Consider the following 48,963-nt stretch of genomic DNA (forward strand, 5'->3'; position numbering starts at 1 on the left):
CCCGAGACGGTCCCGGGCTGACAATTTCGACTGTAATGGACGTTCTTAAATGACTAGTCGACACAAGGAGTGTCCCCAAATGCCGGCACATAAGGAACGTCCCTAAGTGCCGCTCGAACATAATAAGTTTGGTACCTTGACATTTATTTACCGTGCTCCTAAATTGGTTAGGCACAAAACAATTCAACTACCTAACTAAAGAAAGGAGCGAAGCTTAGATATGTGTGTTGAACCACTCGTCCTTCCGCATGAGCCCGGCGGTGACCCGTCGCAACCGGTAGACATACCCGAAGCGGTCAGCGCCGAAGACAAACTCGCCAAGCGCATCCTGAGCGGCCTGGGCTTTTGCGGCCATTACATGCATTTTCATGGCGGAGGCGTGTCCGGCAAGGCGCCCATCATCTGCCTGCTGGCCAAGCAGCCCGGCGGCGAGATGTCGCAGCAGGAGCTCGGCATGCACTTTGACCTCAAGCCGGGATCGCTTTCCGAGATCCTGTCCAAGCTCGAGCTCAACGGCCTCATCGAGCGCAGCCGTAACCCCAAGGATCGACGGCAACTCACCATTCGCCTGACCGAAACCGGCCGGGAAAACGCCCGCATCGACCAGGCAGCCCGCATCCGCTTTAGAGAACGGGCCTTTAGCGCGCTCACCCACGACGAGCGCGAGGACCTCGCCGAAATGCTCGATAAAATCCGCGTAACCTGGGAGGAACTGGATGATTAAAACCCTCATGGGCAGCATCCGCGACTATATGAAAGTCACCGTTGCTACGCCGTTGCTCGTGCTTGGCGAGGTGCTCTGCGAGATGCTGATTCCATTTATCACTGCCAACCTGATCGACGCCATCAAAGACGGCGCCACCGTAGCCGAGATGCTTCCCACCGCAGGCTTTTTGGTGCTCATCGCGCTGACGTCGCTTGCTTTTGGCGCCGCGGCAGGCGTCACCTGCAGCCATGCGAGCTGCGGCTTCGCCAAGAACCTGCGTCACGACCTGTTCTACAAAATCCAGACGTTCAGCTTTGCCAACATCGATGAGTTCTCGAGCTCCTCGCTCGTCACGCGCCTGACCACCGACATCAACAACGTGCAGCAGGCCTTTATGATGATCATCCGCATCGCCGTGCGCGCGCCGCTGGTATTGATCTTCGCCTTTACCATGGCGTTTATCATGGGCGGCAGTGTTGCCATGGTCTACCTGGTCATCATTCCGCTGCTGGGCTTTGGACTGTTCTTTATCATCTTTAAGGTGCGCCCCATCTTCTCGCGCGTGTTCCACAAGTACGATGCCCTTAACGAGTCCGTCGAGGAAAACGTCACCGGCATGCGCGTGGTCAAGAGCTATGTGCGCGAAGACTTTGAGAAGGAGAAGTTCGCGACCGCCGCGCGCGACGTCCAGATGGACTTCACCCGCGCCGAGAAGCTGCTCGCCTTTAACAACCCCATGATGAACATCTGCGTCAACGGCGCGTTTGTCGTCATCATCTACCTGGGCTCCAAGCTCATCATCACGAGCCAGGGCACGCTGTTCGACGTGGGCCAGCTCTCCTCGACCTTTACCTATGGTTTCCAGATTCTCATGAGCCTGATGCAGCTGTCGATGATCTTTGTCATGGTGACCATGGCCGACGAATCGGCACACCGCATTGCCGAGGTGCTGGCCGCCGAGCCCACGATCGCCGATCCCGCCGAGCCCGTGCTCGAGGTTGCCGACGGTTCCATCGACTTTGACCACGTGAGCTTTAAGTATTCCGCGCATGCGAAACGCCAGGCGCTCGACGATATCGACCTGCACATTACGAGCGGCGAGACCATCGGCATCATCGGCGGCACTGGCTCGGCCAAGTCCACGCTCGTTAACCTCATCGCCCGCCTGTACGACACCACCGAAGGCGCTGTGCGCGTGGGCGGCGTGGACGTGCGCGACTACGACCTGGATGCGCTGCGTCACCAGGTCGCCATGGTGCTGCAGAAAAACGTGCTGTTTAGCGGCACCATCGCCGAGAACCTGCGTTGGGGCGACCCGAACGCCACCGACGAGGAAGTCCGCGAGGCAGCGCATCTGGCCTGCGCCGACGAGTTTGTCGACGGTTTCCCCAAGGGCTACGACACCTGGATCGAACAGGGCGGCTCTAATGTTTCGGGCGGTCAGAAACAGCGCCTGTGCATTGCACGCGCCCTGCTGCGTCGCCCCAAGATCTTGATCCTGGACGACTCCACCAGCGCCGTCGACACCAAGACTGACGCCAAGATTCGCGCAGGTCTGGCAAGCTATCTGCCCAACACGACCAAGATCATCATCGCCCAGCGCATCAGCTCCGTGCAGGACGCAGACCGCATCATTGTCATGGAGGGCGGCCGCATCGCACAGATCGGCAACCACGAAGAGCTGCTCAAGACGAGCGAGATCTACCGAGAGACCTTTACCTCGCAAAACAAGATGTCTGCCGAAGGTACGCAAGACGCCGACGACGTCTCTGGCGACGCGAACACGGCGGCAGACAACACCGACATGACCGCAACGCAAGCTCAGACCCAGGAAGGAGGCGAGGCACATGAGTAAGGCAACGACCGCCGAGCGCGCGCTCAACCGTAAGGGCGGCACCATGTCGCGCCTCATCAAGACGCTCTTTGGCTTCTATCCCGTGCTTTTGCCCCTTGTCGTCGCCGGCGTGGTGCTCTGCGCCATCATCAACTCCATCGGCGCGACCTTCCTGCAGAGCGCCCTGCAGATTATTAGCGAATCGTGGCAGTCGGGCGATTGGGAAGCCGCACGGCCCAAGATTCTGCAGCTCGTGACCACCCTCGCCTGCATTTACGGCGTCGGCGTCCTGTCCTCGCTCTTCTGGAACCGCGCCATGGCTATCGTCACGCAGGGCTCGTTGGAGAAGCTTCGCGAGATGATGTTCAACCGCATGCAGGACCTGCCGATCCGCTACTTTGACACGCACCAGCGCGGCGATACCATGAGCCACTACACCAACGACATCGACACGCTGCGTCAGATGATCAGCCAGTCGCTGCCCAACCTGCTCATGACGATCATCATCATCGTCACGGTGTTCTTTATCATGCTGTACTACAGCGTGTGGATGTGCCTGGTCATCATCGCCGGCGTCGTCTTTATGACCTTTATGACCAAGCTGCTCGGCTCCAACTCCGCGCGCTTCTTCATTGCGCAGCAGACCGAGCTCGGCGTGGTCGAGGGCCATATCGAGGAGGTCATGAACGGCCAGAAGGTCGTCAAGGCGTTCTGCCACGAGTCTGCCGCCGAGGCCGATTTTGACGAGCGCAACGAAAAGCTCTTTGAGGTCTCCCAGAAGGCCAACATGTACGCCAACATCCTCATGCCCATCCTTATGAACCTGGGCAACCTGCTCTACGTGCTGGTGGCCCTTGCCGGCGGCATTTTCCTTGCGCTGGGCGTGCCCAACCTGAGCATCTCGGGCATGGCGCTGTCCATCTCCGTCGTAGTGCCGTTCCTCAATATGACCAAGCAGTTCTGCGGACAGATTGGCCAGATCTCGCAGCAGATCAACGCCGTGGTCATGGGCCTTGCCGGCGCCGACCGCATCTTTGAGCTCATCGACGAGGAGCCCGAGGCCGACGAGGGCTACGTGACGCTCGTCAACGCGCAGGTGAACCCCGAGACTTGGGAGTTCGAGGAGGCGGACCACCACACCGGCATGTGGGCGTGGAAACATCCGCACCGCGCAACCGGCGAGATCGAGTACGTACCGCTGCGCGGCGACCTGGTCATGGACAACGTCGACTTTGGCTACACGCCCGACCACGAGGTGCTGCACGGCGTGTCCGTGTTTGCCAAGCCGGGCCAGAAGGTCGCGTTTGTCGGCGCCACCGGTGCCGGCAAGACGACCATCACCAACCTCATCAACCGCTTCTACGACATCGCCGACGGCAAGATCCGCTACGACGGCATCAACGTCAACAAGATCCGCAAGGCCGACCTGCGCCGAAGCCTGGGCGTCGTGCTGCAGGACGTGAACCTGTTCACCGGCACCGTGATGGATAACATCCGCTACGGCAACCTGGATGCCACCGACGAGGAGTGCATCGCGGCGGCCAAGCTTGCCGGCGCGGACGACTTTATCACACGCCTGCCCGACGGCTATGACACCATGCTCACCGGCAACGGCGCCCAACTGTCGCAGGGCCAGCGTCAGCTAATTTCGATCGCACGCGCCGCCGTCGCCGATCCGCCGGCGATGATCCTGGACGAGGCCACGAGCTCCATCGACACCCGCACCGAGGCCATCGTACAGGCGGGCATGGACAAGCTCATGGAGGGCCGCACGACGTTTGTCATCGCACACCGCCTGTCCACCGTGCGCAACTCCGACGCGATCATCTGTCTGGATCACGGCCGCATCATCGAGCGCGGCAACCACGACGAGCTGATCGCCAAGCGCGGGTATTACTACCAGCTGTACACGGGAGCGTTTGAGCTGGAGTAGGAACGGTTACTGACGGAGGGTTCCCCGGGGCGTCGGGGTAATTCCTCCGTGCTCAAACATTCTCGCTTCGCTGCGAAACTGCGCGCGGAGGAAATACCCCGCCGCCCCGGGGCACCCTCCTGCGCGCAATCAGCCCGTTGTTTAAAACGGAATAAAGGTTAGTGAGGCCCTGGCCGTTTGGCCAGGGCCTCGTTTTGTAGCCGTCCTCTGTTGCAGGCTTACCGGCCATCGCGTTGCGGACCGGCTGCCTCGGCCGTCTTTATGCGGTTCTTGTCGATGTACATGTTTTTGTCGGCCTGTGAAAAGAGCTCGCGCATCGTGGGCAGCTCACCAAAATCACTGGAAAGCGCATAGCCCACCGCGTAGCTGATAGGCATGTCGGAGTGAGCCTCGGAATACTCGTTCACGTTCGCACGGACCCGAGCGAGACGGGACTCCACGGCAGCTCGATCGGCATCCCACAGCACCGCGATAAACTCATCGCCGCCGTCGCGGCCCACAAAGCAGGCCTCGGACGCCACGCGCCCCAGCTGCTGGGCAAAAGAACGGATGTATTCGTCACCCTTCTCGTGGCCAAAGCGGTTATTGACCGTATGCAGATTATTAAGATCGAAGACACACAGCGCAACGGGCGCTTCAGCGGAAACGGGATGCTCCTGACCCAAGATTTCCTCGCATTTGTTCTTGTTGGGCAGTCCCGTAGCTTCGTCGAGATAAACTTTGCTCTGCAGCTCGCGATTGAGTGCGGCAGTGCGCACCGCGCGAACAAGTTCGACCGCAAAGGTCGTCACCAAGCCCACGATGTCGATGATCACCAAGCCCTCGAGATAGTTGAGCGCCGACGCCTTCTCCTGAGAGTAGTCCTCTGCGAGTCGCGTAGCATCGTCGCAAATACCAAAGAACTCCTCGCTCATGGCGATGATGTCGGTGTTCTCGTAGCCGACTTCGCGCACATGGATGATCTCGGCGCAAAGCTCATCATAATAGTTTGCAAGCTCGGTCATCTTTGCCTGATACTCGTCGTCGTCGAGACGGACGAGGTTGAGGTCATCACTTCCGTAACGCAAACCGTTGATGTATGAATCAACGGCTCTGAGCAGGTCATCTCGAGGCTGGCCCGCGTCCTCGAGCTTAACGATTCGCTGCGTAGTGCCGCGCACCAGACCGGCGTAGTTGACCACGCGCGCTGTGCCCTGGATATCGGAGACGAGCAGCATAACATTGATGAAAAAGAAGATGAGAACTGCCGTGAGCACCATCATGAGCAGGCGCACCGCCCGGCTGGCTTTCTTGGCGACAGAAGGATTCACAAGTTCACTCCTCAAATGACAAAAGTGCAGGTAGCACACAGTGTGCTGAAATTCACGTGAGGTCAACTCTACCAGATGATTTTTCTAGGACGGGGATTAAAGAATCATCGACACGATAGCTATTTGAGAAGTTGGACCATGGCGTTGACGAATTTTTGGACTTGGAGGGTGGGCTCAAGCGGGTAGTGCAAATAGACCGGCACCTCGCGGCCACATAGGAACGGTACGCCCACAAAGGCCGGGTGCACGCCCGACCACGCTCCGCAGGTGAGCACCGCATCGCCCTTTTCCTCCGCTTCGTTAAAGAGCGCAAAGTCAAAGCTGTCCACGTCGATCACGTCCACGCCGCCGTCGGCCAACAGGTCGATGCGCAGGCTGTCCATGGCGTCGTTGCCGTGACGAAGCACGCGCAGGCGCATGCCCTCCAAGTCGGCAACCGTGATGCGCGTCTTGCGCGCAAGCCGGCTTGTGCGCGGCACGTCGATATAAAACGGCACGGTAACGATGCGGAGCTTTTGGCAGGCGTCACCCCAGCGCGGGGTCGAAAAACTCGACTGCACTACATCCACCTCGCGCCCCAAGCTGCGCATGACGGATTCACGCTCGTCATAGAGGTCGTTCACCGGCACGATCTCGAAGCGCAGCGATGGTTCCAGCTCGTGTACGCCCGTCCACATCGACAGCGTCTGACGCCCCGGGCACATCATCGACACGCCCAGGCGCACGGCGCCGCCATCGCCCGCCGCGCGTCGGGCGCGACGCAGGGCATCCTCGGACTGGCGCATAATCGAGCGCGCGTCGTCCACCAGAAGCGCCCCCGCCGGCGTCACCTTGACGCCCGAATGCGAGCGCTCGAACAGCGTGATGCCAAACTCGGCCTCGAATCTTGACACCTGTTTGACGAGTGCCGGGGTCGACACGCGCAGTTTTGCCGCGGCGCGCGAGAAGCTTCCCAGCTCAGCGGCGGCCGCTATGGCCTCGAGTCGTCGATCGTACACGTCAATCTCCCGTTTCCAGACGTATGGACATGCGCTGCCGAAGGGGGTCGTTTTGGCAGGTCACACACTCAATTAAGAACAAATTGCCTTGCGTGCTGTAAACCATAGGTTTACGCCATTCTAACAAATATGCAATTCACCTGCGCAAATGCAAAGCATACGATAACCAGCGAAAACCACGTGGGTCGATTAATGGGAGCGACCCACCGGGAGGCACAAGAAGGGAAGTTCCTATGAGCAACTGGCTTAAGCTCGAGGGCGATGTCTGCGCTGTGACCGGCGCACTCGGCGGCATGGGCGTCGAGATCTGCCGCGAGTTCGCCCGCAACGGCGCCAACGTCGTCCTGCTCGACCTGGACGAGGAGAAGGTCAAGGCCGCGGCCGCCGACCTCGCCGCCGAGTTTGGCATCCACGCCGAGGGCTACAAGATGAACGCCACCGACGAGGCCGAGGTTCAGGCCGCTGTCGATGCCACCATCGCCGACTTCGGCCGCGTCGACGTCCTCGTCAACACTGCCGGCATCCTGCGCTTCGCAGCCATGGAAGACCTGCCGCTGAGTGACTGGAACGAGGTCCTCAACGTCAACCTCACCGGCTACTTCATCACCTCGCAGCGCTTTGGTCGCGAGATGATCAAGGCCGGCCATGGTCGCCTGGTGCACATCTCGACCGTTGCCAGCCACTCCCCCGAGACGTTCTCGGGCGTGTACAGCTCCACCAAGGCGGGCGTCAACATGATGTCGAAGATGTTGGCTGCCGAGTGGGGTCCCTACGGCGTGCGTTCCAATTGCGTCGAGCCCTGCTTTGTTAAGACCCCCATGTCGGCGAGCTTTTACGCCGACCCCGAGGTCGAGAAGAGCCGCAGCCGTCTCATCGCCACGCGCCGCATCGGCGAGGTCAGCGATATCGCCAACGCCGTCATGTTCCTGGCGTCCAAGCGCTCGGACTTTACCACCGGCGACGCCATCAAGGTCGACGGCGGCTTCTCCAATATGATGGGCGACCTCACCGCCAAGCCCGGCGGCCGTCGAGCCTTTGCCGACAACTACCTCAAGAACAAGGGTGTCGAGCTTTGGTCCGACGAGTCTGGCGTCGCAAAGCCCACTGACCAGTAAACCAGCCTGACAGGGAGGCCCCGCGGACGTGTCCGCCCCTCCCCCGCATCGATTAGAAAGAGTCCAATGGCTTCCACCAACTCCAACAAGGGTCGCGCCGTCGTGCTTTCCGCCGCGTGCGTCACCATGTTCTTTATCAGCTCCATCGCGCTGTATTCCGTCGTGAGCAAGAACCTGCTCGCCGTCTACCCCGAGTGGTCCAGCGCCCTTACCTGGGCTTTCCCGGTCTTTCAGACCATCATGGCCGTGACAGGCATCTTCGCCGGCCGCATCTCCGATAAGATCGGCCCCCGCAACGTCGTGATCGCCGCCGCCGTGTGCTACGGCCTGGGCTGGTTCATGTCTGGCACCGTCACCGAGCCGTGGCAGTTCTACCTGTGGTTCTCGCTCGTCGCCGCCATCGGCAACGGCCTGGGTTACAACCCGGCGCTCACCACCGGCCAAAAGTGGTTCATCGACAAGAAGGGCCTGGCTTCCGGCATCACCCTGGCCGCTTCGACCGCCGGCCCCGCCGTGCTGTCCCCGGTGCTCGCCTCGCTGCTCATCCCGAGCCTGGGCATCTTTGGCGCCCTCAAGGCACTCGGCGTCATCTTCTTTGCGATGATCGCCGCCTCCGCCCTGTTCCTGAAGGCCCCCGAGGCCGGTTGGCTGCCCGAGGGCTTCGAGGCCCCCAAGGGCGGCGCACACGCCGGCACCTTCGGCGACCTCACCCCGGGCGAGATGGTCAAAACCCCGCGCTTTTGGATCCTCATCGTCACCTTCGCCTTTGCTGCCACTGCAGGCACCCTGCTCGTGGGCAAGGTTGCCTCCATCGCCGCCGTCCAGCTCTTCGCCGACCCCACGTGCGCCGCAGCTGTCGCCCTCGGCGGTGTAGTGGTCTCCGTCAACACCTGCGCCAACCTGGTCGGTCGTCTGTCCTTTGGCCAGATCATTGACAAGCTCGGCGCCTACAAGTCGCTGCTCATCAGCCTTGTCGTCACCATCGTCGCGCTCGTCATCATGTCGATGAGCTTTACGCAGAGCATGTTCTTTGTGGCGCTCGCCCTGCTCGGCTTTAGCTTTGGCGCCCTGCTCGTCATCTACCCGCCGCTTACCGGTGGCGCCTTTGGTACCAGCAACATCGGCGTCAACTACGGCATCATGTTCCTGGGCTACGCCGCTTCCACCTGGATCAGCCAGCCCATCACCGCCGTGCTGTATCACGCCGAGGCCGGCAGCGCCGCCTACCAGCAGTCCTTCTACGGCGCCATCGTGATCGCCGCCATCGCCGTCGTACTCACCGTCTACATGATGGTCTCCGACAGCAAGAAGAAGTCCGCTTAGTTTTACCGATGTGACATGAGGGACCGTCCCTTTGTCACATTCCACCAGCCACCAGCATTAAGGAGTCGAAATGTCTGAGCTCAACCCCGTCCGCATTGCCGTCATCGGCGCCGGCGCCATGGGCCGCAACCACATCCGCTTTGTCACCGAGGAGCCCGAGGCCGAGCTCGTCGCCATCGCCGACGCCTTTGAGGGCGCCCGCGCCACGGCCGAGGCTGCCGGCGTGCCGTTCTTTACCGATCCCGCCCAGATGATGGACGAGGTCAAGCCCGAGGCCGTCATCATCGCCACCCCCAACGACCTGCATCTGGGCGTTGCCCGCGAGGCCGTGAAGCGCAACATCGTGCCGCTGGTCGAAAAGCCGATCTCCAATGACCTCGAGGATGCCCAGACCTTTGCCGCCGAGGCCGAGACCGCCGGCGTGCCCGTGCTCGTGGGCCAGCACCGTCGTCACAACCCCTTCGTCAACAAAGCCAAAGAGATCATCGAGTCCGGCGAGCTGGGCAAGCTCACCGTGTCGAGCTTCCACTACATGATCTATAAGAATGACGAGTACTTCGATGTCGAGTGGCGCCGCAAGAAGGGTGCCGGCCCGATCCTGGTTAACCTGGTTCACGACGTCGACCTGCTCCGCTATCTGCTGGGCGAGCCCGTCGCCGTCCAGGGTATGCAGTCCAGCGCCGCCCGCGGTTTTGAGACTGAGGACTCCGCCGTGGTCAACGTCCGTTTTGCCGATGGCGCGCTCGCAAGCATGACCATCTCCGATGCCACCGCCAGCCCCTGGAACTGGGAGGCCACCGCTCGCGAGGACCCGCAGTACCGTCCCTTCGACGCCGACGCCTACTTTATCGGCGGAACCTTGGGCGCCCTTTCGCTGCCCCGCCTGCACCAGTTCTCCTACAACGGTGCCTCCAACTGGCACAAGCCGCTGCAGATGGAGATCCCGGCCGTGGACCCGGCGCTGCCGCACAAGATGCAGCTCAAGCACTTTGTGAAGGTCGTCCGCCGCGAGGTCGAGCCCGTCGTGACCCCCGCCGACAACGTTAAGACGCTCACGCTGCTTAACGCCATCAAGGAGGCCGCCGAGACCGGCCAGCTCGTCGAGCTGTAATGCCTTAAGAGCGGCCGCGGCAGAAACCCCATGCCGAGTCCCTCGGTCCGCCACAAATAAGCCCCTCTTCTTTGCCCCACGAGCAGCCTCCTGCCCGCGGGGCTTTTCTTTGCAGCCGCGGCGCGCGGGCGGGTGGTAGACTGGGTGGCTCATGCACCTGTAACGTACTCACAGACAGGAATTCCCATGGATCTTATCGCCCAGCTCGCCCGCGAGCTCAACCTTAAGGCCGCCAATGTCGAGGCGACCGTCAAGCTCATCGACGAGGGCAACACCATCCCCTTTATCTCGCGCTACCGCAAGGAAACCACCGGCGGCATGGACGACGTCGCCCTGCGCGCACTCGACGAGCGCCTGTCCTACCTGCGCAATCTTGAGCAGCGCAAAGAGGACGTCATCCTGCTCATCGACGCACAGGGCAAGCTCACGCCCGAGCTCGAGCAGCAGATCCGCGAGGCCACACAGCTCCAGCGTGTCGAGGACCTCTATAAGCCCTACCGCAAAAAGCGCATGACCCGCGCGCAGAAGGCCCGCGAGGCAGGTCTGGAGCCGCTTGCCAACATGATCATCATGCAGGCCTCGGCCAAGGGCAGCGCGCTCGACGCCGCCGCGGAATACGTCAACGAGGAGGCCGGCTTCGACACACCTGAGAAGGCGCTTGCCGGCGCCGCCGACATCGTGGCCGAGACGGTGGCCGAGGACCCTGAGAACGTCGCCGACCTGCGCGCCTTTACGCAAAACACCGCCGATATCGTCGTCGAGGCCACCGACCCCGCGGAGAAGACTCCCTACGAGCCTTACTACAACTTTGACGAGCCGCTGCGCCGCATCCCTAACCACCGCGTGCTGGCTATCGACCGCGGTGAGCGCGAGGGTAAGCTCCGCGTGCGCGTGAACGTCGACGGCGCTGCCGCCACGGCGCGCCTCGGCAGCCGTTGGCCCCGACGCCAGGGCGTGTTTGCTCCCATCTTCGATGCCGCCATCGCCGATGGTTACAAGCGCCTCATGGCCCCCTCGCTGGAGCGCGAGGCCCGCGCCAAGCTCACCGTCCGCGCGCAGACCGAGGCCATCAACGTCTTTGCCAAGAATCTTGAGGGCCTGCTCTCGGCACGCCCCGTGCGCGGCGCCCGCGTGCTCGCGCTCGATCCGGGCTACCGCACTGGCTGCAAGGTCGCCGTCATGGACGAGACCGGCAAGCTGCTCGACCACGGCGTGGTCTACCCCACCAAGCCGCGCCACGACGTCGCCGGCACCAAGCGCGAGCTCGCCCGCCTCGTCAAGAAGGACGGCGTCAACACCATCGTCATCGGCAACGGCACCGCCAGCCGCGAGACCGAGGAAGTCGTCTCGGAGTTCATTGCCGAGCAGGCGCCCAGCCTTCGCTACACCATCGTCAACGAGGCCGGCGCATCGGTGTACTCCGCCTCCGAGCTCGCCAGCCAGGAATATCCCGACCTGGACGTCACCGTACGTGGCGCCATGAGCCTGGGCCGCCGCCTGCAAGACCCGCTGGCAGAGCTCGTCAAGATTCCGCCCCAGTCCATCGGCGTGGGTCAATACCAGCACGACCTTGACCAGGCCGAACTCTCGCGCACCCTGGGCCACGTGGTGGAGGACGTCGTTAACCGCGTGGGCGTCGACGTGAACACCGCGAGCGCGAGCCTGCTGGGATACGTATCGGGCATCACGCCGAGCGTGGCCAAAAACATCGTGGCTTTCCGCGAGGAAAACGGCGCCTTTACCGATCGCCGCCAGCTCAAGAAGGTCCCCAAGCTGGGACCCAAGGCGTACCTCAACGCCGCAGGTTTCCTGCGCATCAGCGGCGGCAAGAACCCGCTCGACGCGACAAGCGTCCACCCCGAAAGCTACGAGGTGGCCACGGCCGTCCTGGAGCGCGCCGGCGTTGCGGCAAGCGAGCTCAGCCGCGGCGGCGTGCCCGACATCGAGCGCCGCCTGGGCAGCATCTCGACGCTGGCAAGCGACCTGGACTGCGGTACCCTCACGCTCATCGACATTGTCAACGAGCTCAAGAAGCCCGGCCGCGACCCGCGAGACGACGCGCCCGAGGTGGTCTTTAGCCGCTCGGCACTTTCCATCGACGACCTGGAACCCGGCATGGAGCTCAAGGGCACGGTGCGCAACGTCGTCGACTTTGGCGCCTTCGTCGACGTGGGCGTGCACCAGGACGGCCTCGTGCACATCTCCAAACTGGCCAACCGCTTCGTCAAGCACCCAAGCGACGTGGTGCGCGTCGGCGACACGGTCAAGGTGTGGGTCGAAAAGGTCGATCGCGACCGCAAGAAGATCTCGCTCACCATGGTGCAGGGGAAATAAACCGCCAAAGCAAGGGTACCCCCTGTAGCAGCGTGCAAAATCGCGAGTATTCTGCAATTTCCGCCGCTCCGAACGCTCCTCAGAGGCAATAAAGTCACAAACAGCCCCCGTTTTAGCGTCGTCAGAGCCAAAACGGGGGCTGTTCCGTGCTTCAACCAGCTGGTAAAAGCCTTTACCTTGCTGAATACTCTCAATTTTGCACGTCGCAGGCGGGGGTACCTTTGCCTACGGCAGGATATGGAAGCCGAGTGCTAACTTGCCGGCAAGCTCGTGTCGGCAGCCCCGGCCTTTCCTTTACCTAGCGCGACCCTCGCGAAGCGCGTGAGCGATAGGGAAAGGAAAGGCCGGGGCGAACAACCCGCGGCGCAGCCAGTGTTCGCGTTACGGCAGGATATGGAAGCCCAAAGCGGCGATATCCTTGGCAAAGCCGCGCACGGTATCGAGCGAAACCTCATACGGGTCGCGCCCGATGTTCTTGCGCTTGGCCAGGATACTGTTGGGCACCGTGATGATCTGACAACCGCAGGCCTCGGCCTGGTAGATGTTGATGAGCTCGCGCGTGGATGCCCACAGGACCTCGCAGTTGGGCTTGGCGGCGGCCGTCTTGACCGACTCCGTCACAAACGGAATGGGATCGACGCCGGTGTCGGCGATGCGACCGGCAAAGAGCGAGATGATGGACGGCGTCTCGGCGTCAACGGCCTCGACCATCTCGTCGACCTGCGTAGGCGTAAAGATGGTGGTGACGTTGACCTTGATGCCGTCGGCCGAAAGCTTGTGCACCAGCTCGGCGGTGGACTCGCCCTTGGTGGTCACGCACGGAATCTTGACGTAGACGTTCTCGGCCCAGGCAGCAATCTCGCGGGCCTCGACCTCCATGGTCTCGACGTCGTCGGCAAAGACCTCAAACGACACGGACACATCGGTGATGTGGGCCAGGACCTCCTTGGCAAACGCGCGGTAATCCGTCACGCCGCCCTTCTTCATAAGGGACGGGTTGGTCGTGAAACCCTGAACGTTGCCGCTCTCGTACATGTCGAGCATGCCCTCGAGGTTTGCACCGTCAGCGAACACCTTGATTGCCATCTGCCTGATTCCTTTCGTTAGCATACGGCCGATAAACTGCTAAACACTTTATCTACGTTTATCAAGGCGTGAACTGCGGTTTTTTATCTTCTCGGCGAACGGTTTTGCAGATTTACCATTTTTATATCGACGCCCCAGCGGCAAAACGTTTTTGCCGATCATTGCGTTTGATTCCGTTCACGGAACAGAAGCAGCGCCTCGCCGGCTCATATTCACAATCGCTCCAAAGCAAAAAGCGGTGACGCCTCGATTGAGACGTCACCGCTTCCGTGTAGGAGCCGGTTATCGGAGCTCCGCCCGATTAGGGCTTAACGTATGCCTGGATTACTCTTCCTCAACGTGATTGATCACAGCACCCTTGGTGTGGATGAAGTTGGGGACGAAGGCAACGACCAGAAGGACAGCGAGAATCGCGTAGACACCGGTGGTACCGAAGGCCTCGGCAGCGCGGCCAAGCGTAATACCAATGACGGAGAAATCGAAGTCGCCGAACGTAGTGTTCTTGAAGCCAAAGACGTCAAGAACGGGCAGGAGCAGGGCCGGGGCAAAGGTGATGAGCAGGCCGTTGACGAAAGCGCCAAGAGCTGCGCCCTTGCGACCGCCGGTAGCATTGCCGTAGATGCCCGCGGTAGCACCGCAGAAGAAGTGGGGAACCATGCCCGGGATGATGAAGATGCCCAGGGTAGCGCCCACGATGAACATACCGACCACGCCACCGATAAAGGAAGCGACAAAGCCGAGGATGACGGCGGTGGGAGCATAGGGGAAGAAGACGGCGCAGTCGACGGCGGGGATGGCACCGGGGATCAGCTTGTTGGAGATGCCCTGGAAAGCCGGGACCAGGTCGGCAAGGATCATACGAACGCCGTTATAGACGATGGTGACACCAACGGCGAAAGACAGAGCGCAGGTCAGGGCATAGACAATCACGTTGTCGCCACCAGCGGTCTTGGTAACGACCGCAGGATCTGCAATGTAAGCGGCGAAAGCGGTAACCAGGTAGAAGAAGGCCATGGTAAGAGCCGTGGAGATGGTAGTGTCGCGCAGGAAGGCGAACTTCTCGGGAACCTCGATCTTCTCGGTGCTGTTCTCCTCGGCGTCCTTAGCAAAAAGCGTACCGACTGCAGCGGAGATGTAATAGGCGAGTGAACCGAAGTGGCCCATGGCGATTTCATCGCCATCGGTAACCTTCTCGGTGAAACGCTGACCAACGGCGGGAAGCATAGCGCTCACGAGGCCCAGGAACATGCCGCCCACGATGACAAGCTGGACATCCTGGAAGCCAGATGCCTGCAGAACGGCAGACAGCAGGCAGGCCATAAACATGCTGTGATGGCCCGTCAGGAAGATGTACTTAAACTTGGTAAAGCGGGCAATGATAATGTTCACGACATAGCCGAGAATCAGGATCATCATGGTCTGAACGCCGAGGACGCTCTGAGCCATCGAAACGACGACCTCGTTGTTGGGCACGACGCCGGTGATGTGGAAACCGGTCTCGATGAAGGTACCCAGCGGAGCAAGGTTCTCCTGAACAACAGCGGCGCCGGCAGACAGCATGATGTAACCAAGAATGGGCTTCAGGGTGCCCGTCATCACCTTGTGGGCAGGACGCTTAAGCGCGACAAGGCCCACAAAGGCAAATAGACCCATAATCCACGCTGGCTTGGTCAGAATCGATTGGATAAACTCAAGTATGGGAAGGATGGCTTGCATCTGCGCTTCCTTTCTCTCTAACGTGGGCGCGTTTCCCTCTTCCACAGGGAACCGCCCTTTTTTGTGCCGCTTTAGGCGTTAGCGGCGGCCGCCTTGATTGCCTCGAGGGCGTCTTCGCGGATCTTCTTCTTGTTCACATAGCTGCGAACGATCACAACGTTGCCGTGGAGCTCGGGGGCGAGTTCCTTAACGGTGATGAACAGATCCGGATTTGCGGAAGAAGCACCGTTCAGGTCCATAGACTCAACGTCGGCCTTGATGCCCTCCTCCTCGCAAAGCTCCTCGACTTTGCCAGCGAGCATCAGGCTGGACCCGATGCCGTTTCCGCATACGGTGATGATATGCATGGCAACCTTCCTCTCCTACACGTGACGGTTTTCCGTCTATCCAAAAGCGGCGACGCATCGCCGTGCCATTAAGGCCTAAAAGAATGAACGCATGGTCTCCAAAACCTGCTCGGGCGTATCGCATGCGCTGAGCTTGGCAACGCAGTCCTCGTCCTCGAACATCTGCGAAAGCTCCGCCAAGCAGCCAAGATGAGCCTTGGGGTCGGGTGCGCAAATACCCACGAGCACGTGAACCGGATCGAAATCCTCGTGTCCAAACGCAACGGCTGGGTCAAGCGTGACGATACAGATTCCCGCTTCGCTCACATTGCCATCTGCCTGAGCGTGGGGCATGGCGATGCCCTCTTCCAAGACCATATAGGGGCCGAATTTGTGAACCGATGAAATCATGGCGTCAACATAGCTCTGATCGCATTTGCCAGCGTCTACGAGCAACTTACCGCATGCCCTGATCGCTTCCTCCCAGTCGGAGGCCTCGACGTGGCAGGCAACAAGCTCGGGCTTAAGAAGATCGGTCAGCATGCTCGTCCCCTACTCCTCGGGCAGGATATGAAAACCAAGCGCCTGAATGTCGCGGGCAAAACCCTTGACCGTATCAAGCGAGTACTCAAGCAAATCTTTCCCGAAATTCTTGCGCTTGGCAAGAAGGGCATTGGGGACCGTAATGATCTGGCATCCAACGGACTCCGCCTGGAAGATATTGAGGACCTCGCGCGTAGACGCCCAGAGAACCTCGGCAGCAGGCTTAACGGCAGCCTTCTTTACGGACTCCGCCATGAGGGGCAGCGGATCGACGCCGGTATCGGCAATGCGACCGGCGAAGATGGACAGAATAGAGGGGGTCTCAGCAGAGACGGCATCGACAAACTCGTCGACCTGTTCGGGCGTGAAGATCGTGGTGACATTCACCTTGATGCCGTCGGCAGAAAGGCGCTTGACCAGCGCGGCAGTGGACTCACCCTTGGTGTTGAGCGCCGGGATCTTAACGTAGACGTTGTCTGCCCAGGTTGCGATCTCGCGAGCCTCGGCTTCCATACCTGCCTCGTCGTCGGCGAATACCTCAAAAGAGACCGACACATCAGTAATGTGCTCAAGAACCGTCTTGGCAAAAGCGCGGTAGTCGGTCACGCCGCCGGCCTTCATAAGGGAAGGATTGGTCGTGAAGCCCTGAACGTTGCCATTGTCATGCATGTCAAGCATGCCCTCGAGGTCAGCGCCGTCGGCAAACACCTTGATCGCCATGTTCGGTCCTTTCTCATCTAACACTATTGCTATCGAAAGCCTTCTTCTTTGTTTCAAAAGCTTTTCGGTTTTCTTTTATAAACTATTTCAAAAGCTATCGAAAGCTCAATTGTCAACTTTCCGTGAACGGTCGAATATCGGGCGTGAACGTACTTCTTTTGGGCGGCACCTTCAGAATGAGACTCTTTATAGCCCGTTTACGTGCGAACTATCTGCTACGCATGCATTTGTGACATGCCATTCCGTTCTTTTGATTCATTCGAATTTGCCTTGTTCTTTTCATATCGATACGTTATATTTCGATTACGAAAGGCGCATCTTTTACCTTTTGTTCAAAAGGAGCGGCATATGGCATCTACTTCAGACCTTTCACCGGCCGAGCGTCAGCGATTTATCATGAATTGGCTGGCCGAAAAGCCAAATATCTCGGTATCCGACATCGTTCGCCGTTTTTCGGTTTCGGAAGTCACCGCACGGCACGACCTCATCTCGCTGGAATCCGAAGGCAAGCTGCGTCGCGTACGCGGCGGAGCGGTATCGCTTTCTCGCTCCAACGCAATCTCGTATCCCGAGGAGCGCATCAATGTCCAAGTCGAGGCCAAGGAGGCCATCGCCGCAACCGCAGCAACTCTTGTTGATGATGGCGATGTTCTGGTAATTGATATCGGCACCACAGGCTTTTACTTCGCTAAGGCCCTCATGGACAAGCGTGAGATCACCATTATCACCGGCGATCTTGCAATCGCGAACTACGCCAGCTTCAATCTCCCCAATGCTTCGGTAGTGCTGCTGGGCGGCTCCGTGCGCAAGGGGCACCTCTATCTCGCGGGCGCACTGACGCTCGACTGCATGAGCAAACTACATGCCGACAAGGCGTTTGTCAGTGCCGACGGATTCCACCCCGACCACGGCTTTACCGTCGAGCACGACTTCTCGGCCATGATCAAGCATATGTACCTTACCAACTCAAACCAGGGCTACATGATGGTTGACCAGGGAAAGTTCAACAAAACCAGTTTTTATCAGTCCGCGCAGATCGATGACCTCGACGGCATCATCGTTGATGGAGACGACGAGGGCATCATGACGGCGGCGATCGAGAGCAGTCGCAGTCATCCCAAGCTCTATATTGCAAAATAGCTCAAATGGCCGGGTCGCCCCCACTGCGGGCGACCCGGCCATTTATTAAATCAACCCAAAATGCTGCATCGCTGTGACGGTACCGTCGTGTGCGACATCGTCGGTCACGTAGTCGGCGAGCGCCTTGACTTCGGGCATGGCGTTGCCCATGGCGACAGCTGTCTCGACCGCAGCGAGCATACCCAGGTCGTTGCCCGAATCGCCAAAGCCAAAGGTGCGCGCATTTCCCGCGCGACCCAGATACTCCAGCGCCCGCGCCACGCCCACGCCCTTGTCGATGCCCTTGGGGCTCAGCTCGCGATTCTGACCACCGGTGTTGCACAGCTCAAACTCGCGCTCGATAAAGCCGTCATCGTTGGCTACGCGAGCCAGGTCGCACGCGTTAATGCACACCTTGCCTACGCGCAAGCGGCCATCGACGCGCATCTGATCAACGCCATGCACCACGCCGGCGCCTAGCAGAAATGACTGTTCGACACCAACTGGCTCAAGTGAATAGGTGGCACTGTTCGTCTCGAACAACGCCTCGCCGCCCGCCACAGTAATGCGACGCGCGAGCTCCTCAACAATGTCCTCGTCAATGCAGTCCTCGTGTGCCACGCGGCCCTCGACCTCTAGCGTGGCCCCCGCCATGGCAACGATACCCGCCGGGTTCAGCGCGCGCAGGCCATCGGCAATCAGCCACAAGGGGCGACCCGTGCAGATAAATGCCTTGTGCCCCGCATCGCGCAAACGGTGAAATGCCTCGATAACCGCCCGCGAGGGACGCACCGCCGTAAAGTCCTTATCGGTCATATCGTCGGGATCGAACGACGTCAGCGTGCCGTCCACGTCAAAAAAGAGCACAGCGGGTTCGGGACACGCATCAATCATATGGGTTCCTTTCGAGGATAAGGGCAAACGAAGCATCCATCATATAATGGAGCGACGCAACCAGAGAGGTCACCCATGGAATTTTACGCAAGCTGCCCCGAGGGCTTTGAGTCCGCACTCGCCGATGAGCTTAAACGCCTCGGACTTTCGCATGTTCGCCGGCTGAAGGGCCGCGCTACATTTGAGGGCGAGCTCGAAGAAGGTTACCGCGCCTGTCTGTGGTCGCGCCTGGCGAGCCGCGTGTTCGTGGTGCTCAGGCGCTTTGAGGCGCAGAATGCCGATGAACTGTACGATGCCGTTTACGACATTGCCTGGGAAAACATCGTCCGCTGCGGCGCCACCATTGCCATCACTGCCCGTGGTGTGACCGAGCAGCTGCGCAACACGCGCTTCTCTGCCCTGCGCGCCAAGGACGCATTGTGCGATCGCCTGGCCGAGACCACAGGCCGTCGCGCCGATGTCGATGCTGCCGACCCCGATGTCCACCTGCTGCTTTCGCTACGCCAGCGCCGTGCGAGCATAAGCCTGGACCTTTCGGGCGACCCGCTGTTCAAGCGCCTGCCGCCCGCCGCGACTCGCGCCGGCGAGGGCGCGCACGTGCTACGCCCCGACTACGCCGCCCTGGTGTTGGCGCAGGTCGGCTGGACCGCGCTGTGCGAGCGCGAGCTGACGGCCGACGACTACGAAAACGAGGCCCTACCTACGCTGATCGACGCCTCGTGCGCCGGCGGCGGCCTGCTGCTGGAGGCCGTGAACATCCTGACCGACCGCGCCCCGGGCGCCGCACGCGAGCGCTGGGGCTTTGAGGGCTGGCAGCTGCACGATGCCGCCCTATGGGAGCAGTTGCTTGCCGAGGCACGAGAGCGCGAGGCGGCAGCGCGCGAGCGCCAGGCACGCATCGTCGCCGTGGACATTGACCCTGCCGCCCGCAAGACCGCCGAGCGCATGGCCAAGTGCGCCGGTTACAAGCGCTTTGTCGATTTTTGCGCCGCCAAGCCCGCCACCGTGCTGGACCATGCGGGCGCTGTCGCCGGCGCCGCCCTCGTCGCGGATACGACCGAGACACCGCTGTCGCTTATGCATGACGCCATGACGCTGGTCGGCGAGCTGCGCCGCGCGCCCGAGCTTGCTTCGGCACCGGTCGCCGCGCTCACCCGCGACGGCCTGCTGGCCCGCGCGCTCCATGCCGAGCCCGCGCGCTCCATTGCCGTCATGCCCAACAACGAAGAGGCGACTATCGAGGTTTGGCCCTCGCTCGACCACGCCGCCGCAGCGTTTGAGGCTGCGACCAGCGCGGATGCCGAGGCCGAGGTTGCGGATGCCAACGACGTCATCAGCGACGAAGCCGCCAGCACCCCCATGCCCGAACCTGCCGCCACGCTCGACCTGGGCGACGGCAAGCCGCTGCCCGTGCTCATCCCCGAATCCGAGCAGTTCGCCAACCGCCTGCGCAAGAACGCTCGCCTGCGCCGCAAGTGGGCCAAGCGCGAGGGCGTGAGCTGCTACCGCGTCTACGATGCCGACCTGCCCGACTACTCCGCCGCCATCGATCTGTACGAGGGTTGCCCGCAGACGCCGGGCCGCTGGCTCGTCATCGCCGAATACGCCGCGCCCAAGACCATCGACCCCGCACTGGCCCAGGCCCGCATGCTCGACATTCTGGCCATCGCGCCGCGCATCCTAGATGTTCCCGCCGAGCACGTGCACGCCAAGGCCCGCATGCGTTCGCGCGGCGGCTCGCAGTACGGTAAGCAGGGCGCCGGCAAGGGCGGCTCGGGCGAGCGCGCCAACATTGCGCGCCGTCGCCTACCGCTCATCGAGGAAGGCGGCCTCACCTTTGCCGTCAACTTTGACGACTACCTGGACGTGGGCATCTTCTTGGACCACCGCGTCACGCGCAATCTGGTGCGCGAGCACGCCAAGCAGGCGCGCCGCTTCCTCAACCTGTTTGCCTACACCGGCACTGCCACCTGCTATGCGGCAGACAGCGGCGTCGAGGAGACCGTGACGGTCGACCTCTCCAACACCTATCTGGACTGGGCCGAGCGCAACATGCGCCAGAACGGCTTTGTGGGGCCTCAGCATCATTTTGTGCGCGACGACGTGCTCGCCTGGATTCGCGACCAGCGCCAGACGCGCAACCGCTGGGACCTGATCTTTGTCGACCCGCCCACGTTCTCGAACTCGTCCAAGATGGGCCGTCGCACCTGGGATGTTCAGCGCGACCATGTTGAGCTTTTGGCCGGCGTATCGCGCCTGCTCGCGCAGGGCGGCCATGCCATCTTTAGCTGCAACCTGCGCGGTTTCCGCCCCGAGACGCGCAAGCTCGCGCGCGCAGGCGTGGTGCTGGAGGACATTACGGAGCAGACCATCCCCGAGGATTTCGCGCGCAACCAGAAGGTGCACCACTGCTACATCGTGCGCCGCCTGCCCATCGAGGACGCCATGGCCGAGGTCGGCTTTAGCGCCGAGGAAATTGCTGAGCGCGTCGAGGAACTGCGCAACCCCGGAGCCCGCAAGCCTCGCGCAGCATCGCCCGCGCACGCGCAGGCCGGCGTCCGAGGACCGCACGGCGACGACAAGCCCGCCTGCTCAGGCAAGCCCAAAAAGAAGAAGTTCTACGCCAGCAAGCCCAAGGGCAAATAAACAAAGTTGCGGTGGAATAGTCCCTAAAAATGCCTGGTAAAGGCCCAAACAGGAACTATTTCACCGCAACTCATATTGGGATGATGGTTGGCGATCTAGCCTTGGATGACCAGGCGGTAGCCGATGCCCACGTGCGTTTGGATATAGTGCGGGTGCGCGGGATCGGACTCGATCTTTTTGCGCAGCGTACCCATAAAGACGCGCAGGCTCGCCAGGTCGCTCTTGGTCGCCGTGCCCCAGATCTCGTGCAGGATAAATTGGTGCGTCAGCACCTTGTCGGCGTTGTGTGCCAGCAGGCACAAGAGCTTGTACTCGATCGGCGTCAGATGCAGTTCCTCGCCATCCATCGTGGCGATGCCGGCATCAAAATCGATATGCAACTCGCCGGTATCGAACGAGCCCTCGGAGACAACACCGCCCGCCTGCGCATACGAAAGGCGCCTGAGCGTGGTGCGAATGCGCGCGAGCAGCTCCTCGACCGAAAACGGCTTAGTCAGGTAGTCATCGGCGCCGGCATCGAGCGCTCGGATCTTGTCCGCGTCCTCGCTGCGTGCCGAGACCACGATGATCGGCATGCCCGACCACGCGCGCACCGACTCCACCACCTTGACGCCGTCCATATCGGGCAGGCCCAGATCGAGCAGCACAATGCTCGGCGCCTGCGACGAAGCGGCGGCGATGGCGGCGTGGGCGGTCTCCACAGCCATATGGCGCAAACCGTGCGCCTCGAGCGCGGCAACGATAAGGTTGCGGACGGCGGGATCGTCCTCAACGACCAAGATAAGCGGTTTCACAGCAGAGTTCGGCACAGTGTTACTCCTTATCAAACGAAACATCGGCGGCAGGAAGCTCAATCGTAAAGACAGAGCCGTGCGGGTCCGCCGCGGCAACCCCTATGCTACCGCCATGCGCCAGCGCAATGGAGCGGCAGAGCGAAAGCCCCAGACCCACACTGCGGCAGCTATCGGCTAGGCCATGGTTGGCGATATAGAACGACTCAAAGATTCGCTCGCGGTCCTCGGGCGCAATGCCCGGGCCGTCATCGGCAACCGAGCACGCCACGCATCCATCATGGACGCCAATCGAGATCACGATATGCGAGCCTGCGGGCGTATAGGTAATGGCGTTGTTCACCAGATTGACCACCAGCTGCACCATCAGGCGCGCGTCGACGTTGACGAGCGCCGGCTCATCGCACGCCACTACCTTAAGGTCGTGCTCACGTACGGCCGGGTTTACGTGGCGCAGCGCCTCCTCGACGATATCGTCCATGAGCTCGAGCGTGGTCGACAGATGCATGCCGCCGCCCTCGAGCTTGGTAATGGCGAGCAGGTTCTCGACGGTGGCGTTGAGCCATTGCGCGTCCGAGCGAATGGATAGGAGCAGGCCGCGGCGCGTCTGGTCGTCGAGCACGGCCGTGCCAGTCGAGCCCTGGTCGAGCAACACGTCGGCATTGCCCGAGATACTGGTAAGCGGCGTGCGCAGATCGTGCGAGATGGAGCGCAGCAAGTTGGCACGCAGCTGCTCGTTTTTAGCGAGCACCGCCGCCTCCTCGCGGGCCTCCATGGCGCGGGCGCGATCGAGAGCCAGCTCGCCTTCGCTCACGATGGCATCGGCAAGCGTCCGCTCCTCGGACGTCAGCGCATCGGGCTCGGCGACAATGGCGAGCACCCCCACCACCGAGGCGGGATCACCCGCGCGCACCATGGTGTCGCCCGAGTGCACGGTCAGGTATATGCCAAAGAACGCCGAGCCGCCATAGGTGGCATCGAGCGGCGTTCCCACATAGGCGGATGCCGAGAGCCGTGGCGGCATCTGCGGCGCCAGCTCGTGCACCGGCGCGGCATCGCCCACGGCCGTGTACATCGTGCGCGGCAGCAGGTCATCGTCGTCGACATCGGCGCTATACCACACGACCGGACAGTCCGAAAGACGCGCCAGTTGCGTTGCCATAGCATGCACAATCTGTTGCTGATCGCCGCACCGCTGCAGCATGCGGTTGGTCTCGAGCACCATCTGCGTGCGACGGTCGCTGGCGGCAGCCTGCGCCAAGGCGCGGCGCAGGGCCAGCGCAATCGAGCTCGACACGAGCGAGACCACAAACATGATAAAGAACATGCCGGGATAGACGCGGTCGATGAGCGACAGCGAGTAGCGCGGGTCGACAAACAAATAGTTGTAGAGCGCCACGGCGGCAGCCGAGCTCAGCAGGCAATACAGGCGGCTCCAGGTAAAGAATGCGCACAGCTGCACGGCAAACACATAGACGATCATGATGCTCGGCGCGAGACCCGGACGGTCGAGCAGCGCGCCCACAATCGTCGCCGCGACCAGCAGCCCCGCTGATACGCAGGCGTCATACAGAGGGCTGCGACGCGTCAGCGTCGTGCGCCGCCACCAAAAGTTCTCGGCAATATCGCCGTCCGTATGGACGTCCATCAGCGCACCGCCCCTCTCTCAAAAACAAAAACCACCACAAAGGGGACAGGCACCTTTGTGGTGGTGGCCTCCTTGTGGTGGTTTCAAGTGTATAGCCTTTGCAGCCCGCAGTCGCTAGACAAACAGCAGACGTCGACTACGGGCGCTCGTCGGGAGCCAGGCGCTGCATCTTGCTCACGGCCTTAAACTTGGTGAACAGCGGCACGTACTCAAAGCTCACGTTGGAGTTCTCCAGGCCGTACCAGCGCGCGGGAGTGCCGGCAGCGCGGCGGATGATGTACTTGAGCGTGATGGCCGTACGCTCGCTGGGCTCCACGTCGCTTTCGGGCGCCAGCAGCTTGCGGATCATGACGAACTTAAACGTGCCGATGTTGCCCGGATCCTTGTAGACCGAGTAGTCATGCGTCTGTGCCGGCAGCTCGCCGCTGGCAGCCAGATCCTGAACAACCTGACGCAGATAGGCATTGACGCGCTGGTTGATCTTGTAGCCCAGATACAGATGCACGCGGAACACGTAGTCGGTGCCGAACGTCTCGACCGAGTAGGCAAAGGTATGCGGCTCCTCCATGGTCTCGACATTCACGAACCACCAGGCGCGAGCGCGCTTGGGGTGCTTGTCCAAGATCGAGTAGACGATATCGCGGTCGATGTAGTCGGTATTGGTGTCCTTGGTCAGGTACACGATGTTGTCACTCATAAGCTCGTAGCGATCGTCGTCGCGCAGGCGCTTGAGCTGCGGCAGGTAGCTGCGCAGCGGCAGCAGCGTAAACTGGCGCTGCTCAACAGCCGTACCGTTGTACCAGCACACCATGATGCCCATGATGAGCGCGGCCATGAGGATGGTGAAATAGCCACCGTGGAAGAACTTGGTGAGTGAGCTCACGAAGAAGAAGCCTTCGAGCAAAAGGAAGAAGGCCGCGAAGATCCACGGAGCAACCTTGAGCTTGCGCTCCTCATGCAGGTAGAAGAAGAGCAGCAGCGTGGTGCACATCATAGTCAGCGTAATGGCAAGGCCGTAGGCGGCTTCCATATGCGCCGAGTTCTGGAACAGCAGCACCACGATGACGCAGCCGACAAGCATGACGTTGTTGACCATGGGGATGTAGAGCTGGCCCTTGGTCTCGGCAGGATAGAAGACCTGCATATGCGGCATGAGGTCCAGGCGGCTGGCCTCGGACACCAGCGAGAATGCGCCGGTGATGAGCGCCTGCGAAGCGATGATGGCCGCGACGGTGGAAAGGCCGACGGCAAAGGGACGCAGGCCCGGGGTGAGCATCTGGTAGAAGGGGTTGAGGTCGGCGATGCCCATGAGCTCCGGGTTGCCGGCGTTGTTGATAAGCCACGCGCCCTGGCCCATGTAGGACAGCAGCAGGCAGCACTTAACAAACGGCCAGGTGGCGTAGATGTTGCCGCGGCCCACATGGCCCATGTCGGAATAGAGCGCCTCGGCACCGGTGGTGGCCAGGAAGCAGCTGCCCAAGATCATGATGCCCGCATGGTTGTTGGGGCTCAGCAAAAAGCCGATGCCACGCAGCGGGTTGAGGCACAAAAGCACCGCGGGATACTGGAAGACAAAGAACAGACCCGTACCGCCCAGGAACAAAAACCACAGCGTCATGATGGGGCCAAAGGCGTGGCCAATCTTGGCCGTGCCGATGCGCTGCACCAAGAAGAGCGCGATGATGATGGCGAGCGTGATGGCGACAACGCGGCCCTGGTCGTCACCGAGCACGGCGTGGACCGCCGGAATGGTGCGCAGGCCCTCGATGGCCGTGGTCACGGTAACGGCCGGCGTCAGGATACCGTCGGCGAGCAGTGCCGCGCCGCCCAGCATGGCGGGGATGATAAGCCACTTGCCGCAGCGCTTGACCAGGCTGTACAGGGCAAAGATGCCGCCCTCGCCGTGGTTGTCGGCGCGCAGCGAGATCAGCACGTACTTGACGGTCGTCAGCAGCGTGACCGTCCACACGACAAGGGAGAGCGCGCCGAGCACGAACTCCTGCGTGACGCTTCCGATGCCGCCGTTGCCGGCAACGAGCGCCTTGGTTACATACATGGGGCTGGTGCCGATATCGCCGTACACCACGCCCAGCGTGACGAGCATCGCCGAGATGCTCACAGGAATCGCAGCGTGCGAGGCTACTTCCTTTGCCTTTTGTTCCATAAGCCAGTTTCCTCCCAATTTTAACGTTCGACGGGATTATAGGTAATCAGCCCATGTTTGAATGGTACTGTTTTCCCAGCTAAATAAACATTTATGCGGCCTTTAGGCCACCGCGGCGATATGGAATGTGACAAAGGGACAGTCCCTTTGTCACATTCGTCATTTTCCGAGCCAGTTCTTGAACCACCACTCCATGGAGCGGCTCATCTCGGCCATAAAGGGACTCGTGTGCTTACGGGTGTAGATATCGACGACGCGCTCGCCCACCTCGCGGGCGTGCGGGCGAAACATCGCGTCCATCTCGGCCACCTGCGCATCCAAGGTCGCGGCGTCGGCGCGACAATAACGCTCCTCATGCACCAGGTTCACCACGGGATGCGCGATCGCCGGGCGCTCCTTGCGGGGCGTGCCGATGATGAGCATCGACAGCGGCATGGTATAGGGAGGCAAGTCCAGCAGCGCGGCGACTTCCTCGGCGTTCTCGACGACATCGCCGATATAGCAGCTCCCCAGCCCCAGGGCCTCGGCGGCAACCACGGCGTTTTGAGCGGCGATCATGGCATCCTGTGCCGCGATGGCAAAGTCGCCCAGGCCCGGCGCACGACGGGGCGACTTGCCCGTGCGCTCGACAAACTCGGGCTCAAAGCAACCCACATGCTCAAACAGATCGATCCACTTGGCATAGTCGACTACAAATATGAGTGCCCAGGGCGCCTTGGCGATCATGGGCTGATGATCGCACAGGTCGGCCAGGCGGTCCAATGTGGCCTGCTCACGAATGCTCACGATGGAATACATCATCATGGCGCCTGCCGACGGCGCACGGCTCGCCGCATGCAGAATCGCCGCCCGCTGTTCGTCGGTCACCGCCACGGGACGGTCATCGTCATCACGCGCGAAGGCACGCGTAGACGAGCGATGCTCCAAGATGTCCAGCACCGCGTTGCCCGTAGTCTCGACCGGATAGCCGTATGTATCCACGACCGCAGCTCCGTCGCTGCCCATGTCCGCCTTGCAAACCTGCTCGCTCATCGCCCTACCCTCGCCATTTCTTTAAGAAGCCTTTACGTTTCCGTGTAATTCCCGTCCATTATCGCGCAGGTCGCCGCTACATTGCGCAACACCGCCACGCACGCGCGTTATTATGGCTGGTTGTTGTGCGCAGTCACCAAATGCAGCGCATATCTTGGTAACAATCGGGTAAACCCCCGCTTTCGTAGGTTTTAGTTTGTGAGGAGTCTCAGCATGTTCGCTGCCGCCATCTCGCTCGTCGGTCTTGCGGCGACCGTCTACCTTGTCTTGCGCGAGGCCAAGGCCATTCGCGCTCAGTCGGGCACCGTTGCCAAAAGCGCTCTTGGATGGAGCGTCGCCTTCGGCCTGTTCCAGCTCTTTTTGACCGTCTGGGGCGCCATTGGCCTCGTCGCCCAAAACGAGCCGCTCGCCTTTGTGATGCTCATCCTGACCAACGCCATCCTCACCGGCTGCGCTTGGGCCAGCATCGCCCGCGACCGTATCGCCCCGCGCGTCTTTGCGTTTGCCGCGCCCGATGCCCCCGCCCTCACCGGCAAGCTCGCCCGCCTGCGCGGCGCCTTTGTGGGCAAACCGCTCGTCGCCGCCGTCTTGTGCCTACTGCTCGCCGGCGTCTTTGCGCTGCTGGGCATGGAGGTCTCGTCCAACCACGACTTTACCTGGATCTACCCCCTGTGCATTCTGCTCGAATGGGCCATTATCACCGTGCTCATGGTCGGCTTGTTCTTCCTATTCCAGCGCCACGGCGCAGCTCCCGCGGTCCTGGCCTTCGCCCTCTTTGTCCTGGGCATTGCCGAGTTTTTCGTCATCACGTTTAAATCCATGCCCATCCAGCCGGGCGACCTTTCGGCCATCTCCACCGCCGCCGCGGTCGCCGGCAACGGCTACACCTTCTCGATCTCGCTGTTCTGCGTGCTGTCCATGGGCTTTACCGCCATCGCCATGCTGCTGTGCGAGTACGCCGGCCTGGTGGCACCGCACCGTCAGAAGGGTGCCGCCAACGCCAAGCGCATGCTGCTCACCAACCTGCTCGTGGCAGTGCTGTGCCTGGGCGGCGTAACCGCGCATGTCACGCTCATCGACTACTACAACACCCTCGGCATCACCGTCTACACCTGGCGCCCGCTCGAGAGCTACTGGCGCGAGGGCTACCTGCCCGCTTTCATTAGCGCAGCGCAGTCCATCAAGCCGCCCAAACCCGCCGACTACTCCGTCGACGATGCCAAGGCCACGCTCAAAAAGTACGCCAAGGCCTACGACAAGTCCGACGCGGCCAAGAGCGACGAGCGCGCCGCCGCAAAGGAGCAGTTCGACAGCGAGAAGCCCACGGTCATCGCCATCATGAACGAGACCTTCTCGGATCTGTCAATCTACCAGAACATGCGCGCCGGCTACGAGGGCCCGCAGTACTTTAAGAGCCTGTCCAACTGCCTCAGCCGTGGCAAGCTCTACGTGAGCGCCTACGGCGGCGGTACCGCCAATACCGAGTTTGAGTTTATGACCGGCAACTCCATGGCCAACCTGGGCTCGGGCGTGTACCCCTACACCATCTACAACATGGAAACGACCGGGAACCTGGCAGAGCAGTTCAAGTCGCTCGGATATTCCACCACGGCCATGCACCCCAACCACGCGACCAACTGGAACCGCGAGAACGTCTACAAGGACTTTGGCTTTGACCAGTTCCTGTCCATCAACGACTTCCAGGGTGCCGACACCCTGCGCGGCATGGTGACCGACCAGGCGACATACGACAAGATTCTTGAGCTGCTCGACCAGAACGCCGACCCGCAGTTCATCTTCGACGTGACCATGCAGAACCACTCGGGCTACGACACGGGCCTGCTGCCGGTCGACAAGCAGATGCACCTGAACATCGACACGACCGACCTGGATGCCAAGACCGTCGAGGATGGCACGCTGTCCGATGTCGACGAGTATGTCTCGTGCATCGAGCAGTCCGATCAGGCGCTGCGCTACTTCCTCAACGCCCTGAGCAAGCTCGACCGTAAGGTGGTCGTGGTGTTCTGGGGCGACCATCAGCCGTTCTTCCCGTCCAAGTTCAACGATAAGTGGTTTACCGGCGAGGACGACGCCACCCACCAGGAACGCTTGTGGCAGACCGACTACATCATCTGGGCTAACTACGACGTTGCCGGTTGCGACCAGACGAGTGAGGTCGACGACCTGTCCACCAACTATCTGTCCACCCAGCTGATGCAGCTGATCGGCGCACCGCTGACCGACTACCAGAAGGCGCATATGACATTGCGCGAGTCGCTGCCCGCCATCAACTCCGTCGGCTACGAGGACGCCAGCCTGCGCTGGGCGCTCTCCTCCAACGTCACCGGTGATGACGCCGTCGCCGCTGCTGCCACCAAGGCGCGCGAGGATTACGCCAAGATGCAGTATTACGAAATGTTCCGCGACGGCAAGAACGTCTACACCGAGCACTTCCAGACCGAGGCCAACGAAACCGACCCTAACTTGGCACCGGGTACGACCAAGATCAAATAGCGGCTAGCTGCGAGTTCATAACTGAAACGTCTGTCCGGGCGGAGGCATATAAGGTTCCCTGCTCGGACAGTCCTGCGCAAGACGAAGGCCACATTAAGTGGCCTTCTTTGTATTCGGAAAGTGTGTCCCGGAATCTGCCTTCGGAATGGGACGCAGTTTCCGCTTGAGGGCCTGTTGGGAAAGCGCATCCCACTTCAAGAGTAAATTCCGGGTCGCACTTTCCGCTAAGGCTCTCAACCGGAAAGTGCATCCCATTCCAAGCCTTAATTCCGGGACATAGTTTCCGGACAAGACATCAACCGGAAAGTGGGGACCACTCTGAGCGCCGATTCTGGGACACACTTTCCGAAACACCGCCCATCCGGAAAGCCCGTCCCACTCCGAATACATCCAGGCATAAAATCATCAGCTTATTAGGCCTTCTATCAATAAAGAGACACCCTCCCGAGCGGCGGGCTCGAAGTTCATCGCGAGTTCCGCACGCAAAGAAGGCCACTTAATGTGGCCTTCGTCTTGCGCAGGACTGTAGAGCAGGGAACTTCGTGCCAGCCGCCCGGGAGGGCGTTGCGTTTAGAAGATGGACCTAGTACTTATCCCTCCGGGACAAAAGTAGCGCGGCTATAAAAGCGATGCTGGCAAGAGTTAGCAAAACTAAAAGCAACGTGAGCGTGTTGTCGCCCGTTGCCGCCAGACCAAGCAAGCCGGGCTTCTTGCTGTCAGCAGACTGCACGGGAATCTTCTCGCCATCGTCCTCGGCGGTAATCTCCCAGCGAATGGTCTTGTTTGCGTCGGCAAGCTCGTTGCCCACCGACGTCGGAACGCTTAGCTGCAGATTAAGCACCGTGCTGTCATCGCTCGTAAACGTGGCGATTTGCGTGGGATAGGCGAACACGCTGCCCGGTGTTCCTGTCTGGAGCCAACCTGCAGAGGCATCGCCCACAGTCGCCGTTAAGGTGATGGGCGATAGCAGATGTGCCGTCTCGTGATCGACAACAGCCCGCACAAACACACGTACCTGGGACTTTACACCCGTGGTACGAACCCCAATCTGTTGCTCGCGTACATCGCCGGGCATTAGATCTTTAAAGGCTGGAAACAGATCGGGCTCCCCCGAGGAGTCCGTCGCTCCCGATACCGTTAGCTGGCGTGCATTTCCGTCATAGGCAATCGTGGGAACGTCAGCAAACGCACGTGCAGGAACGGCAAGCGCGATAAGGCAGACGATTGCCGCCATCACGCAGCGCAAGGAACACACAACGTCTTTACGAATCGGAGAAGCCATACCTACGCACCTCCATGCGTCGGCACCAGCACGCCATCCTTGACTGTACAGCCCCATGCCTCTGCAACTGCATCGTCGGGCGTGGATTGAATTGCTTGGGTCGAAATGTCAACGACCAGGTTCTTCCCATCTGCCTTCTGCTCAGTCACGCTCTTGATGAGCACATCGGTTTTGCCCATCGGAGCAACGGGAGACGTCCAGTAGTAGTACCCGTCGGACGCGACAACCCAAGACGAGGCGGTGTTGGAAGCAGATGCCTTGGACACACTGCCCCAGTCAATGACGTAGTCGGTGCCGGCAACCGGCTCATCCCACAGGCGTGCGCCATCCTGGTCCTGCCAGTAGATATCCACTGCAGCACGAATATAGGCGGGCGCAGTACCCGTGTTCTTCGCCTTGACATCGCTTTTCACTTTGCCGTTGAGCGTTTCCTGAACCGATGGCGTCACCGATCCGATGCCGAACTGGTTGACCAGCACGCCCGTAACCGAAAGCCAGGCCAACGTGCCTGCCGTACCGGCCAGGAGGATAACCCCCACCAGCAAGGCGATGATGCGCTTGCGCTTGGACATGCTAATCCTCCTTCTTTGCTACGTTGCCGTTGCTCCAAACGTTATGGGCACGATCGCTGCCGTCGATCCATTTGTCGTTCACACGCGTGTTCGTGCAGGTGAACGTGGCATCGTTCGCGCTCGATGCAGACGAAATCGTCAGCTCGGCAGTTTTACCGGGCGCCTTGCCCGGCGTGCTCAGCTCACCCTGGTAGCGCCATGCCCAAGCCGTATCTTCCTCGACGGTATAGATGCCAGCCGGAGCGGCGAACTGCACGCTGCCGACATAGCAAGTTTCACCGTTTTCGTCGCGCTGCTCGCTAACTTTCACCTCGACCATGCGCGTCTCGGCAGGAGAATCCTGCGACATCTTTCGCGTTACCTTAAAGCGGAACGTTTGCCCCATAGCGCTGGCATCGGTCGTCTTTTTAACGATCGTCAGCGCATGAGTCTGGGCAAAGTTGAACACGGCTTTGCCGGGGCCCTGATCGCCCTCGCCCGTCTTCTTGGACTCCAGACGGTTGGCCAGGTCGAACGAGCCGTCACCCGAACCAAGGCTGTAGAGCGAGACAAACTTGCCGTTTACGGGCTCTTCCGCCACAGAAACACCCTCTGTACCAGGCCCGTAGCTTGCCCGCATTACCGTAACGGTCAGCCGCGTTCCCATAAACGGCTTGGCAAAGCAGACCTTAAACGGCGCCTTGTCGGCACTGTCATCGACGGTGTTGGCGGCGGCGGGATCGAGCAGCCACTTAAGCTGGGCGGTCATGGTTTCGGACTTCGCGGGATCAGACGTATCTTTGGCAACCACGCGATATGTAACGGGATACAGGTCCATGTCGCCCTTAATTGGCTCGTCCTTAAACACATCCCAAGGCTTCGTATCACCATCGGCGCCCACATATCGCCACTCCAAGAAGAGCTCACGCATATCGCCATTGGCGGCCGCACGCTCATCGAGCAGCGCGACGATCTTGGAATGGGCGTCCGGGTCGTATGCCACGGACTTTTGCTCCATCATGGGATTCCCGCTGTTGTCATAGACGGGGCGGCCGTTCTCATCCATTTTGGGAACATCAACCGTATAGACGAAGCCGGACTTGCCGTCCTGCGCACGCTCGTCGCCCGAGTCGACCGTCGCCGTAAAGAGAACCGACCCGTCGACACCGTGATAGCGCACCTTATGCGGCGCAATCTTGTACACCGCAGTGTACATCGCGCTCTTAAAGGGCTCATTGCCCTCGAGGGGATACTTGTCGTCACCGGTCATCAGGGTGTACTTGTTATCGGATTCATAGTCACGCGACCAGCAGACAAAGTCGTACTTGGTGCCATCCTTGCCGACAACCTCAGTTGCAGCTTTTACCTCCAGCGAAATTTGATCACCAGAGTCGGTCCGCGAAAGATAACGCACAGAACCGGGGTCATCCAGATTGGCATCGATATTCGATTGAACACGCACCGCGCTGGCGCGGTAGACCGGATACAACTCCATGGGGGCCTTGACCACGGTGCTTTTATTCACCATGGAAACGTCGTCCGACCAAACGACATAACCGTTGCCAGCTACCGGCTTAGTTTCCGTCCAGCCCACGAAGGCATTGTATGCGTTTGTTGCAGCATCGATATCGCCGACGTTATACGTTGGCAGCGGGATGCCGTCCTTAAGGCTGCCGAGAGAATCGCCCTGCTGGGCTACCTTACCGTCCACATCCCTGGCATTGAGATGGTACACAACCGCCAACGGCGAATAGTACGCCACGAATGTATAGGCTCCGCCAGGTTCCACCGGATAAGAGCAAGTACCATGCTCCACATCGTAGGGAAGCGTCTTGATCTCGCCGTTCGGAAGCTCGATCTCAACCTTCTGCAACTTATACAGCTCACCGCCTGCTTTATAAACCGGCGTCGTAACGTCAGGGGTCACCGTTGCCGTAGCAGGATTGGTGTCCGCGTTGATAACGGGAGCGATGTTGTAGCTAGGCACATTGACCTTGTCCGTACCCTCAAAACCTGCGCGATGCAGGTTGGTGGTGTAGCTGACGTCGTACTTTGCGTAGACGGGATAGGCATCCTGCCACTGGGTGACCTTGGACTCGTCGGTCGCCAGATACGGCTCTGCCTTATCCGGATCACTCGTCACATAGGAGTCGCCGGCGACGTCGTAGATATACTTCCAGACGTCAGAATCCTTCTGAACCTCGGCGGTCGAAATCCAGCCCAGGAACTTATAGCCCGGCACGGCCATGTCGGCATCGGTCGGGGAAGCTTCGAGGGTCAGGGGGCTCTCATACGATCCCTTCTCACCATCTTCTGGCTTTTCGGCCACTTTAACCGACTTATTAACATGCGGGTAGTAATACGTGAACGTCGGATCCGCCCCGTTCACCTTGGTCTGCAGCAAGTTACTCTCATAGCGCCGCGTGGCAGTCCTCACGACATTATCGCCCTTGTTGTAGAAATTAACGTCCGTGGTAATCATCGCGCGAACGTAGTACTTCTTATCTGTACGCACCATGCTCTCGATGGGATTTTTCACATATGTCCAATATTCACCATCGCGCTCAAGCGTCCAGAAATTCAGGCGATAGCGATCATTCACCGGTTTGACCGTTACGTTCAGCGAAGCCGAAGTCCAAGTATCGCTTAGCGTTGCAGCGCCTGGAAAATCGGTATCGGCATAGAGGTTTTTTAGAGTATCGGCTCCCGTATCGTTTTTAACGTTGTGCGAGTACGCGTTAAGGGGACTCACGACAAGGGTTTCCTTCGTGAAGCGCGTGCCACACGTTTCATAACTATCCTTTATACCGTGGTCAACATGCTCCGGGCCCCAGTGGACGACGTTTTCACGCACGAAGGTACTACCGACGTTTTCCTCAAAGGGCGTTTGATAGCGATTCCAAACGGAACAAAGTAGCTTGCTGTCCGTAAACTCATGGTTGGTATAAGCCCGAACGTAATAATCCACTCGGTACTCAAAGCGGGCGATGTAGGTATGCGGCGCGGTTAAATCGACATCGGCGGGGAGCGTATAGCTGGGGTCGCGGCTTACGCGCACCTCGAGCGGGGCATCCTCGGTTCCCTTGTTTTCATACCAACCCAGGAAACGATAGCCGTCGGGCAGCTGGCCCTCCTCGGATATAGCTTTACCGGATACGTCGAGCACCCGTACGGTATACGCGCTTGTGCCATCCTCGGCAGTCTCAACCTTAACGTCAGTTTTGCCCACACCGTCGCGCCGAGTCTGATCGTCGGTTGCATCCTGCTCATTGCCCTCAAACACCGTCATGATGTTCGACACATAGTCGGTGTACACCGGATAAAAATCGGTAGGACCAAGCACAGTGATCTCGGTGCCGGCAGGATAGAACGCACCGGCGTTTTTTAGCTCGGCAAGCTTAGGCGAGGTGATGGCCGCGTAACCGCCATGCATCCCGGCCTCGCCACTCGGCTGCGTCGTCCAACCGATAAAGGTGGCGCTGGCGGAAAGAGTGCCGCGGTCCGCAGGGGCAGCCGGCGTTAAACCGACGCCATAGCGGTACCAGTCCGTCGACTTGTCGTGCTCCTCGCCGCTCTGCCACGCGAGCGTCTCGCCCTTGACGTTATAGAACAGTACCTGCGCCTCGTACGAAGCAATAAACAGGTCGTTGCCCTTAAAGGCCTCGGCCCCCTTCGCGTTATCGGCGGTATAGGTCGACGTTATCTCGTGCGCTTCGTTCTTCTGGACCTGCTTGCCAGCCTTAACGGCATCGGCATCGGTCTTGCCGTTAAACCAGGCGTTATCGGCATCGATACGGTTCACATTGACTCCGGACTCGCGGAACCAGCCCATGAAGCGATAACCGCCGTTGGCATCGGTCAAGCCCTTGGGCTTTGCGGAGGTATCCTGCCTAAACGTCACCGATGTATCGCCCTGGGCCAAGCCCTGGGCCGTTCCCGCCAGCACGGCGCTCACGGCAAAGGCGTACGGATCCGAGGTCGCTTGATCAATACCGAGTTTGGTTGCCGTAATTGTCGCGGTACCCGCACCGGGAAAATCGATCGTCGCCTTAACGCTCTGGCCATGCACAGGAATATTCAGCTTGTAATCCATCGCCCACTCATTGGGGTGCGGGCCATCCAGGGTCCCGTCGTTAGCAGTCGAGCGCATGGTGCCGGCACAGAAGTCGTAGTCGTGCTCTTCCCACAGCTCGCGCGTGGTGTAGCGCTCGTCGTCCCATGGACCATAGCTGTCGCCCTTGGTGGTACCGTCGCCGCCAAAAGAGGGGATCTTTTTCTTAGCCGCGGTACCCTGGCTGCTGCCTTTTAGGCTCACGCTCGGCTTAAAGTAGCACTCGGTGACCGTGGCATCATCCTTGTTGGCACGCGCGGCAATACCGCCCAGGTTCACATCGTTTTGAATGATGGGGATCACGGCGATGGGATTGTACTGACGCGAGCTCAAGTCACCCGCAAAATGGCTTCGAACGAGCTCGTTGCCCTTTTCGGTTAGAATACGACCCGCCAAGCCACCCGTCCACGCACGCGTCACGGCGACGACGCCCACATATGACGCGGCATAGCTGTAGCACTGCGCCGTCGAGAAGCAGTCGATAATCTTGGCCTCGCCCGCCATGCAGCCCACAAAACCCGAGGCGTACACGTTGTTGCCGCCCAGGGCGCCAATGGCCACGTCGTACTTATTGGTGACGTCGGTCATGCCAATCGAGCCATCATCTTTGCGCGTAGGCGTAACGCGGCAGTACTCAATCGTCGAATTTGTAACGTAGCCGGCAAACGCCGCCATATACAGACCCTCACCGCCGAGCGCCTGCACGCCCGAGGTCGTGTTGTTAACGGCGCGGCCACCACGTACCTCGCAGTTATAGAGGGTACAGCCGTCGAGCTCGCCGGCGATGAGACCGCCCTCAAAGCCTGCGTTGGTAATGAGGTTGAGAGCATTGTTGGCGCAGGTCACGTGCAGCGTGCTCTCCATGACCATAACGTTTTCGAAACGCGTTTTGACGGCCTTGCCCACGATAATGCCACCGCGGAAGTCCGCCCACACGTTGGCGTCCTTGACCAGGAAGTTTTTGATGGTGGCGCCGTTGGTCTCGGCAAAAAATCCCGTATCGCGCTCGGGGTCAAAAGCGTCTTTATCGTAGTTCAGGCCCTCAACGGCGTGGTTTTGACCATCGAACACGCCCTTAAACGGATGCTCCTTGTTGCCAAACGACAGATGCTTAACGGTGTCTGCAACGATGGTTTTCATGTCGTCGCTGTCGAGCTCAATGTCGTTATCGAGATAAACGTGCCAGCCGGACGTATCGCGCTCGCGCGACAGCGCCACACACGACAAAAAGTCAGCCTCGTTTTTGATGTGGAATTCGATTTTGGCCTCGGGCACATCCTCGGCATGCACCACCGTTGGCAGCGCCATAACGCAGCAAAGGGCAATCGCTGCGACGGCAACCAGCCTGCTAAGCATACCCCGGTTCATATTCTTGATCTTCATAGGCTAGTTCGCCTCCGGCCAACCCACAACGTCAAGTACGTCGAGGGCGGTATCGCTTGTCTGCTGGTTTTTGGCCTGCACGGCCTGAACATCGATATCGAGCTTGAATGAGCCGCCGCGCGCGGCATCGTGGTAGTCGCCCACAAATCGCAGCGAGTCCATAAGGCTTTCCGTCATGGCGCCGGGGTCGAGCATGCCGCCACGCCCGGCCAATCCACGGTAGTAGTACCACCCATCGCCGCCGTCGATCCACGGGGACCCCTCGTCCGCGTTCACATGAAACGCAACGCTGCCCGAGGCATCCGCACTCGAACCGTCGGGTGCCACTGACGTCATGCGTAGACGAGCGCGAACGTACTCAGGCTGCGCGCCGGCGTTCTCCACGCGTACAATGCGGCTGATGTCAGAGCCCCCGGCCTTGGTGTCGGGATAGTCCCCGCGCTCGTTGGCCTCAAACGGAATCTCCTCGCCCCGCTCGTTGAGGGTGTATTCGCAGACTCGTACCTTCACGCTGCCAAACGATAGGACGTTGTTCGCCGGAACCATATCAACGGTAAAAGCCAGCGTGCCACACATGCACGCCAGGGCCAACAGCGCAATCGCGGCAAGCGCCAAGGTGCGTTTCTGATTGTCGGAAAGATTGTTGAGCATTACGTTCGCCAATCGTCGATAAAAAGGGGGACCGAGATCCCAGCCCGAATATAGGGGTGGGGGCGGGCCGGGATCTCAGTGGGGGGATTAAGCCTGAGCCTGAGTCTTAGCCCATTCCTTGGCCTGCTTAAGGGCATTCTGCGCGTCAGCATTTTCACCCTGCTCGGTGCCATTCTGGCCCGCGCCAAAGATGTAGGCAGAGACCGTCATCGTGGGAGCCTGTTTCGGGTCAGTAGTAGTCTCGACAACATCGGTGTTGTTCATGGCAGAGGGAATCGTCACGGCAGTGAAAAGCTCATCGGTATAAACGTCCTGCTCTGCTTTGTTGGCTTCGAGCTTTGCAGGCAGGTTCTCTGCGGCAGAGTTCTTGGAGTACATAAACAGACCGCTCACGTACTGGTTGCCAGAGTTGTCAGATTGGTTGGTCTTGACTTGACCCTCAACGGGCTTCCAATTCGTATTTTTGAGCGTAAAGTACGGGGTCTTTTCAAGGCTGGTGCCAGGCTTGACGATGGCATTCTTTACGTAAATGAATACGTATGCATCATCAGAGCCAGCCTTGATGCCGACATTGGGGTTCTTGGCCACAGTGGCGCCAGGAACCATCTTGGAGTTGGCAACCCACTGGGTCTCGAACAGGTAGGCCTTTTCAGTGTTCGGATTATCGGGGTCCGGTTTCTCGGGATCGGTCGGATCAGGCTTGTTTTCCGGGTGGCCAAAGCTACCCACCGTGAACACGTTGTCAATGTGCTCCTGCGCCGTCAGCCATGCATAGGTACCCACACCGGCGGCCATCACCAACAGCAGCAGGGCGGCAATGATGCCGTAGCGCTTTTTCTTCTTGTTTTCCATCGTTCTCTTCCTTTCGAAAATCGACTTCCCCGGCAACGGCCCTTGCCGTTGCCGACACCTCTCCCCTGCCGCTATGAACGCCGCTCCCTCGCATGCGCGCGGGCATGCTTGCCCGCAGGCTCGTCGGGAACCACCCGATCGAGCACTATCGACGCCGCGACCAGCAGCGCCAGAACGGCCACCACAACAAGCAAACCGGGCATCGTCGTGCAATATGCGTTAACGAAGCCCAGGTAAGGGACACAAAAAGAGACAGTGCCGATCACGCGTGAAAAAGGCGTCTGCTCGGCATCGTGCATGATGGTTCCATCTGCATTTTTGTTTGCGATTCCCTGCGTGCCGATCGTCTGCGCGGCAGGGTCGATCTCGTACACCTGGTGCGTCACCACGGCGCCGTCCGATCGGTAAAAGGTTGCATTGTCGCCCACGGTAATATCCGTTGGCTCAACCTGGCGGACAAACACCATGGAGCCAACGGGAAGATCGGGTTCCATAGAGCCCGAAAGCACAGCAAAGGGCATGTATCCAAATGCGCGAGGCACAAAAGAAACAACGGCAAGGGCTATGACAAGCGCGAACGCCAAGCTACTCAAAAGTGCAATAAATCGTTTGAGTCTACGCGCAGCCAAAGTGATAATTCATCCCCCTTGAGGACCTATTCGACCCATCCAAAGGTCAGCAAGTTTCAACAGGAACCGCAAGGCGCTTGAAAAGTGAGTCCGAAATAAGCCAATTTGGAATCTTTTCGTAATAAAAACATAGCGATGTGCTACACATTTTTCAATGTTTTGTCGCTAAATGCTACCTATTTTGGCGTAAGTGGTCATTTATCACCAAATTAGTCTGTTTTATCCAATATCTGTGACTAACCCCCTACGCAACTTCCCCATAGAGGGATCATTTTTTTGCGAAACTAAAATAATGGTACCCCCCCCCACATTAAAACAAACTGCTGGAAGCGCCATTTATTTCCGACCCCTTTTACTAGAGTTTTTATGACAACCTCATGTAGTTCGCAGCCCATAACCCTCTGAAAACCGTGTCCCAGAATTCCCGTCCGGAGTGGGATGCGGCTTCCGCTTGTGGCCCCGTTGGGAAGCCGTATCCCGCTTCGATCACAAATTCCGGGTCGCACTTTCCGCCAAGACCCTCAACCGGAAACTACATCCCATTTCTCGACCGAATGCTGGGATGTAGTTTCCACAGAGCCCTTCACCGGGAAACCGCATCCCATTCCAAAGGCAAATTCCGGGACGCAGCTTCCGCAACCCCACCCATCCGGAAATCCCATCCCACTCCGCACACATCCGGGCATAGAACAATCAGCTTATTAGGCCTTCCATCAATAAAGGGGCGCCCTCGTGTCATGAAAAAAGCCCCGAGAATCTCGAGGCTTTCACGTTTGTACGATTGAACGCGCGGCACCGCAAGCGGCGAAGTTATTCGCCCAAAACGGCCTTTTTTGCGGCTGCAGCCATGTTATCCATATCTTCCTTGGTGGGATGGTCCTTCGCGGCAACCCAGTTGTCGAGCAGCATCTTAAATCGGGCGTTTTCGGGATCTTGCTCGAGCATTGCCTCGTAGCGCTGCTTAACCGCGGGACCCATCTTGCCCTGGCACATCGCCCAGCCTACAAGCTCGGCATCATTGGCCAAATTGGAGGTCACGCGATCGATAATCTGCTGATAATAGCTCTGGTCGGCACCAAAGCCGCAGGTGCCAAACAGGAAGACGCGCTTACCGTGCAAGGCGGAGAGCAACGCCGCGACCGAAGGCGTGCACGCGCCCTTGTCGCACCAAAAACCGACGAGCACCGTGTCGGCCGCGCAGGCGCCCTGCGCCTCGAGCGCAACCTGATCTGCGTCCGCATCGTCGCTCAACGCCGCGGCGTGGACAAACTCAACGCCCGCAGCCTGCAGAGCGCGCTTGATCGCCCCCGTAACCATCCTGGTATTACCGCTCTTGCTGTTGACCACCATAGAGCATGTCATAGTCACGTTGCCTCGTTTCCCCCGAAACTCGAGCCATTAATGCAATTTGTTAGAAGCATATCTTAGTACTAACGGCGCAGATGTAAACCATCTGCCGCTAATCGGTATTCCCTACTGGGCGAATTGGCTGCGGTAGAGCTCGGCATAGAAGCCGCCTGCCGCTAGCAGCTCGTCGTGCGTGCCGCGCTCGATAATCTCGCCGTCGCGCATCACCAGAATGCAGTCGGCGTTGCGGATGGTGCTCAGGCGGTGCGCCACGACAAAGCTTGTGCGACCTGCCATGAGCTCGTCGAATGCCGCCTGAACCTGCAGCTCGGTGCGGGTATCGATGCTCGAGGTCGCCTCGTCCAGCAGCAAGATCGCCGGGTCGGTGAGCATGACGCGCGCGATGCACAGCAGTTGTTTTTGACCCTGGCTAAACGTGCCGCCGTCCTCGCCGATTACCGTATCGTAGCCGCCTGGCAGCTGCACGATAAACTTGTGCGCATGCGCGCGCTTGGCAGCCTCGATAACCTGCTCGCGCGTGGCATCCGGGCAACCGTAGGCAATGTTTTCGGCCACCGTGCCCTCGAACAGCCAGGTGTCCTGCAGCACCATGCCAAAGGCGCGGCGCAGGCTTGCGCGCGTGTAGTCACGCGAAGACCGGCCATCGACCGCAATGCGACCGGCATCGATATCGTAAAAGCGCAGCAGCAAATTGATGAGCGTCGTCTTGCCGCAGCCCGTGGGACCAACGAGGGCAAAGCGCATGCCGGGCTTGGCCTCGATGCAAATGTCCTGCAGCAGCTTGCGGTCGTGAACGTAGCTAAAGTCCACATGTTCAAAGGCGACCTCGCCCTTCGGGGCGGCAAGCTCCGCGGCATCCGTCGCATCGGGCTCCTGCTCGCGCGCATCGAGCAGCGCAAACATGCGGCGCGCCGAGGCGTACGCGGTCTGGATCTGCGTAATGACGTTGGTGACCTCGTTGAACGGCTTGGTGTACTGGTTGGCATAGGACAGGAAAATCTGCACGCCGCCCACCGTAAGCGCCGCGGGCACGCCCGTGATCACGCCCACGCAGCCGATCACAGCGACCACGGCATAGATGATGTTATTGATAAAGCGCGTGCCGGGGTTGGAGAGCGAACCCATAAACTGCGCACGCTCGCCCGCGGTGTAGAGCTCAGCGTTGAGGGCATCGAAGCGCTGCTGGGCGTTGGGACCATAGGCAAAGGCGTCGACAAGCTTTTGCTCGCCTACGTACTCCTCGATATGACCACCGAGCTGCCCTTGAATACGCTGCTGTGCCGTAAAGCTTTTGTTGGAGAGCTTGGCAATAGCACCGGCTGCAAAAATGGAAAGCGGCGTGACGAGCACCACCACGAGCGTCATGGTCAGGTTGATGGAGAGCATAAACGCGAGCGTGCCCACGATGGTAATAACACCGGTGAAGAGCTGCGTGAAGCCCTGCAGCAGACCGTCGCCCACCTGATCGACGTCGTTGACCACGCGGCTCATAAGGTCGCCGTGGGCGTGGCTGTCGATAAAGCTGAGCGGCATACGGCTGAGCTTGTCGCTTGCCTCCACCCGCATGTCGCGCACCGTCTCGTAGGACAGGCGGTTGACGCAATAGCCCTGCAACCACTGGAAGGCCGCGGCTCCCACCACAACGAGCGCGAGTTTGGTGACGAGCGGCAGCAGTGCATCGAAATCCACCTGGCTCGCGGCAACAATCAGGTCGATGCCCTCGCCAATGAGAATAGGTGTGTAGAGCTGCAAGATAACGGAGATGGCGGCACTCACAAACGACGCCGCAAACGAGACGCGGTGCGGGCGAACATAACCCATCAGGCGGCGGGTCACCGCGCCCACGGGATAGCGCTCGGGATCGCCGGGCTGGCGTGGGCCGTCACCCAGGTCGTTGAGGTTATCGTTACCGGACACGTTTGCCGCCATCGTGGCGACCGAACCGGAGGAAGTGTACGGATTCATTTAGCAGCCCTCCTTTGCGCAGACAGATGCGGGGACGGTCGGAGCGGACGCGGGTCTTGGGGTGGGCGTGGGCGTCGTGCTCCCCTGCTGGCCCTCGAGCTCCTCGCGGCGCAGCTGCGACTGGCAAATCTCACGATAGAGTTGGCAGCTTGCATACAACTCGTCATGCGTGCCCAGGCCCGCGACCGAGCCGTGGTCGAGTACGCAGATCATGTCGGCGTCGTGCACGGTCGATACGCGCTGGCTCACGATGACGGTTGTCAGCGGCAGCCCGCCCTCGGCGGCACCGCGCACGCTGCGCTCGCGGATGGCATGGCGAAGCGCCGTGTCGGTCTTAAAGTCGAGCGCCGAGGCGGAGTCGTCCATGATCAGAATCTGGGGCGAGCCCACCAGGGCACGCGCGATGGTCAGGCGCTGGCGCTGACCACCGCTAAAGTTCTTGCCGCCCGCCTCGACCGGGGCGTCGAGCCCCTGCGGCTTGTTGCGCACAAACTCGCTGGCCTGCGCCATATCGAGCGCCGCCCAGAGCTCATCGTCGGTCGCCGCCTCGTCGCGCCAGGTCAGGTTACTGCGGATGGTGCCACTCACCAGCGACGCACGCTGCGGAACGGTTGCGACCACATGGCGCAGCTGGTCGAGCGGCCAGGCGCGCACGTCGGCGCCCATCACGCTCACGCTGCCGGTGCCCGCATCGTACAGGCGCGGGATAAGCGAGACGAGCGTGGACTTGCCGCTACCCGTACCGCCGATAATGCCGAGCGTCTTGCCCAGCGGGAGTTCCAGCGTCACACCGTTGATGGCATTTGCCGCGCCCGCGCCAAAAGAGAAGCTCGCATGGCTCAAGCTCAGCGCAGGAACTGGAGCGACATTGCCCGGCTTGGGCAGCGCGACCGGCTGGTTGTCCCCGTCGGTGATGCTCGGCTCGCAATTGAGCACCTCGTTGATGCGCGACGCGCTGGCGCTCGCCTTGGTAAAGACCACGACCAGGTTGGCGACATACACGATGGAGGTGAGGGTCTGCGTCATGTAGTTCACAAACGCCATGACCTGACCCTGCGTGAGCTCGCCCACGTTGACCTGGATGCCGCCCACCCACAGGATGGCGCACACGCCCAGGTTCATCACCAAAAAGGTGACGGGGTTGAGAATCGACGAAAGCTTGCCCACCACGATGGCGGTATTGGCCTGGTCGTCGGCGGCCTGGGCAAAGCGCTCGCGCTCGTGGTCTTCGCGCACAAACGCACGAACCACGCGGGCGCCCGAAAGCCCCTCGCGGCAAATAAGCGCGATGCGGTCGAGCTTTGCCTGCAGCTGCCTGTAGTACGGAATGCAGCGCGCCATGACAAACCAAAACACCAGGCCAATGGCGGGCGTGCAAATCAAGAAAATCACGCCAAGCTTAAGGTCGATGGCAAGGGCCGCGACCATGGAGCCCACCGCCAGGAAAGGCCAGCGGATGAGCATGCGCACGCCCAGCGCCACGGCAAGCTGCACCTGGTTGACGTCGTTGGTAATGCGCGTGATGAGCGACGGCGTGCCAAAGCGATCGAGCTCAGCATAGCTCAGCTTGTTGATGTGCTGGTAGAGCGCACCACGGATATCGGTACCCATGCCCTGCGAGGTGAGCGCCGCCATCTTTTGGCAGACGAGCGTAAACGAGATGCCGATCACAGCCATGGCGCCAAGTACCATGCCGTAGTGGATAACGGCATTAACGTCGTGCGAGCCAATGCCCTTATCGATCATCTGGGCAATCACCAGCGGCGTCAGCAGGTCAAAGATCACTTCGATCAACTTGCACGCAGGGCCGATCACCATATATCGGCGAAACTTACCACCAAAACGCCTGAGCAGCTCAATCATAAAAAGGCGCTCCCTATCATCATCTCTCTTCAATCTGATTCATGATAGTACGGCGAACCCTGAAGATGCGTAAGCAACTCGTTACAGATGTAAGGGCAACGGCCGCTAGCGCCCAAGGCACGTAGCAGCCGATGTTTTGGCAACGCCAGCGAGCGACATAACGCCAGGGATTCAATTATCAGATAAATGTGACCCTGCCGGCACTCGCGGGTAGCCGCGGCACGAAAAAGCGCCTGCGCACTCGATGGATTCGGATGCCCGACAGAGGCTCCTTATGGCTGCTTCCTTCCGGACCTGACCAGATTCGGAACATGTCGTCATCCGAACCCATCGAACGCGCTAGGCGCTCGATATATCTTACCTGCTCCCGCCCGATGGGGCAAGACAGCTAATTTGGGACGGGGCTTTTTTGACTACTTTTTGACTGGGGACATCAGGGTGACGAAAGTAGCCAAGAAAGCCCCGTCCCAAAAAGACTGATCTGGTGCTGCGCCACGAAAAGGCCCCATCTACTACGTTTTGGTCGCAGGGGTCGACCATAGCCGACTTTTTCGGAAATCGGCAAGCTCTCTACCTGCGGTTTCATTTTTGCAAATTCCGAGATAGTCGAGGGTGGTCGGTTAAACGTAGTAGATAGCCGTGTTTCGTGGCAAACGGTCCGACTCGAAACCCATGTCGACCAGCCTCGGATGACCATTCACGAAGTTACGGTGGAATACGGACTGAATTGGCACCTTAAAGGCAAAAACACTCCGTATTTCACCGCAACTTATCGAGGGGATGGGTTTTAGAGGCGGGCGAGGTCGTAGGATCGAGCGGCAGACTCGCCGGCGCAGATAAGGTTGGTTATGGCTTCTTGGGGATCGAGCGCCAGCTCAAGGCCCATGGGCTTGCGGCAGATCGTCAAAACCAGGTCGACGCCCTGCTCATACACCGCATCCAGGTTGTCAGCGCGACCGCCCACGACGGCGACCACCGGCTTGCCATAGCGCTTGGCACGGCGGGCCACACCCACCGGCGCTTTGCCGGCGGCGGATTGCTCGTCCATATTGCCCTCGCCCGTTATGACCAGATCGACATCCCGCACGCGCTCGTCAAACCCAATCAGATCAAGCACCGTCTCCACGCCCGAATGTAGCTCTGCACCGAGCGCTAGCAGCGCGGCGCCCAGACCGCCAGCGGCACCGGCGCCGGGCACGCCGAGCACCGAGCCAAACGTCCGCGCACCCTCGGACACGCGCAGCAATCCCTGAGCCCGTACCTCGGCAATCGCCGTATCGAGCAGGCGGCCGTAGCCGACCATCCAGCCGTCGCACCCGCCCAGCGCTTCGACATCGTCTGTCGGCAGGCCCTTTTGCCCGCCAAACACCGCAAGTGCCCCGCGACGCCCCACGAGCGGGTTTTCGACATCGGAAAGCACCACGACACGCGCGCCATCCAAAGCCTGCAGCGCTGGCGCCAAATCAACGCTCGCCACCTGCTCAAGGCCCGCAAGACCGGGAGCGATATTGCAGCCACGGTCATCGACAAGACGCGCGCCCAGCGCTTGCAGCATGCCGGCGCCACCGTCGTTGGTGGCGCTGCCGCCCAGTCCCATATATAGGGTCCTCGCCCCCGCGCGAACCGCACGAAGCATCAGCTCGCCCACGCCATAGGTCGTCGCGGCCAACGCCGCCGACTCCGTGCACGGCGAGTACCCGATGCCCGCGGCTTCGGCCATCTCAATGACAGCCGACTCGTGCTCGCCGTCCACCAGCATCCGGGCAGCCACGCGCTTGCCCAAGGGACCCGCCACCTCGCAGGTCACAATCTCACCGCCGCACGCGGCAACGGCATCGAGCGTTCCCTCACCGCCATCCGCCAGCGGCAGCGCGCTTACTTGGGCATCGGGCCACACGCGGCGCACGCCCCCGGCAACTGCCGCCTCCGCCTGCGCGCTCGACACGCTGCCCTTAAAGGAGTCAATCGCCAGCAGCACACGGCGGGACCGGCGGCACGCAGGACCAAAGTCAACTGCCGCGCCAGCATCCTCACCGGCACCTGCAAGCGCTGCGGCGTGAGCGGCGTGTGCTTCAAGATCGGCCCCACAACCGCAATCAGCGCCGCCCGCTCCGCGCAGACCGCCAAAATAGCTACTCAGCAGCTCGCGGCATTCATCCGCCAAGACCCCAGCCGTCACATTAAACCGATGATTCAGGCGCGAATCGGCATTGAGGTCGTATAGCGACCCCAGGGCGCCCGCCTTAGCATCGGCCGCGCCGTACACGCAGCGCCCCACGCGCGCATTAACCATAAGCCCCGCGCACATGCAGCAGGGCTCGAGCGTCACGTAGACCGTACAATCGGAAAGGCGCCAACGACCGAGCGACTGAGCGGCGGCGCATAGGGCCGCAAACTCGGCATGCGCCGAAGGATCCTGGTCGAGCTCGCGGCGATTATGCGCCCGCGCGACAATCTCACCCGCGCGCACCACTACGGCACCGATCGGCACCTCGCCCACCGCCGCGGCGGCACGCGCCTCCGACAGCGCCTCACGCATGAACTTCTCATCGATTCCGGTGCTCGTCATCGTTCGCCTCCCCTGTTGCAAATCCAAAACGATGCTATCATTACGACTCACGGAGAGATGGCAGAGCGGTTGAATGCGGCGGTCTTGAAAACCGTTGAGCGCGAGAGCGTTCCGGGGGTTCGAATCCCCCTCTCTCCGCCACTCTTAGTGACTCACCGGCGTCATGGTCCGCTCGAACAGCGCATCGACCACGTCGGCGATTTCGGATCGGCGCTCCAGTACGTGGCCCGATTCCCACCACATGGTGAAGAGCCGAATAATGCCGCCGGCGACAAACTCAGACGTCGTCTCGAGCGATACGGGCGCAAGCGCATCCTCGTCAAGCGCGCTCATCACGCGCCCGCGTATGGAGCGCGCGATGCGGTCGCAAATCATGCTGGTCAGCATGCCCGACATACTGCTCGCCAAAATGTTATCCATGAGCTGCTCATGCGCCAGAATCAGATCCATGGCATCGGCGAACACTTCGTGGCGAAGCGCGCGCACGTCCTCGGCGCCCTCCGCGCCATCCGCATCGGCCCGCTTTTGCGGCAGACCCGACATGAGTTCATCGATATAGAAGGCAAAGTAATCGTTTTTGTCGCGGAAGTGCTTGTAGAACGTCGTCCGACGAATCATAGCGCGGTCGCACAGCATGGCAACCGTCACGTCCTCAAACCGATGCTCTTCGAGCAGCTCAGTAAAGGCCTCGAACAGGACCCGATAGGTTTTCTTGATGCGAAGGTCCATACGTATCGCCCTCCTCAAGGAAAAGACATCGCTCACTAATCTGTCGCATATCTTACACCTGTATCGCCCACCCCCTGGCGAACGGCCTCACCTTGGTGGAAACATAACGCTTACCGGAAAGTTCGGTATCGCCAAGGGTTGCGGGTATACTAGTAGCGTTACACCAACGGCAGCCGGCGGAAGACGCCGCGGCCATTCGAAACGGAGACACCATGATTCCCGTCATCATCGGTATCGTTGTTGTCGTTGTGATTGTCTGCGCCATCGCCGGCATCTACAACAACATGGTCACCAAGCGCAATCGCATTGATAACGCCTGGCAGAATATCGACACGCAGCTGCAGCGCCGCAACGACCTGATCCCTAACCTAGTCGAGACCGTCAAGGGCTATGCCAAACACGAGCAGGACACGCTTGCCGCCGTGGTCAACGCGCGCAACGCCGCCGTAAGCGCCACCACGCCCGAAGCCAAGATGGAAGCCGACAACGTGCTGACCGGCGCTCTGCGCCAGCTCTTCGCCGTGGCCGAGGCTTACCCCGATCTTAAGGCGAACACCAACTTTACGCAGCTCCAAGCCACGCTCGAAGACACCGAGAACAAGGTGAGCTACGCGCGCCAGAGCTACAACGACTGCGTGCTCAGCTACAACAACGCCATCCAGACGTTCCCTGCCGTCATCTTTGCCGGCATCTTCCAGTTTAAGGAGCGCCAGGGCTTCGAGGCCGCCGAAGCAGCCCGCCAGGCACCGACCGTCAAGTTCTAACAGGTTGCCAGCGCATCCTTAATCCGCTATATGCATAAACCGCCCCGTCGAATGCATACTTCGACGGGGCGGTTTCCTTTGTCGCGAAGGTCCCCCTCAAGGCGCCGTGCATTTTTGGGAGTATTCAGCATGCCCGACAGCTTCGAGCGCCACGATAAATGCCAAAGACCGCGAATATCCCTGCAAATCAAATGCTGTCAGCCCATAACCCCGCCCATCATTCGTAGAAAACATCGATAAATCCCGATTTTTCGCCCGAGGTCGGTATGCAAGGGCCTTCGATTGCAGAATACTCGCAAAAATGCACGTCGCCACCACCCCCACATGGCGCGACGCAAAACAAAAGCGCGGCCTAAAAGGCCGCGCGCCATCTTTCATTCAGA

34 protein-coding genes, 1 tRNA gene and 1 other RNA gene are annotated in these 48,963 nt (G+C 60.2%); 12 read left to right on the plus strand and 24 right to left on the minus strand.

The genetic code is table 11. The features are described 5' to 3' along the window. Nucleotides 1-220 precede the first annotated feature (220 nt). From DXC99_RS07800 to DXC99_RS07810, 3 genes are read left to right on the plus strand one after another with little or no spacing between them, the layout of a single operon-like run. Nucleotides 221-724 carry a MarR family winged helix-turn-helix transcriptional regulator gene (locus DXC99_RS07800; protein ID WP_117629816.1) on the plus strand — a complete coding sequence of 168 codons (504 nt, stop codon included), beginning with the start codon at nt 221-223 and terminating at the stop codon, nt 722-724. Then, the gene (locus DXC99_RS07805; RefSeq protein ID WP_233505699.1) at nt 717-2,561 is read left to right on the plus strand and encodes an ABC transporter ATP-binding protein; all 1,845 of its coding nucleotides are present in this window, start codon (nt 717-719) and stop codon (nt 2,559-2,561) included. The genes DXC99_RS07800 and DXC99_RS07805 overlap by 8 nt, the downstream gene beginning before the upstream one ends. Beyond that, entirely contained in the window at nt 2,554-4,473 is a 1,920-nt protein-coding gene (locus DXC99_RS07810; protein ID WP_117629817.1) for an ABC transporter ATP-binding protein, read from the plus strand. The genes DXC99_RS07805 and DXC99_RS07810 overlap by 8 nt, the downstream gene beginning before the upstream one ends. Before the next feature lie 218 nt (nt 4,474-4,691). Here DXC99_RS07810 and DXC99_RS07815 read toward each other — a convergent pair whose 3' ends face one another. Both DXC99_RS07815 and DXC99_RS07820 read right to left on the minus strand, forming a co-directional pair. Further along, nucleotides 4,692-5,783, minus strand: coding sequence for a GGDEF domain-containing protein (locus DXC99_RS07815; protein ID WP_199408896.1), 1,092 nt, complete (start codon nt 5,781-5,783; stop codon nt 4,692-4,694). A 119-nt stretch (nt 5,784-5,902) separates the two neighbouring features. Beyond that, entirely contained in the window at nt 5,903-6,781 is an 879-nt protein-coding gene (locus tag DXC99_RS07820) for a LysR family transcriptional regulator (RefSeq protein ID WP_117629818.1), read from the minus strand. Between the two features lie 233 nt (nt 6,782-7,014). Here DXC99_RS07820 and DXC99_RS07825 point away from each other — a divergent pair, with 233 nt between their 5' ends. The 4 genes from DXC99_RS07825 (at nt 7,015) to DXC99_RS07840 (ending at nt 12,664) form a co-directional block, all read left to right on the plus strand. Further along, nucleotides 7,015-7,896, plus strand: coding sequence for an SDR family NAD(P)-dependent oxidoreductase (locus DXC99_RS07825; protein WP_117582973.1), 882 nt, complete (start codon nt 7,015-7,017; stop codon nt 7,894-7,896). Between the two features lie 66 nt (nt 7,897-7,962). Next, nucleotides 7,963-9,219 (plus strand): MFS transporter, encoded by a 1,257-nt coding sequence (locus DXC99_RS07830; RefSeq protein WP_117582972.1) that lies wholly within the window; start codon nt 7,963-7,965, stop codon nt 9,217-9,219. 70 nt (nt 9,220-9,289) lie between these two features. After that, nucleotides 9,290-10,330, plus strand: coding sequence for a Gfo/Idh/MocA family protein (locus DXC99_RS07835; protein ID WP_117582971.1), 1,041 nt, complete (start codon nt 9,290-9,292; stop codon nt 10,328-10,330). Nucleotides 10,331-10,516: 186 nt separating this feature from the next. Further along, nucleotides 10,517-12,664: a Tex family protein gene (locus DXC99_RS07840; RefSeq protein ID WP_117582970.1), complete on the plus strand. Its 2,148-nt coding sequence runs from the start codon at nt 10,517-10,519 to the stop codon at nt 12,662-12,664. A gap of 381 nt (nt 12,665-13,045) precedes the next feature. Here DXC99_RS07840 and DXC99_RS07845 read toward each other — a convergent pair whose 3' ends face one another. The 5 genes from DXC99_RS07845 to DXC99_RS07865 form a co-directional block, all read right to left on the minus strand. Further along, on the minus strand, nt 13,046-13,750 hold the full coding sequence (locus tag DXC99_RS07845; RefSeq protein ID WP_233503772.1) for a transaldolase: 705 nt from the start codon (nt 13,748-13,750) through the stop codon (nt 13,046-13,048). A gap of 324 nt (nt 13,751-14,074) precedes the next feature. After that, the gene (locus DXC99_RS07850) at nt 14,075-15,466 is read right to left on the minus strand and encodes a PTS ascorbate transporter subunit IIC (protein WP_089573144.1); all 1,392 of its coding nucleotides are present in this window, start codon (nt 15,464-15,466) and stop codon (nt 14,075-14,077) included. A gap of 71 nt (nt 15,467-15,537) precedes the next feature. After that, nucleotides 15,538-15,813, minus strand: coding sequence for a PTS sugar transporter subunit IIB (locus DXC99_RS07855; RefSeq protein WP_022094539.1), 276 nt, complete (start codon nt 15,811-15,813; stop codon nt 15,538-15,540). Between the two features lie 75 nt (nt 15,814-15,888). Then, nucleotides 15,889-16,335 carry a PTS sugar transporter subunit IIA gene (locus tag DXC99_RS07860; RefSeq protein WP_117582968.1) on the minus strand — a complete coding sequence of 149 codons (447 nt, stop codon included), beginning with the start codon at nt 16,333-16,335 and terminating at the stop codon, nt 15,889-15,891. Nucleotides 16,336-16,344: 9 nt separating this feature from the next. Then, the gene (locus tag DXC99_RS07865) at nt 16,345-17,055 is read right to left on the minus strand and encodes a transaldolase (RefSeq protein ID WP_117582967.1); all 711 of its coding nucleotides are present in this window, start codon (nt 17,053-17,055) and stop codon (nt 16,345-16,347) included. Nucleotides 17,056-17,403: 348 nt separating this feature from the next. On the opposite strand from DXC99_RS07865, the gene DXC99_RS07870 reads away from it, so the two are divergent. Next, nucleotides 17,404-18,195 (plus strand): DeoR/GlpR family DNA-binding transcription regulator, encoded by a 792-nt coding sequence (locus DXC99_RS07870; protein ID WP_158548938.1) that lies wholly within the window; start codon nt 17,404-17,406, stop codon nt 18,193-18,195. A gap of 45 nt (nt 18,196-18,240) precedes the next feature. On the opposite strand, the gene DXC99_RS07875 is transcribed toward DXC99_RS07870, so the two are convergent. After that, nucleotides 18,241-19,068 (minus strand): HAD-IIB family hydrolase, encoded by an 828-nt coding sequence (locus DXC99_RS07875; protein ID WP_158551683.1) that lies wholly within the window; start codon nt 19,066-19,068, stop codon nt 18,241-18,243. A 75-nt stretch (nt 19,069-19,143) separates the two neighbouring features. Here DXC99_RS07875 and rlmKL point away from each other — a divergent pair, with 75 nt between their 5' ends. Beyond that, a complete protein-coding gene (rlmKL, locus tag DXC99_RS07880; RefSeq protein ID WP_117629820.1) occupies nt 19,144-21,714 on the plus strand; it encodes a bifunctional 23S rRNA (guanine(2069)-N(7))-methyltransferase RlmK/23S rRNA (guanine(2445)-N(2))-methyltransferase RlmL in 2,571 nt (856 codons plus the stop codon). A 95-nt stretch (nt 21,715-21,809) separates the two neighbouring features. Here rlmKL and DXC99_RS07885 read toward each other — a convergent pair whose 3' ends face one another. The 4 genes from DXC99_RS07885 to DXC99_RS07900 all read right to left on the minus strand — a co-directional run bounded on the left by DXC99_RS07885 (nt 21,810) and on the right by DXC99_RS07900 (nt 27,349). Beyond that, nucleotides 21,810-22,523, minus strand: a complete 714-nt coding sequence (locus DXC99_RS07885; RefSeq protein WP_233505700.1) for a response regulator — start codon at nt 22,521-22,523, stop codon at nt 21,810-21,812. 4 nt (nt 22,524-22,527) lie between these two features. Then, nucleotides 22,528-24,153 (minus strand): ATP-binding protein, encoded by a 1,626-nt coding sequence (locus tag DXC99_RS07890; protein WP_117629822.1) that lies wholly within the window; start codon nt 24,151-24,153, stop codon nt 22,528-22,530. 136 nt (nt 24,154-24,289) lie between these two features. Further along, nucleotides 24,290-26,317: a KUP/HAK/KT family potassium transporter gene (locus DXC99_RS07895; protein WP_117629823.1), complete on the minus strand. Its 2,028-nt coding sequence runs from the start codon at nt 26,315-26,317 to the stop codon at nt 24,290-24,292. 159 nt (nt 26,318-26,476) lie between these two features. After that, nucleotides 26,477-27,349: a nitroreductase family protein gene (locus tag DXC99_RS07900; protein WP_117629824.1), complete on the minus strand. Its 873-nt coding sequence runs from the start codon at nt 27,347-27,349 to the stop codon at nt 26,477-26,479. Nucleotides 27,350-27,562: 213 nt separating this feature from the next. Here DXC99_RS07900 and DXC99_RS07905 point away from each other — a divergent pair, with 213 nt between their 5' ends. Further along, the gene (locus DXC99_RS07905; protein WP_117629825.1) at nt 27,563-29,863 is read left to right on the plus strand and encodes an LTA synthase family protein; all 2,301 of its coding nucleotides are present in this window, start codon (nt 27,563-27,565) and stop codon (nt 29,861-29,863) included. 583 nt (nt 29,864-30,446) lie between these two features. Here DXC99_RS07905 and DXC99_RS07910 read toward each other — a convergent pair. The 11 genes from DXC99_RS07910 to tadA all read right to left on the minus strand — a co-directional run bounded on the left by DXC99_RS07910 (nt 30,447) and on the right by tadA (nt 47,087). Beyond that, nucleotides 30,447-31,145, minus strand: a complete 699-nt coding sequence (locus DXC99_RS07910) for a hypothetical protein (RefSeq protein WP_117582959.1) — start codon at nt 31,143-31,145, stop codon at nt 30,447-30,449. A 2-nt stretch (nt 31,146-31,147) separates the two neighbouring features. Beyond that, complete coding sequence (locus DXC99_RS07915) at nt 31,148-31,717, minus strand: hypothetical protein (protein ID WP_117629826.1); 570 nt, start codon at nt 31,715-31,717, stop codon at nt 31,148-31,150. Between the two features lies 1 nt (nt 31,718). Continuing rightward, nucleotides 31,719-37,190 carry a hypothetical protein gene (locus DXC99_RS07920; RefSeq protein WP_117629827.1) on the minus strand — a complete coding sequence of 1,824 codons (5,472 nt, stop codon included), beginning with the start codon at nt 37,188-37,190 and terminating at the stop codon, nt 31,719-31,721. 3 nt (nt 37,191-37,193) lie between these two features. Further along, nucleotides 37,194-37,841, minus strand: a complete 648-nt coding sequence (locus tag DXC99_RS07925) for a hypothetical protein (protein ID WP_117629828.1) — start codon at nt 37,839-37,841, stop codon at nt 37,194-37,196. A gap of 87 nt (nt 37,842-37,928) precedes the next feature. Continuing rightward, nucleotides 37,929-38,693 (minus strand): SipW-dependent-type signal peptide-containing protein, encoded by a 765-nt coding sequence (locus DXC99_RS07930; RefSeq protein WP_117629829.1) that lies wholly within the window; start codon nt 38,691-38,693, stop codon nt 37,929-37,931. A gap of 71 nt (nt 38,694-38,764) precedes the next feature. Then, complete coding sequence (locus tag DXC99_RS07935) at nt 38,765-39,322, minus strand: signal peptidase I (RefSeq protein ID WP_158570100.1); 558 nt, start codon at nt 39,320-39,322, stop codon at nt 38,765-38,767. Nucleotides 39,323-40,132: 810 nt separating this feature from the next. Next, a complete protein-coding gene (gene bilS / locus DXC99_RS07940) occupies nt 40,133-40,684 on the minus strand; it encodes a flavodoxin family protein BilS (RefSeq protein ID WP_117629831.1) in 552 nt (183 codons plus the stop codon). Between the two features lie 111 nt (nt 40,685-40,795). Beyond that, nucleotides 40,796-42,655: an ABC transporter ATP-binding protein gene (locus tag DXC99_RS07945; RefSeq protein ID WP_117629832.1), complete on the minus strand. Its 1,860-nt coding sequence runs from the start codon at nt 42,653-42,655 to the stop codon at nt 40,796-40,798. Continuing rightward, the gene (locus DXC99_RS07950) at nt 42,656-44,518 is read right to left on the minus strand and encodes an ABC transporter ATP-binding protein (protein WP_117629833.1); all 1,863 of its coding nucleotides are present in this window, start codon (nt 44,516-44,518) and stop codon (nt 42,656-42,658) included. A 238-nt stretch (nt 44,519-44,756) separates the two neighbouring features. Further along, nucleotides 44,757-44,852, minus strand: an RNA gene (gene ffs, locus DXC99_RS07955) — signal recognition particle sRNA small type. A gap of 453 nt (nt 44,853-45,305) precedes the next feature. Continuing rightward, nucleotides 45,306-47,087, minus strand: coding sequence for a tRNA adenosine(34) deaminase TadA (tadA, locus tag DXC99_RS07960; RefSeq protein ID WP_117629834.1), 1,782 nt, complete (start codon nt 47,085-47,087; stop codon nt 45,306-45,308). A gap of 51 nt (nt 47,088-47,138) precedes the next feature. Between tadA and DXC99_RS07965 the strand changes: the two genes are divergently transcribed. Continuing rightward, nucleotides 47,139-47,228: transfer RNA gene (locus tag DXC99_RS07965), tRNA-Ser, on the plus strand. A gap of 3 nt (nt 47,229-47,231) precedes the next feature. On the opposite strand, the gene DXC99_RS07970 is transcribed toward DXC99_RS07965, so the two are convergent. After that, the gene (locus DXC99_RS07970) at nt 47,232-47,816 is read right to left on the minus strand and encodes a TetR/AcrR family transcriptional regulator (RefSeq protein WP_117629835.1); all 585 of its coding nucleotides are present in this window, start codon (nt 47,814-47,816) and stop codon (nt 47,232-47,234) included. Nucleotides 47,817-48,028: 212 nt separating this feature from the next. Between DXC99_RS07970 and DXC99_RS07975 the strand changes: the two genes are divergently transcribed. After that, nucleotides 48,029-48,580 carry a LemA family protein gene (locus tag DXC99_RS07975; protein ID WP_089573514.1) on the plus strand — a complete coding sequence of 184 codons (552 nt, stop codon included), beginning with the start codon at nt 48,029-48,031 and terminating at the stop codon, nt 48,578-48,580. The last annotated feature ends 383 nt before the right edge of the window (nt 48,581-48,963 follow it).

The sequence above is a fragment of the Collinsella sp. TF10-11AT genome (assembly GCF_003437565.1).
GTDB lineage: Bacteria > Actinomycetota > Coriobacteriia > Coriobacteriales > Coriobacteriaceae > Collinsella.

Bases quoted from the DNA above. Each gene is read 5' to 3' on its own strand.
- DXC99_RS07830 (WP_117582972.1), top strand. From the start codon at position 7,963: ATGGCTTCCACCAACTCCAACAAGGGTCGCGCCGTCGTGCTTTCCGCC.
- DXC99_RS07950 (WP_117629833.1), bottom strand. From the start codon at position 44,518: ATGATTGAGCTGCTCAGGCGTTTTGGTGGTAAGTTTCGCCGATATATG.
- tadA (WP_117629834.1), bottom strand. From the start codon at position 47,087: ATGACGAGCACCGGAATCGATGAGAAGTTCATGCGTGAGGCGCTGTCG.
- rlmKL (WP_117629820.1), top strand. From the start codon at position 19,144: ATGGAATTTTACGCAAGCTGCCCCGAGGGCTTTGAGTCCGCACTCGCC.
- DXC99_RS07800 (WP_117629816.1), top strand. From the start codon at position 221: ATGTGTGTTGAACCACTCGTCCTTCCGCATGAGCCCGGCGGTGACCCG.
- DXC99_RS07875 (WP_158551683.1), bottom strand. From the start codon at position 19,068: ATGATTGATGCGTGTCCCGAACCCGCTGTGCTCTTTTTTGACGTGGAC.
- DXC99_RS07860 (WP_117582968.1), bottom strand. From the start codon at position 16,335: ATGCTGACCGATCTTCTTAAGCCCGAGCTTGTTGCCTGCCACGTCGAG.
- DXC99_RS07835 (WP_117582971.1), top strand. From the start codon at position 9,290: ATGTCTGAGCTCAACCCCGTCCGCATTGCCGTCATCGGCGCCGGCGCC.
- DXC99_RS07970 (WP_117629835.1), bottom strand. From the start codon at position 47,816: ATGGACCTTCGCATCAAGAAAACCTATCGGGTCCTGTTCGAGGCCTTT.
- DXC99_RS07900 (WP_117629824.1), bottom strand. From the start codon at position 27,349: ATGAGCGAGCAGGTTTGCAAGGCGGACATGGGCAGCGACGGAGCTGCG.
- DXC99_RS07905 (WP_117629825.1), top strand. From the start codon at position 27,563: ATGTTCGCTGCCGCCATCTCGCTCGTCGGTCTTGCGGCGACCGTCTAC.
- DXC99_RS07850 (WP_089573144.1), bottom strand. From the start codon at position 15,466: ATGCAAGCCATCCTTCCCATACTTGAGTTTATCCAATCGATTCTGACC.
- DXC99_RS07870 (WP_158548938.1), top strand. From the start codon at position 17,404: ATGGCATCTACTTCAGACCTTTCACCGGCCGAGCGTCAGCGATTTATC.
- DXC99_RS07925 (WP_117629828.1), bottom strand. From the start codon at position 37,841: ATGCTCAACAATCTTTCCGACAATCAGAAACGCACCTTGGCGCTTGCC.
- DXC99_RS07895 (WP_117629823.1), bottom strand. From the start codon at position 26,317: ATGGAACAAAAGGCAAAGGAAGTAGCCTCGCACGCTGCGATTCCTGTG.
- DXC99_RS07930 (WP_117629829.1), bottom strand. From the start codon at position 38,693: ATGGAAAACAAGAAGAAAAAGCGCTACGGCATCATTGCCGCCCTGCTG.
- DXC99_RS07865 (WP_117582967.1), bottom strand. From the start codon at position 17,055: ATGGCGATCAAGGTGTTTGCCGACGGCGCTGACCTCGAGGGCATGCTT.
- DXC99_RS07915 (WP_117629826.1), bottom strand. From the start codon at position 31,717: ATGTCCAAGCGCAAGCGCATCATCGCCTTGCTGGTGGGGGTTATCCTC.
- DXC99_RS07890 (WP_117629822.1), bottom strand. From the start codon at position 24,153: ATGGACGTCCATACGGACGGCGATATTGCCGAGAACTTTTGGTGGCGG.
- DXC99_RS07920 (WP_117629827.1), bottom strand. From the start codon at position 37,190: ATGAAGATCAAGAATATGAACCGGGGTATGCTTAGCAGGCTGGTTGCC.
- bilS (WP_117629831.1), bottom strand. From the start codon at position 40,684: ATGACATGCTCTATGGTGGTCAACAGCAAGAGCGGTAATACCAGGATG.
- DXC99_RS07845 (WP_233503772.1), bottom strand. From the start codon at position 13,750: ATGGCAATCAAGGTGTTCGCTGACGGTGCAAACCTCGAGGGCATGCTC.
- DXC99_RS07825 (WP_117582973.1), top strand. From the start codon at position 7,015: ATGAGCAACTGGCTTAAGCTCGAGGGCGATGTCTGCGCTGTGACCGGC.
- DXC99_RS07945 (WP_117629832.1), bottom strand. From the start codon at position 42,655: ATGAATCCGTACACTTCCTCCGGTTCGGTCGCCACGATGGCGGCAAAC.
- DXC99_RS07840 (WP_117582970.1), top strand. From the start codon at position 10,517: ATGGATCTTATCGCCCAGCTCGCCCGCGAGCTCAACCTTAAGGCCGCC.
- DXC99_RS07810 (WP_117629817.1), top strand. From the start codon at position 2,554: ATGAGTAAGGCAACGACCGCCGAGCGCGCGCTCAACCGTAAGGGCGGC.
- DXC99_RS07855 (WP_022094539.1), bottom strand. From the start codon at position 15,813: ATGCATATCATCACCGTATGCGGAAACGGCATCGGGTCCAGCCTGATG.
- DXC99_RS07975 (WP_089573514.1), top strand. From the start codon at position 48,029: ATGATTCCCGTCATCATCGGTATCGTTGTTGTCGTTGTGATTGTCTGC.
- DXC99_RS07910 (WP_117582959.1), bottom strand. From the start codon at position 31,145: ATGGCTTCTCCGATTCGTAAAGACGTTGTGTGTTCCTTGCGCTGCGTG.
- DXC99_RS07805 (WP_233505699.1), top strand. From the start codon at position 717: ATGATTAAAACCCTCATGGGCAGCATCCGCGACTATATGAAAGTCACC.